The sequence below is a fragment of the Staphylococcus sp. GDB20D11A genome (genome assembly GCF_016893255.1).
In the GTDB taxonomy this organism is placed as follows: domain Bacteria; phylum Bacillota; class Bacilli; order Staphylococcales; family Staphylococcaceae; genus Staphylococcus; species Staphylococcus aureus.
The window spans coordinates 1-57,671 of the sequence record NZ_JAFEPJ010000001.1 but is presented as its reverse complement, the minus strand read 5'-3'; the positions used below and the strand labels follow the sequence as shown (position 1 = coordinate 57,671).

General features: G+C 33.4%; 52 protein-coding genes and 3 pseudogenes (1 of these 55 running past the window's edge). 16 read left to right on the top strand and 39 right to left on the bottom strand.

Annotated elements, in window-relative coordinates; translation table 11 throughout:
- The 5 genes from essB to esxA form a co-directional block, all read right to left on the bottom strand.
- Positions 1 to 921 carry the 5' portion of a type VII secretion protein EssB gene (gene essB, locus JV528_RS00270; RefSeq protein WP_000240338.1) on the bottom strand. 414 nt of this gene lie to the left of the window's left edge, so the window shows 921 of its 1,335 coding nt (coding positions 1–921); its start codon is at positions 919 to 921; the stop codon falls past the left edge of the window.
- Positions 922 to 933: 12 nt separating this feature from the next.
- The gene (gene esaB / locus JV528_RS00265) at positions 934 to 1,176 is read right to left on the bottom strand and encodes a type VII secretion protein EsaB (protein WP_001071606.1); all 243 of its coding nucleotides are present in this window, start codon (positions 1,174 to 1,176) and stop codon (positions 934 to 936) included.
- Positions 1,148 to 1,606: a type VII secretion protein EssA gene (gene essA / locus JV528_RS00260; RefSeq protein WP_000928935.1), complete on the bottom strand. Its 459-nt coding sequence runs from the start codon at positions 1,604 to 1,606 to the stop codon at positions 1,148 to 1,150. The genes esaB and essA overlap by 29 nt, the downstream gene beginning before the upstream one ends.
- Positions 1,606 to 4,635, bottom strand: a complete 3,030-nt coding sequence (gene esaA / locus JV528_RS00255) for a type VII secretion protein EsaA (protein ID WP_069993996.1) — start codon at positions 4,633 to 4,635, stop codon at positions 1,606 to 1,608. The genes essA and esaA overlap by 1 nt, the downstream gene beginning before the upstream one ends.
- An 82-nt stretch (positions 4,636 to 4,717) precedes the next feature.
- Entirely contained in the window at positions 4,718 to 5,011 is a 294-nt protein-coding gene (gene esxA / locus JV528_RS00250) for a WXG100 family type VII secretion effector EsxA (RefSeq protein WP_001240826.1), read from the bottom strand.
- A gap of 248 nt (positions 5,012 to 5,259) precedes the next feature.
- On the opposite strand from esxA, the gene JV528_RS00245 reads away from it, so the two are divergent.
- Positions 5,260 to 6,153: a CHAP domain-containing protein gene (locus JV528_RS00245; protein ID WP_000751198.1), complete on the top strand. Its 894-nt coding sequence runs from the start codon at positions 5,260 to 5,262 to the stop codon at positions 6,151 to 6,153.
- Positions 6,154 to 6,295: 142 nt separating this feature from the next.
- Here JV528_RS00245 and JV528_RS00240 read toward each other — a convergent pair whose 3' ends face one another.
- Both JV528_RS00240 and JV528_RS00235 read right to left on the bottom strand, forming a co-directional pair.
- Positions 6,296 to 6,883 (bottom strand): DUF5080 family protein, encoded by a 588-nt coding sequence (locus JV528_RS00240; RefSeq protein ID WP_000583202.1) that lies wholly within the window; start codon positions 6,881 to 6,883, stop codon positions 6,296 to 6,298.
- A 33-nt stretch (positions 6,884 to 6,916) separates the two neighbouring features.
- Entirely contained in the window at positions 6,917 to 7,570 is a 654-nt protein-coding gene (locus tag JV528_RS00235) for a DUF5079 family protein (RefSeq protein WP_000421232.1), read from the bottom strand.
- A gap of 270 nt (positions 7,571 to 7,840) precedes the next feature.
- Here JV528_RS00235 and JV528_RS00230 point away from each other — a divergent pair, with 270 nt between their 5' ends.
- The 4 genes from JV528_RS00230 to JV528_RS00215 all read left to right on the top strand — a co-directional run bounded on the left by JV528_RS00230 (position 7,841) and on the right by JV528_RS00215 (position 12,188).
- Positions 7,841 to 9,364, top strand: coding sequence for a DUF6583 family protein (locus tag JV528_RS00230; protein WP_065315782.1), 1,524 nt, complete (start codon positions 7,841 to 7,843; stop codon positions 9,362 to 9,364).
- Between the two features lie 67 nt (positions 9,365 to 9,431).
- Positions 9,432 to 10,598, top strand: coding sequence for an ABC transporter permease (locus JV528_RS00225; protein ID WP_000848786.1), 1,167 nt, complete (start codon positions 9,432 to 9,434; stop codon positions 10,596 to 10,598).
- The gene (locus JV528_RS00220) at positions 10,595 to 11,515 is read left to right on the top strand and encodes an ABC transporter permease (protein ID WP_000806124.1); all 921 of its coding nucleotides are present in this window, start codon (positions 10,595 to 10,597) and stop codon (positions 11,513 to 11,515) included. Before JV528_RS00225 ends, JV528_RS00220 begins: the two co-directional genes overlap by 4 nt.
- A 13-nt stretch (positions 11,516 to 11,528) precedes the next feature.
- Positions 11,529 to 12,188 carry an ABC transporter ATP-binding protein gene (locus tag JV528_RS00215; RefSeq protein WP_000570070.1) on the top strand — a complete coding sequence of 220 codons (660 nt, stop codon included), beginning with the start codon at positions 11,529 to 11,531 and terminating at the stop codon, positions 12,186 to 12,188.
- 52 nt (positions 12,189 to 12,240) lie between these two features.
- Here JV528_RS00215 and lytM read toward each other — a convergent pair whose 3' ends face one another.
- The gene (gene lytM, locus JV528_RS00210; protein ID WP_000736802.1) at positions 12,241 to 13,191 is read right to left on the bottom strand and encodes a glycine-glycine endopeptidase LytM; all 951 of its coding nucleotides are present in this window, start codon (positions 13,189 to 13,191) and stop codon (positions 12,241 to 12,243) included.
- A gap of 325 nt (positions 13,192 to 13,516) precedes the next feature.
- Positions 13,517 to 14,509: a choloylglycine hydrolase family protein gene (locus JV528_RS00205; protein WP_000337375.1), complete on the bottom strand. Its 993-nt coding sequence runs from the start codon at positions 14,507 to 14,509 to the stop codon at positions 13,517 to 13,519.
- 233 nt (positions 14,510 to 14,742) lie between these two features.
- Here JV528_RS00205 and JV528_RS00200 point away from each other — a divergent pair, with 233 nt between their 5' ends.
- Positions 14,743 to 16,119: an MFS transporter gene (locus JV528_RS00200; RefSeq protein ID WP_204177105.1), complete on the top strand. Its 1,377-nt coding sequence runs from the start codon at positions 14,743 to 14,745 to the stop codon at positions 16,117 to 16,119.
- 128 nt (positions 16,120 to 16,247) lie between these two features.
- Here JV528_RS00200 and JV528_RS00195 read toward each other — a convergent pair whose 3' ends face one another.
- A complete protein-coding gene (locus JV528_RS00195; RefSeq protein WP_001159764.1) occupies positions 16,248 to 16,640 on the bottom strand; it encodes a hypothetical protein in 393 nt (130 codons plus the stop codon).
- A 49-nt stretch (positions 16,641 to 16,689) separates the two neighbouring features.
- Positions 16,690 to 16,870: pseudogene (locus JV528_RS00190) on the bottom strand (NADH-quinone oxidoreductase subunit L).
- 150 nt (positions 16,871 to 17,020) lie between these two features.
- Here JV528_RS00190 and rbsR point away from each other — a divergent pair.
- The 4 genes from rbsR to rbsK all read left to right on the top strand — a co-directional run bounded on the left by rbsR (position 17,021) and on the right by rbsK (position 20,493).
- Positions 17,021 to 18,019: a ribose utilization transcriptional repressor RbsR gene (gene rbsR / locus JV528_RS00185; protein WP_000757896.1), complete on the top strand. Its 999-nt coding sequence runs from the start codon at positions 17,021 to 17,023 to the stop codon at positions 18,017 to 18,019.
- A gap of 231 nt (positions 18,020 to 18,250) precedes the next feature.
- A complete protein-coding gene (gene rbsU / locus JV528_RS00180; protein ID WP_000029192.1) occupies positions 18,251 to 19,132 on the top strand; it encodes a ribose/proton symporter RbsU in 882 nt (293 codons plus the stop codon).
- Between the two features lie 14 nt (positions 19,133 to 19,146).
- Positions 19,147 to 19,551 (top strand): D-ribose pyranase, encoded by a 405-nt coding sequence (rbsD, locus tag JV528_RS00175; protein ID WP_000747850.1) that lies wholly within the window; start codon positions 19,147 to 19,149, stop codon positions 19,549 to 19,551.
- A 27-nt stretch (positions 19,552 to 19,578) separates the two neighbouring features.
- Positions 19,579 to 20,493 carry a ribokinase gene (gene rbsK, locus JV528_RS00170; protein ID WP_000182746.1) on the top strand — a complete coding sequence of 305 codons (915 nt, stop codon included), beginning with the start codon at positions 19,579 to 19,581 and terminating at the stop codon, positions 20,491 to 20,493.
- Between the two features lie 97 nt (positions 20,494 to 20,590).
- On the opposite strand, the gene JV528_RS00165 is transcribed toward rbsK, so the two are convergent.
- Positions 20,591 to 20,725 (bottom strand): hypothetical protein, encoded by a 135-nt coding sequence (locus JV528_RS00165; protein ID WP_001789470.1) that lies wholly within the window; start codon positions 20,723 to 20,725, stop codon positions 20,591 to 20,593.
- Between the two features lie 18 nt (positions 20,726 to 20,743).
- Here JV528_RS00165 and JV528_RS00160 point away from each other — a divergent pair, with 18 nt between their 5' ends.
- Positions 20,744 to 21,505 (top strand): class I SAM-dependent methyltransferase, encoded by a 762-nt coding sequence (locus JV528_RS00160; RefSeq protein WP_204177103.1) that lies wholly within the window; start codon positions 20,744 to 20,746, stop codon positions 21,503 to 21,505.
- A 605-nt stretch (positions 21,506 to 22,110) separates the two neighbouring features.
- Here the strand turns inward: JV528_RS00160 and JV528_RS00155 are convergent.
- Together JV528_RS00155 and JV528_RS00150 are read right to left on the bottom strand one after the other, a co-directional pair.
- Positions 22,111 to 23,547 (bottom strand): 6-phospho-beta-glucosidase, encoded by a 1,437-nt coding sequence (locus tag JV528_RS00155; protein ID WP_000183388.1) that lies wholly within the window; start codon positions 23,545 to 23,547, stop codon positions 22,111 to 22,113.
- Between the two features lie 15 nt (positions 23,548 to 23,562).
- Complete coding sequence (locus tag JV528_RS00150) at positions 23,563 to 24,354, bottom strand: PTS sugar transporter subunit IIAB (RefSeq protein WP_000527265.1); 792 nt, start codon at positions 24,352 to 24,354, stop codon at positions 23,563 to 23,565.
- Positions 24,355 to 24,499: 145 nt separating this feature from the next.
- Between JV528_RS00150 and JV528_RS00145 the strand changes: the two genes are divergently transcribed.
- Positions 24,500 to 25,204: a GntR family transcriptional regulator gene (locus JV528_RS00145; protein WP_000922329.1), complete on the top strand. Its 705-nt coding sequence runs from the start codon at positions 24,500 to 24,502 to the stop codon at positions 25,202 to 25,204.
- A 225-nt stretch (positions 25,205 to 25,429) separates the two neighbouring features.
- Here the strand turns inward: JV528_RS00145 and JV528_RS00140 are convergent, their stop codons facing one another.
- The 6 genes from JV528_RS00140 to scdA form a co-directional block, all read right to left on the bottom strand.
- Positions 25,430 to 27,721: a nitric-oxide reductase large subunit gene (locus JV528_RS00140; RefSeq protein WP_065315778.1), complete on the bottom strand. Its 2,292-nt coding sequence runs from the start codon at positions 27,719 to 27,721 to the stop codon at positions 25,430 to 25,432.
- A 340-nt stretch (positions 27,722 to 28,061) separates the two neighbouring features.
- Positions 28,062 to 28,763 carry an antiholin-like protein LrgB gene (gene lrgB, locus JV528_RS00135; RefSeq protein ID WP_000607067.1) on the bottom strand — a complete coding sequence of 234 codons (702 nt, stop codon included), beginning with the start codon at positions 28,761 to 28,763 and terminating at the stop codon, positions 28,062 to 28,064.
- A complete protein-coding gene (gene lrgA, locus JV528_RS00130) occupies positions 28,756 to 29,199 on the bottom strand; it encodes an antiholin-like murein hydrolase modulator LrgA (protein WP_001792906.1) in 444 nt (147 codons plus the stop codon). The genes lrgB and lrgA overlap by 8 nt, the downstream gene beginning before the upstream one ends.
- Positions 29,200 to 29,311: 112 nt before the next feature.
- The gene (locus JV528_RS00125) at positions 29,312 to 30,052 is read right to left on the bottom strand and encodes a response regulator transcription factor LytR (protein WP_000645454.1); all 741 of its coding nucleotides are present in this window, start codon (positions 30,050 to 30,052) and stop codon (positions 29,312 to 29,314) included.
- A 2-nt stretch (positions 30,053 to 30,054) separates the two neighbouring features.
- Positions 30,055 to 31,809, bottom strand: coding sequence for a sensor histidine kinase (locus tag JV528_RS00120; protein ID WP_000950281.1), 1,755 nt, complete (start codon positions 31,807 to 31,809; stop codon positions 30,055 to 30,057).
- Positions 31,810 to 32,054: 245 nt separating this feature from the next.
- Positions 32,055 to 32,729, bottom strand: coding sequence for an iron-sulfur cluster repair di-iron protein ScdA (scdA, locus tag JV528_RS00115; protein ID WP_000608829.1), 675 nt, complete (start codon positions 32,727 to 32,729; stop codon positions 32,055 to 32,057).
- A gap of 434 nt (positions 32,730 to 33,163) precedes the next feature.
- Between scdA and JV528_RS00110 the strand changes: the two are divergent.
- Positions 33,164 to 33,592: pseudogene (locus JV528_RS00110) on the top strand (transposase); the annotation flags it as partial.
- Between the two features lie 160 nt (positions 33,593 to 33,752).
- Here JV528_RS00110 and tarS read toward each other — a convergent pair.
- The 17 genes and pseudogenes from tarS to JV528_RS00025 form a co-directional block, all read right to left on the bottom strand.
- The gene (gene tarS / locus JV528_RS00105; protein WP_065316518.1) at positions 33,753 to 35,474 is read right to left on the bottom strand and encodes a poly(ribitol-phosphate) beta-N-acetylglucosaminyltransferase; all 1,722 of its coding nucleotides are present in this window, start codon (positions 35,472 to 35,474) and stop codon (positions 33,753 to 33,755) included.
- A gap of 32 nt (positions 35,475 to 35,506) precedes the next feature.
- Positions 35,507 to 37,195: a teichoic acid ribitol-phosphate polymerase TarL gene (gene tarL, locus JV528_RS00100; RefSeq protein WP_000240920.1), complete on the bottom strand. Its 1,689-nt coding sequence runs from the start codon at positions 37,193 to 37,195 to the stop codon at positions 35,507 to 35,509.
- Positions 37,196 to 37,216: 21 nt separating this feature from the next.
- On the bottom strand, positions 37,217 to 38,242 hold the full coding sequence (locus tag JV528_RS00095) for a ribitol-5-phosphate dehydrogenase (protein WP_000610203.1): 1,026 nt from the start codon (positions 38,240 to 38,242) through the stop codon (positions 37,217 to 37,219).
- Positions 38,235 to 38,951, bottom strand: coding sequence for a D-ribitol-5-phosphate cytidylyltransferase (locus tag JV528_RS00090; RefSeq protein WP_000872486.1), 717 nt, complete (start codon positions 38,949 to 38,951; stop codon positions 38,235 to 38,237). The genes JV528_RS00095 and JV528_RS00090 overlap by 8 nt, the downstream gene beginning before the upstream one ends.
- Before the next feature lie 275 nt (positions 38,952 to 39,226).
- On the bottom strand, positions 39,227 to 40,396 hold the full coding sequence (gene tarF / locus JV528_RS00085; protein WP_000598254.1) for a teichoic acid glycerol-phosphate transferase TarF: 1,170 nt from the start codon (positions 40,394 to 40,396) through the stop codon (positions 39,227 to 39,229).
- A 427-nt stretch (positions 40,397 to 40,823) separates the two neighbouring features.
- Complete coding sequence (gene tarK, locus JV528_RS00080; RefSeq protein ID WP_000167971.1) at positions 40,824 to 42,518, bottom strand: teichoic acid ribitol-phosphate polymerase TarK; 1,695 nt, start codon at positions 42,516 to 42,518, stop codon at positions 40,824 to 40,826.
- A 21-nt stretch (positions 42,519 to 42,539) separates the two neighbouring features.
- A complete protein-coding gene (locus JV528_RS00075) occupies positions 42,540 to 43,565 on the bottom strand; it encodes an alcohol dehydrogenase catalytic domain-containing protein (protein WP_000610183.1) in 1,026 nt (341 codons plus the stop codon).
- Positions 43,558 to 44,274: a 2-C-methyl-D-erythritol 4-phosphate cytidylyltransferase gene (locus JV528_RS00070; protein WP_000638474.1), complete on the bottom strand. Its 717-nt coding sequence runs from the start codon at positions 44,272 to 44,274 to the stop codon at positions 43,558 to 43,560. The genes JV528_RS00075 and JV528_RS00070 overlap by 8 nt, the downstream gene beginning before the upstream one ends.
- A 527-nt stretch (positions 44,275 to 44,801) precedes the next feature.
- Positions 44,802 to 45,845 (bottom strand): galactitol-1-phosphate 5-dehydrogenase, encoded by a 1,044-nt coding sequence (locus tag JV528_RS00065; RefSeq protein ID WP_204177102.1) that lies wholly within the window; start codon positions 45,843 to 45,845, stop codon positions 44,802 to 44,804.
- A 23-nt stretch (positions 45,846 to 45,868) separates the two neighbouring features.
- Positions 45,869 to 46,015 (bottom strand): hypothetical protein, encoded by a 147-nt coding sequence (locus JV528_RS00060; protein WP_000230358.1) that lies wholly within the window; start codon positions 46,013 to 46,015, stop codon positions 45,869 to 45,871.
- A 1-nt stretch (position 46,016) separates the two neighbouring features.
- Positions 46,017 to 47,072: a zinc-binding dehydrogenase gene (locus tag JV528_RS00055; protein ID WP_204177101.1), complete on the bottom strand. Its 1,056-nt coding sequence runs from the start codon at positions 47,070 to 47,072 to the stop codon at positions 46,017 to 46,019.
- Between the two features lie 17 nt (positions 47,073 to 47,089).
- Positions 47,090 to 48,349 (bottom strand): PTS galactitol transporter subunit IIC, encoded by a 1,260-nt coding sequence (locus JV528_RS00050; RefSeq protein WP_000120113.1) that lies wholly within the window; start codon positions 48,347 to 48,349, stop codon positions 47,090 to 47,092.
- 226 nt (positions 48,350 to 48,575) lie between these two features.
- Positions 48,576 to 48,854, bottom strand: coding sequence for a PTS sugar transporter subunit IIB (locus JV528_RS00045; protein ID WP_000815795.1), 279 nt, complete (start codon positions 48,852 to 48,854; stop codon positions 48,576 to 48,578).
- Positions 48,855 to 48,876: 22 nt separating this feature from the next.
- Positions 48,877 to 49,344: a PTS sugar transporter subunit IIA gene (locus JV528_RS00040; RefSeq protein ID WP_000531476.1), complete on the bottom strand. Its 468-nt coding sequence runs from the start codon at positions 49,342 to 49,344 to the stop codon at positions 48,877 to 48,879.
- Positions 49,329 to 51,425 (bottom strand): BglG family transcription antiterminator, encoded by a 2,097-nt coding sequence (locus JV528_RS00035; protein ID WP_001012744.1) that lies wholly within the window; start codon positions 51,423 to 51,425, stop codon positions 49,329 to 49,331. The genes JV528_RS00040 and JV528_RS00035 overlap by 16 nt, the downstream gene beginning before the upstream one ends.
- Positions 51,426 to 51,555: 130 nt before the next feature.
- A pseudogene (locus tag JV528_RS00030) lies at positions 51,556 to 51,653 on the bottom strand (hypothetical protein).
- A gap of 109 nt (positions 51,654 to 51,762) precedes the next feature.
- On the bottom strand, positions 51,763 to 52,698 hold the full coding sequence (locus JV528_RS00025; protein WP_000823391.1) for a nucleoside hydrolase: 936 nt from the start codon (positions 52,696 to 52,698) through the stop codon (positions 51,763 to 51,765).
- 361 nt (positions 52,699 to 53,059) lie between these two features.
- Here JV528_RS00025 and JV528_RS00020 point away from each other — a divergent pair, with 361 nt between their 5' ends.
- Positions 53,060 to 54,589, top strand: coding sequence for a PTS transporter subunit EIIC (locus JV528_RS00020; RefSeq protein ID WP_000838207.1), 1,530 nt, complete (start codon positions 53,060 to 53,062; stop codon positions 54,587 to 54,589).
- Between the two features lie 26 nt (positions 54,590 to 54,615).
- Positions 54,616 to 54,741: a hypothetical protein gene (locus tag JV528_RS14790; protein WP_001789457.1), complete on the top strand. Its 126-nt coding sequence runs from the start codon at positions 54,616 to 54,618 to the stop codon at positions 54,739 to 54,741.
- A gap of 168 nt (positions 54,742 to 54,909) precedes the next feature.
- Here the strand turns inward: JV528_RS14790 and JV528_RS00015 are convergent, their stop codons facing one another.
- The gene (locus JV528_RS00015; protein ID WP_001031879.1) at positions 54,910 to 55,863 is read right to left on the bottom strand and encodes an L-lactate dehydrogenase; all 954 of its coding nucleotides are present in this window, start codon (positions 55,861 to 55,863) and stop codon (positions 54,910 to 54,912) included.
- 310 nt (positions 55,864 to 56,173) lie between these two features.
- A complete protein-coding gene (locus JV528_RS00010) occupies positions 56,174 to 56,281 on the bottom strand; it encodes a hypothetical protein (protein WP_001791329.1) in 108 nt (35 codons plus the stop codon).
- 154 nt (positions 56,282 to 56,435) lie between these two features.
- On the opposite strand from JV528_RS00010, the gene JV528_RS00005 reads away from it, so the two are divergent.
- Positions 56,436 to 57,581, top strand: a complete 1,146-nt coding sequence (locus JV528_RS00005; protein WP_000954819.1) for a globin domain-containing protein — start codon at positions 56,436 to 56,438, stop codon at positions 57,579 to 57,581.
- Positions 57,582 to 57,671: the final 90 nt, after the last annotated feature.

Below are 57,671 nucleotides of genomic sequence, written 5' to 3'. Positions count from 1 at the left end.
TTCTAAACCTTGTTTATTTGTTTGGATATAACTTTTGGCATAAATGTAAAGTGCTTCTTTATCTAATTTTTTACCATCTAAATCATCATACGTATTTAGTACTTGCGTATAATCATCCTTTACAAATGCTTGGTATCCTTTTTCAATGCGCTCATTATGCTTCATTACTGAAAAATATAAAAAGGCTAAGAATGCAATTAATAAAACACTTAACGTTGTCATACCGATAGCAACCCATTTGAAAACGGTATGTCCTACTTTGCGTACATATGCATAATTTTGACTATAATCTTGTTCTTGTTTCTGATACTGTTCATCTAAAAATGCCGTTAGTAAATCTAACGTTGCCGCTTCAATAACTTTAGTTTCAAATGGCGTTCCTTTATGTAGTTCTAAGTTTCCTTCAACTAAAGCATCAAATGATTGTTTCTCATTGAATGCACAGATAACTAGTGCTTTATATCTTGTTAAAAATTCAGCTTCTGACACAGGTAATGGATCAACAACATTTTGTAACCCTCTTGTTTTAGCAATTGGTAATCCATCTCTTGTGAAAAATAATTCATCTGGTGCCAACACAAATGTGTAGCGTGTACGATTTACTTCTTCTAAATTTTTGATATTGAGTAAGTAACGTAATTTTTCATTTTTAGTAAATGATTTAATATTATCAAAAGGTGTATGATTGTCATTAATGTCATAATGTATTTGGAAACTGTCACGTAGTTCAGTTAATTCAGCATCTATAAAATATGGAGAATGTTGTTCTAATAAGTACATTAAATGAAAATGTTCTGGTTTAATTGAAGACTTAGGAATCTCTCTCATATCTAAGCGTAATTTTGTTTTAGCTGCTTCTTCAGCATCTAAAGGCGTTAACATATCTTGCATTTCATTTTTAGGGTTATGATTTTTAACCATCTATTTTTCCTCCTATAGTAACTTCAAAATATCTCCATCAGCGATTTGATAATCAATGAGTCGATCATTTTCAACAAGTAATTGACCTTTCGTCATCACTTTAATTTGTGTATTGACATCAAATATTGAAATGTCCAAACTATCCAATACTAAAGCTATTAAGTTTTTTATCGGTAAATATGCTGGTACTGCTAAGTCATATGTGCCGTAATTATAATTAGTAAAATCAAATGTTACTTTTACGTGCTGATTCATTTTTCGTTCGTCTCCCTTTATGAATTGAAAAAATGACAAATCCTAAAGTCAAAAAAGCCCCTACAGACATCAAAATGTACGGGAATATTTTTTTCTCCTGCTTGTTTTGAATATAGGGGCTTTTATCACTCTCCGAAGTCTTTTCTAAGTTAGATTTGGAAAATAACACTTTTTTAGTTTCATTCAAGCGAGTCGAGTGACTCGCTTGATTTTGAAACATATCATTTTTTATTTGTTGTTGTCGTTCTTTTTTCTGCTTAGCAATCGCATCATTAACCGCTTTGCTGTCTTTATTAAATAGCGTTGTATCATATTGATTTAAATCATTATTGATTCGCTTTTCCTCTTCTTGTTGCACGTCAATATTAAGTCCGCCATTATTGCTAGATGCTGTTAAAAAAGTTAAAGCAATCACGCTATTCATCAACATTAGATTAATCTCTCTTTCTTAAAGTGTTTTATAAACATGTTCAGTACAAAGCCAATAATCACAAGTACTGTTAATATTACTAGCGCCAAGCCTATAGGATGCTCTGCATTTAAATAATTGAAGAACATGTTATCGATATAAGACAATGGTGAAATTTTATTAGTCACACCTTGTCCAGCCGCTTTCAAATTATTCATAGCTACAAAGTATAGACCCAATGCAGCAATCATTAAGAACATACCGATAGATTTTACCTGTCTTAGTAAATACGTATTAATAAGTACAAAGACCATCATAGTTAAAATCACCATTAAGATGAATTTCGCTCTATAGCCAGCTAATACATGGAACTTATTCATTGCAATTAAACCAACAATTAATCCTTCTACCAAACCAGTTGTACCAATAACACCTGACGTAATGACATTATTCCAAAGATGGTTTTTACTACTATAATCATCTTTAATGAAATTCATTTGACCTTTGGCACGTTCATAACTATAGAAAATATATGCTGTAATCATTGATAGTAAATACATCAATAATACGAATAATGTCGGTGAAATCACGTCTGTATTACCATTATTAGCTAAAACATTTTCTAAGTTTTTCTTTTGAACCGGATTACTCATAAATGCTTTTAATGCTTGGTTTTGTCTGTCGCCATCTTTAGAATTTTGTAATACTTTTTTAAATTCTTTAGCGAACAACTCATTATCTTTATCGTTTTTAGCCATTTGACGGTTCAAGTCATTCGCTCTTACGCCTAATGCTCGACCTGTCGCATGTAGCTTATTAACATTATTGTCGACTTGATTTAATTGGCCACTAACAGAATCTGCAATTGATTTTGATTCTTGTGTATCTGATAGCAATTGCGTACTCTTTTCAGAAATTCTACTAATTTCTTTATCTAAATTTGAAGACATCGTATTAAATTCATCATTTTTGCCTTTATCAATTTTTGGTTCTTGTGGCTCTTCAGCAAATGTCTTTTTAACGTTTTCTAACTGATCAATCAGCTTAGAAATATCTTCTTTATTTTTGGTTGTATTCTTTTTGTTATTTAAAATGTCATCAATCAGTTTGTCTGAGTTTTCTTCCATTGAATCAATTTGATGTAACACAGCTACTTTATCGTCTTTGAAACTTTCCATGTCATTGATAACTTGGTCAACCATCATATCAATTAAACGTTTGTTGTCGAATGGTTTATCTTCTCTGCCTTTTGTATCTGTGTACATTTTATAATGTGCATCAAACCTAGATAATGCACTCAATTGCTGGCTTAATGCATCTTTCGATAAGCGACCATCAAGGTTATGATTCAATGTTACGTCCACAACACTCGTTGCTTTCTTATCATTTGGTTCATCTTGACGATTTGCTTGTCCAAATAACAATTGTAAATGCATTGTTTTATCTTTTAAGAAATCTTTCTCAGCATCCTTTTTCAATTTAGCAACGCCATTGACTTCAACTTTATATTCCTTGTTAGATGTATCGAGTTGGACACTTTGATCCTTAATGTCATATTTTTTTCCATTAATTTTAATGTCACCTTCAAAATTAAAATGAGGATCTGTTGCAACAGTTAATTGATTAATATCATTACTTTTAATCGTTTCAGTACGTTGCACTTTGACACCATCATTAATCAAACTACTTGTGTCTTGCGCAACTTGGTTATCGTAATCTGTTAAATTAATGTGTTCTGCTAACGGTTTTTTCAAATTATATTCGTTTTTATAACGTTTTGCTTCTTTGACAATTGCTTCGTATTTATTAGCTTCATTCTCATTTAAGCCTGCAGCTACAAAGTCTTGTTTAGACATGTTATAGATAAATGTTGTATCTGTATCAGGTTCTTTGACAATATCATCATGAAGTTGTTTCTCTAAGTTTTCAGCGAATTGAGCATTGTTCATCTTAATGCTATTTAGCGCATCTTGTAAGTCTTTGTTATTTGCAAGCTCATCTTGTAGTGATTCTGTTAATTGCTTACGATAGTCTTCAATCATACCTTTTGAAAATGGTGACTCTTGTGATTGAATGATTTCTCTTAATTTATCTAAGTTTTCTTTAACAGTTTGTTTATATTCTTCTTTACCTGTATCTTGCATACTTGATTGTTGATCAATTTGGCTGTCCATCTGTTTTAATGCATTGATATAGTTATCAAGTTCCACGCTATCTTTTTGCGATTTATAATCTTGTAACATTTTATCCATCGCTGTATTGTGCTCGTCAAATAATGAATTTTGTTTTTCAATTAAAGTCGAAACATTATAATCTGTGTTCACTCTGAACGTATCTGAATTCGCACTCAATAATGATTTATTGTATGTTTGGAACCATTTTGTAATATCTTTGTTTGCAGAAATTGAATTTACAAGCGTATCTGTAAATAATTCCGGGAAGTCGTTAATTGGATTTAATAAGTAATTCGAGAATTTACTATTCACACCATGTTCACGCGTCATAATAGCGCCAACATTTTTTTGTGCATTATGTAAATTATCAATGATGCTTGTTAAATAAATTTCGACTAAGTTTTTGTTAAAGTCGTTAAGTACATTACTTACAACTTTTTCTGTGTTTTTAGCTACTTCTTCTTTTTGTCCTACAGCTGTTTTATACTGTAGTGATATTTTCGATGGTGTTTTAGCGTCTAATTGCATTGCCAATTTTGAAAAGTTTTCTGGGATAACAATCATGACTTGGTATCCGCCATTTTTCAAACCAGACTCAGCAACGTTTCTTGTTACTGTTTCAAATTTATAGTTTTTCTCATTTGCTAACCTTTTAATAAATGCTTGACCCAGCTCAACCTTTTTACCGTTATATGTCGTTGGTTGATCCTCGTTAACAATTGCGATATGTATTTTATTATTTTTATTACTTACACTTTGGGATCCTTTTTCTGATTGATCTCCATATTTTGTTTGAACAAAAAATATCATACTAACTATGGCAATTATAATAATTAAAGTGACAATTAATGCATAAATCCAATTTTTCTTTTTCATGCTTATTTCCTTTCAGTTGTTTTCTTAAAAAATGATAAGCAAAGCCACATTAGAAAATGTGACTTTACCAATTTCAGAATGCTTATTGCAAACCGAAATTATTAGAAAGTTGTTGGTCTTGCTCTTGAACGGCATCAGCAGTGCTATTCAATTGTTGTTTAATTTCTTCTAATAATTGTGCAAATTTTTCTACTTTAGGACTAAGTTGTTGGAATTGCTCTTCGAAACGGCTGAAAGCTTGACCTTCCCAGTTCGCTGCAATTTCACCTTGTGCACGTGTTAAATCAGATAAAATTTGACGGATTTGGTCTGAACCTTGCCCGTAAGATTGCGATTTTGCTCTGATTTCCTCTGGACTCATCTTAATCATTGCCATAACTAGAAACCTCCTGAATATTTTAAGTTTATCAAAACTTTTTAGGGACACTATTTTTTGAAAAAGTGCTCCTTACTCAAATAATATATAAATTATTAGTATATGTATATAGTTTTTTAAGTATTTTTAGCTTTTTTTTAAATAAATATATTGAATATACCCATATATTTTTAATTAACCATTCATTTTTGTAATATAAATGTGTATACTAAAATTAAATTAAATACATAAAGGATTAAATGGTTATTATGAAGAAAACAATTTTACTGACGATGACAACTCTTACTTTATTTAGTATGTCGCCTAACTCGGCTCAAGCATACACGAATGATAGCAAAACATTAGAAGAAGCAAAGAAAGCACACCCAAACGCACAGTTCAAAGTGAATAAAGACACCGGCGCGTATACTTATACTTATGACAAAAACAACGCGCCAAACAACAATCATCAAAATCAGTCACGTACAAACGACAATGATCAACACGCAAATCAACGTGATCTTAACAACAATCAGTACCATTCTTCATTAAGTGGTCAGTATACGCACATTAATGACGCAATTGATTCACACACACCGCCTCAAACGTCACCAAGCAATCCTTTGACACCAGCAATACCGAATGTCGAAGACAATGACGATGAATTAAATAACGCTTTTTCAAAAGATAACAAAGGGCTTATTACAGGCATCGATTTAGACGAATTGTATGACGAATTACAAATCGCCGAATTTAATGACAAAGCAAAGACTGCTGACGGTAAACCTTTAGCATTAGGTAACGGTAAAATCATTGATCAGCCTCTTATCACAAGTAAGAACAACTTATATACTGCTGGACAATGTACATGGTATGTCTTTGATAAACGTGCCAAAGATGGACACACGATTAGTACATTTTGGGGAGATGCTAAAAACTGGGCAGGCCAAGCTTCAAGCAATGGCTTCAAAGTAGATAGACACCCAACACGAGGATCAATTTTACAAACAGTAAACGGTCCATTTGGTCATGTAGCCTACGTTGAGAAAGTTAATATTGATGGAAGTATTCTAATTTCAGAAATGAACTGGATTGGTGAATATATCGTTTCATCAAGAACCATCTCTGCTTCAGAAGTTTCATCATATAATTACATCCATTAAATTAATCATGACATCAATAAAAAGCGACCAGTTCGCAGTTTACAATTCGTAACACTGCAAAATTGGTCGCTTTATTTTGTATGTTATTCGATTATAAAATTACAAAGAAACGTTCTCTACATTCCCCATTAATAAAAATCATTTACGAAAGTATAATTGTAGCTATAATAATCCAAATCGTAACAACTAATGGCACTATCGTCTTGAATAAGAATATGCCGTATTTTTTCTTGCGATATATATCCAGTACTAGCCAAATTAAAATGATTATAACACCAACAAAAATAAATACAGGATTCATCGATATAGCATCTGCCTGTAACTCAGGTTGCATTCTTAATTTAGTGATAATTAACATCACTACTGAAATAATGAAAAAGTAGATACCTCTTATCTTTGATGTCTGTAAATCTAATTCCTGCTCTTCAATGACCTCTTTAGATTCACCCAATTCTTTTGCAATCAAATAATTTACTACCTTTGGTTTCACCCATAAACACTTAATTGCAAAGTACATAAAAATATATGATCCAGTATCCATAAACATTAAAAAGTTGCTTAAATCATTATCAACAAAGCGAGCGCCTATAAAATAGTAAAAAATCAACGTCCCCATTATAACAACATCTAATATTAAACCTATTATTGAAAAACCTTCACTTTTAAACAAACTAGCAATCATAGCTATATAATAAATAGCAAATATTGTTATTAAAATAAAAATTATCATGGTTAGACTCCTATTATTTTTTAAGTCTTTCCTTTACATTGTCTTACCTTCATTTTCGATATCTTTCTTAATACTCTTGTATAACGCGTAATTAAAATATGACCTAACAAGTAGAGCATCAACAATTATATTGATGAATATACTTAACCCTATAAAAATCTCTTCTTGCTGTGTTACAGGAACTATTAGACTTATATAAAATATTCCTCCAAAAGCAAATAATTTTATAATAATTGCTATGGCATTAACTGCAGGATTAGGATTTTCACTATCAAATTCGTTTTTATAAAATAAAAATAAACCTAACCAAGAAATAAATAACATCAAGATAATACCTAGACAATAATTGAAAACATCAAATCCAAAACCGACTACACCAAAAACGTAAATAGATACAAAAAGCAATGGCAAAGTATATCCCACAATAACGTTAAGTGTGAGATATCTAACCACATATCTTTTTTCAACTTTGTAATTTTCATTTTTCTCTTGTATGTACATCATAATCAAAATTACAGCTGTAAAGGCCATAAACACCAGTAAATACATAGGCAATTTATCATATAGTTTAGCGTAGAAAAACATAATCGCGTCAAAAAATAATGAAACTGCAACTACAAATACTCCCAATACAGTCAAGTATGGTCTTTTTATATTCCTTACAAAATCATCGACTTTCAATTCCATAAATACATAATCCCCCCAATATAGCTTCAATATTTTCAATAAGTTAAATAAATCTTCTTCGCCAAAAAATGCTTCTTATAAAGTTAACCGACATTTTTCAAGAATCATTATGTAATCAAACTATTTTTTGTAGTTTATTAGATTTTCAATAACTTATTAAACATTATTATAACTAAAATTCTATTAATTTAAACAAAATTTAAAATAAACCATTTAATAAAATGTATTGTTCTGATATGATTAACTCATAAATAATTGGGAGGAAGCAAAATGTCTAAAAAGTTAAAAATTATAATTCCTATTATTATTGTCTTATTATTAATAGGTGGAATCGCATGGGGAGTTTATGCATTTTTTGCAAACACACCGAAAAATACATACTTAAAAAGCGAACAACATACTGCAAAAATGTATAAAGATTATTTTAATGACCGTTTTGAAAATGAAGTGAAGTTCCAAGAAAAGATGAAAGATAATTCGTTTTTATCTTCATTAGAATTAAGCGCAGATGCATCAGATGAAATTGTTAAGGGGCTTGGTATTCCTAAATCTGTTGTTAATGCTTCGAAAATTAAAATGTCATATGGACATGATCCTAAAAAAGAGAAATCAATGATTAATCTTGAACCAACAATCGCAGACTCTGCATTAGGGAAATTCCAGTTAGCTGCAGATAAAGATAAGCATTATTTCGAATCACCATTATTTAAAGGGAAATATAGTGTTAATAATTCTGATTTATTATCAACTTATTCAAAACTTACAGGTGAAGATGAAGAAACAGCAAAAGAAAATGGTATTACAAACCAACAACTAAATTTAAATACTCTTTTTAGTAATGCTCAAGCACAACAAAGTGACTACAGCAAAATTGCCGAAAAATATTCCGAACTTATTGTCGACAAATTAGATGACGATAATTTTGATAAAGGTAAAAAAGAAGAAATTAAGGTTAATGGTGAAAAGTACAAAGTTAGACCTGTCACGTTAACACTTAGCAGAGCTGACACTAAAAAAATTACATTAGCTGTATTAGAAGAAGCTAAAAAGGATAAAGACCTTAAAAAATTAATGGAAGAACAAGGTGCTACAAAAGACTTTGAAAAAGACATCAAAAAAGCAATTGACGATGTCAAAGAAACTAAAAAGGATGAATTTGCTAAAATTCAATCTAAAATTTATACCGAAAAACATACGATTGTAAAACGAGAAATTACTATTACAGACAAAGAAAATAATAAAACTAAAATCAAAGGTACTAATACTTTAGAAGACGATAAGTTAAAACTAGATTACGCACTTGATTTCGATCAAGATAAATACACGTATGCTGAAGCGAAATATACAATTAAAGGCGTATCTTCTAAGGAAAAAGACAATAAATACAGTGATAAATACGAATTTGGTAAAAAGACAGAATATGATGAATCAAAAATCAAATTAGATAACCAAGAAAAAGTAGATGGCACAAAACGTCAAGATAAAGGTAAAATCACTGTCGCATTAGATAAATATAGCGACGAAAATGAATTCACTTTTGAAAATAATATAGATTCTGACGTAAAAAATAACACTCAGAAATCTACGTTAAATATCGGCATCAAATATGCTGAAGAACCAATTAATTTCATTTTAAAATCTAGCACAAAATTGAAAGCAGATATTGATTTTGATGATAGTGGTGCGAAAGATTTCAATAGTCTATCTTCAAAAGACCGTGAAAAACTTGAAAAAGAAATCGAAAAAAATGGCGGCAAAATGTTTGAGTCAATTTTAAAAAAGGCATCTAAATAACTAAAATATAAAAATAAGATTGGAAGGTCATCTTGCCTTTCAATCTTATCATTGGAGGAGTGGTTAAATGAAAACAATACATTTGTTTCGCATCTACCACTCTTTTTTATTGAAAAAGTGGTATTTGATTATCTATTTACTATTTATATTAGTGGCACTCCTTATTACATTAACGACGATCCAACATGCAACAGAAGATGACAATCATTTTAATATAGGTGTCGTAGATAAAGATCAATCAAGTGAAACGAAATTAATCTTAAACTCTATTGGTAAAGGGAGTAACCTAGGAAAAAATGTGAGCATTAAAGCATATGATGATAAGCAAGCACATACTTTGCTAAAACAGCAGAAACTTCAAGGCTACTTTGTTTTTGATAAAGGTATGACCAAGGCATTTTATAAACAAGGCGAACTACCAATTTCAGTATATACATATGATCAACAATCCATGAAAAGTGTCGTGCTATCTCAGCTAACAGATTCTGTTTACCAACGTCTTATGCGATCAATGGGTGGCATCTTAGCTTTTCAAGACTTAGCACCGAAAGCATCACATTCTGACAGTATCAATGTTATGACTGATTTGCTGATTACAGGATTAAACCGTTCAGGTGCATTTAACTTAGAACCGATTCATTTATACGATACGGGCAGTTATTATGCAATTACAGGATTTTTAACAACGGTATTCATCTTTGCACTATCTTTATTTACAGTTTTGAAAATGAATCAAGATACTGTATTGAAAGCGCGATTGAAAATGTTTCATTTTTCTAAAGAGCGTTTGTTAATCATTCGTGCGTTGATTACATGGTTTTATACTATGTTATGGAGTATCGTTGGTGTAGTTTGGATTATGTTCAGTATTCCGAATACCTTTGAATTATATAATTGGCCAACGTTAGCCATTCATTTAAGCTATTATGTTACCTTTTTAATACTGTGGTTATTACTCATCGAACTTTTAACAACAGGCTTGTTGAATAGTATTAGTAAAGTCATATTAGCTATTGTCATCCTAGTGTTATCTGGTTTAACAATACCTACGATTTTTTTACAACATATAGCAAATGGCGTTTTCAATATTCAACCGTTCGCAGTTGTAACAAATCAATTGTTAGAAATTATTTTAAACAACTACATTTTAGAACTGCACCCTAGTTTCTATCTTAGCTTCATCGCACTTTTGATAATTAATTTAGCTGTATTGGTTTGGAGGTATCGTCAATGAAGCCTTATATACAACTTGTTGTGTTCAAGCAATGGTTACAATACATCTTGCTCGTAACAACCATTGTCATCGCACTCGTACTTATTGGTATGGGTTACCGTGTAGCACATGACAACTTCAAAATACCGATTACCATTCAAGATTTAGACCAAACCACTGCATCAAAATCATTCGTCAATAAAATTAAACAATCTGACTATGTAACTATTAAAAAAGTCGATGAAGATGAAAGCTATATTGAAGATGATGTTACTAAAAAGGAAGCTATTTTAAGTATGCAAATTCCTAAAGGTTTCTCTCAAAAATTAAAAGAGAACCGTTTAAAAGAAACGATACAGTTATATGGTAGAGATGACTTTATAGGTGGTATTGCTGTAGAAATTGTTAGTAGTTCATTATATGAACAGCAAATTCCTAACATTATTTATGAACACCTTGAGGATATGAAACAGCATCAATCCATCGATGCTATCAACAAGTCCTATCATAAACATACACCTGAATCTAAAATCAAATTTGTGTCGCTTACTAAACAAGCACAACACTCTATTTCAATTAGCTTAATCTTTGCGGTGATTTTATTTGTTAGCGCTGTTCAAGTAGTACTTCATTATCGTTTAAACCAACAAGCAGCATTGCAACGATTATCACAATATCATTTAAGCCGTTTCAAACTATATAGTACTTATGTAATGACACATACGATCTTGTTATTGTTGGTACTATTGGCAGTTAGTCTATATTTGTCTCAACCACTCAGCTTAATATTTTACTTAAAATCACTGTTACTTATATTGATTTATGAGATAGGTATCGTCTTTATCTTATTCCATATTCAAACAATAAGTCATCGATTATTCATGACATTTATATATGCACTTGCTATGGGTATCGTATACTTGACCATTTTCATGTAAAGGAGCGTAACTGATGATAGAAATTAATAACCTTTCAAAGCGTTACCGTAACAAACAGATTTTCAATCATTTAACCATGTCCTTTGATAGTAATCGTTTAACCGTATTACTTGGTGATAATGGCGCTGGAAAATCAACATTACTTCGTATGATTGCTGGTATTGAAAAAGCTAATGATGGAACTATCAACTATTTCGGCGAAAAATGGAATCAAAGACAAATACAAAATCACATCGGTTATGTGCCACAAGACATTGCGTTATTTGAACACATGACAGTGGCTGAAAACATTAAATTTTTTAAATCACTTTGTAAAAATCCAATTAACGATACAACTATCAACGAATATTTACAGCAATTAAACTTTGATGATACGTCTGCCAAAGTATCTACATTGTCTGGTGGGAATAAACGTAAAATTAATATATTAGTAGGTTTACTAGGTCAACCTCGAATTCTCATTTTAGATGAACCGACAGTTGGTATTGATTTAAAATCTAGACATGACATCCACCAACTACTTAACATTATGAAATCTAAATGTTTAATTATATTAACTACCCATCATTTAGATGAAGTTGAAGCACTTGCAGATGATATCAAGTTAATTGGCCAAGATCCTTTTTATCAACATGTTTTAGAGGACAAGCAATGGGCTTATACCTATTATTAAAACGAAAAAAATCCCAAGTTGCGTATGATATCGTAACTTGGGATTTACTGTATTATCTACTTTGTAAGTATGACGTTGGGTCTACTGCATATTGATTACCGATACCACCAGACATACGTTGGAAGTGTACGTGAGGTGCTGTTGAATTACCCGTACTACCTGAATATGCAATTTGGTCACCAGCTTTGACTTTATCACCAGCTGAAACAGTTAAACGATTATTATGCATATACCATTGGTAGTTATTACTGTTCGCTTCTTTAATCGTTACTTGATTACCACCACCATAGTTACTCCAACCTGCTTGTACTACTGTACCATCAGTTAATGAGTAAACTGGTGAATTTTCAGGCATTGCATAGTCGACACCGTAATGCGCACCACCACCGTGATATTGTCCATATGGTTGTAGTTGTTTACGACTTGTTAACCAGCTTGCGTCTTTCGCATGACCACTAGCTGTCGCTTTACTTGCTGAACCGCCATTTTGATTAGATGTGCCATTAGGGTAATTAACCTTTCCATTACCATTATGGCTGTTATACGCTTGGTTGTTGTTACTATGTGAATAATAGCTCGCGTCTGGGCCTACATTTGATTGATAACCATATTGATTAATGTGTTGTTGGCTTTGACTCGCTGTGTAGTCATTGTTATCTCCTGCTGTTGCTGGATTCACATATGTTTGACCGCTTCCATTGGCATTTGCATTTTTTGGATAACAGTTATAAAAATAATGCGTATGTCCTTGTGCATCTACGAATGTATAGCTATATTCTTTATTATCAAACATTGCTTGATTCCAGTTACCATCAGGTGTGTGATGATAATCCCCATTAGAATCAATTGTATAATAAGTACCATAAGATACGTCTTGTGATTGTGTTGACATTTGTGTATGTGCTTGTTGGGTGTTTGTCGTTTCTGCTGCATCTGCTTGATGCGCCATTGTAAATGTAGCGAAGCCCATCGTTGCAATCGCTGCTGCTGTTAATTTTTTCATGTATAAAACATCCTCCATTAAAGTTAAAGTTAGTTCTCAATTAAACTGTACTGCACATACTAAAAGAATTAGACAACTGAGTAAAGGATTTAATTCTCATTTTCCAACTATTTAATATTCCCGAAATGTTTTACTAAACTCATTACATTGTCATTACAAAATAGCCATACATTGATATTAAAATGACATCTCTCACTGCATTCGTTTAACCTTTTATAAATTTTCAAAATTAACAACTAATCATTCGTCCATGTTCGCGGTTCAACGCTAATGTATGATAGTAATCATCCATCAAATCATATCAACCAAATTCCATTATCAATCGCTATTGATTGTCATTCAACTTTCTAATAGTGATATGCTTCTCAGGCTTAAAAATCGTCATATCTTTTCTATTAATTAAATCATCTGTGAGCTTTAATGCTACTATTTCATTGCTGCCATAATACTTAATATATAACGTTCTTGTAGTTAAATTTATTACGGTCTGATACATCGTATAGTGATTGTCAGCATCATGCGGACGTACAATTCCAATCGGTATATTTACCGCATCTAATAAATAAAATGCATTCATTAAATCCATTTCTTTATCATTGTTTTGAGCAATGTTTGCTTTCATAAATGCCATTCTCACAAAGCGCTCAGTTGAAGTAAATCCACCTGGCAATCCAAATGTACCTGCTTCATTGCCTAAAGGTTCAATCGTTACACCTTCCAATAAATTTGCTGTTGTTGGATAAGGAGAAATATTGATATATTGTCTTAAATTACTATAATGCCAATTTAAGTCTGGATGATTTGTTAAGACACCAATAGGGTTATCTTTTATAACCACTTCACCCTCTTTAAATGAAACTTCGACTGAATGTCCAGTTGCATCGGAAACATGATAATGCAATGGCGGAACTTCACCGATATCATTTAAATATACAGCTACAACATGTATTTGGGATGCTTGTTGTTTCATATCTTCAATGCTTGTTGTATATCCCAAAATCCATGTCACAATTTCATTTTGCGTAATATTCATCGCGTCCGCTTTGTGTGTTGATCCATATGAACTATAACCTCGGAAATATTGTGTTGAAATGGCAACGCCATGTTCATTAACACCATCACCATAAATAAAACCTTCCATATCTGTTCCTGTACCAATAAAGCCATATTGCGTTTGGCCTGTCGTGCCAGTGCGAGATGTCCAACGATAATTTCTAGGCGTCACTGCTGGCGAACCATCTAATGGATAATCATAATCCATCGTGCGTCCAAGAAGTACTTGATTATTTAAAGTTTGTATTGTGAATCCTGTGCACATTGTTCTCACTCCTCTGTACCTTCATTTACTTTAATCACTTTCAAATAAAGCTGTTTCACTTAAACATACTATAAAAAATCAATCATACAAGCAATTAATTGATATTCATTCTCAATAACTGTGGTATGATATGTAAGGAAATCATGACTTATGTGTGAGTGAACGATCATCTATACATCCGTTCACTTCATCTCATGACTTTCTATATTTAATTTTTACAAGGAGTGACATCTGTGAATAACACACAATCTTCACCATGCAGTAATATTATTATTGCGATTATGTTGTCTGCATTAACATATTGGTTGTTTGCACAATCATTTATTAATATAGGACCTCTCGTTGGTCAAACGTATCAAACCTCTCCTGCCGTGTTAAATTTATCTATTAGTTTAACTTCCTTCGCCACAGGTATCTTCATGGTGGCTGCAGGTGATATTGCTGATAAAATAGGACAACTGAGAATGACATACATGGGTCTCATAATCAGTATGTTTGCATCTCTTCTATTAATTATATCGGACATCACTGCACTGCTCATCATCGGTAGAATTTTACAAGGTCTATCAGCAGCTATCTTGTTACCTTCAACAGTTGGCGTTTTAAATAATCAATTTAAAGGAGATCATTTAAGACGAGCGATTAGTTATCTAATGATTAGTACTGTTGGTGGCATCGGCCTAGCTGGTGTTATCGGCGGTTTAATCGCCACAAATTTTGGATGGCAAACGAATTTCATCATTAGTATAGTCATTGCTTTCATTGCCATATTGCTTCTAAAAGGCACACCTGAAAAAGTAAGTCAACATAGCCATCGTCATCCATTCGATTACAAAGGTATGTCTATTTTCGCTGTTATGATTGGTAGCTTTACATTATTGTTAACACAAGGATTCGAACAAGGTTGGTTTAGTACATTTTCATTCATTTGTCTGAGCATTTTTATCATCACTACGTTGATATTCATCATCATCGAACGTCGACATGAAGTACCTTTTATTGATTTCTCAGTATTACGCAACCGTCCGTTCATTGGTGCATTTTTAAATAACTTTGTTTTAAATAGTGGTCTGGGCGTAACAGTGGTCTTTTTCATATATGCTCAAACACACCTTGGTTTATCAGATGCGCAATCTGGACTTGTTACATTGCCATATGCCATTGTGGCAGTTGCGATGATTCGTTTAGGTGAAAAAGCAACATTACGTTTCGGTGGCAAATTGATGCTCATCATTGGTCCGTTGTTCCCTGTCATCGGCATCACTATTATTAGCATGACATCACTTCAACCATCACAATATATCATTGCTGTTGTTACTGGGTTTGTCATTTGCGCAATTGGAAATGGTTTAGTGGCAACACCCGGCCTTACAATTGCAATTTTCAGTATGCCTAATGAAAAAGTTGGTTTAGCTACAGGATTATATAAAATGAGTGGCACACTAGGTGGCGCCTTTGGTATAGCACTAAGTACTACAGTTTTCAGTATGTTACAACTAAACTATGCACCAAGTGTAGCTGCAACTGTAACATTTATCGTCAGCATTGTATTAATGATACTCGGCTCATTATCTGCATACATGATCATTCCAAAAACAGTTAAATCTTAAATATAATAGAAGAATTATGTTTCGAAATATCTGTATCACTTTAAAATGATACGCATCAATTTCTATAAAAATAAGCGAAGAACATTTTTTATTGTTCTTCGCTTACTCTAATTATTATTCACTATCAATTAGACAAAATGGCCATTTTCAAATATCACGCGTTGTTTCTGACCTTGAATATATTTATTATAATTATCCTTTTGAAAATCAGTTAACATTAATTTAGATGTACCGTATTTTAACACTTTTTGCATTGTTTCTATTCTCATTTTTCTAAATAACCATCCATCTTTTAACACAATACGATTAACAGCATCATATGATAATTCTACTGTTTCTTTAATTTCAAATGTCTTGAATGAAATAATCGTGCACATTAAAAACGTATCACCAAAGTAATAAACATCTAAATCATCTCGCTTATGTTGTCCAACTAACAAACGACCATATTCGAACTCTTTTTCTGGATATTTCAATTCTAAAAAACTAATAATCTCTTCTTCTTTTAATTTGAATTGCATTTAAAAACATCCTCTCTTAATTTTTAACAAGCCTTAATTAAAAATTTTTTCAATCACATAGTTCAATATACATCATTTCGTTATGTTTTTTAATACTTTTTTCAAAAACAAATATTTTATTCTTTAAAATAATGACTTTTGTATTTTTCATCACAATAAACATTTTAAAATTCTTGTTATCATAATCATTAAAAGTTATTTAACCTTAATAATATATTCTCTCGCCTCAACCTTAATCGCATACTATAGGCGTCTGTTTGTAGACAATAAAAGTCATGCACCTCTTCATATGTCATCAAATGCTTATCATGATATGATGAATATAATAATCGGGTATATAACTGTATGATTAATTACACAATAAAGAGAAGGAATATAATATGAAAAAAGTGTCAATTAAAGATGTTGCTAGAGAAGCTGGTGTATCAGTTACTACGGTGTCACATATTTTAAATCATAATGATAGTCGTTTTTCCTCAACAACGATAAAAAACGTACATGCTGTTTCAGAACGTTTAGGCTATGCCCCTAACAAACATGCAAAACAATTGCGCGGCAGTAAAATTCAAACTATTGGCGTCATTTTACCTAGCTTAACAAATCCGTTTTTCTCAGCACTGATGCAAAGTATTCATGATCACAAACCATCTGATGTTGATTTATGCTTTTTAACATCTACAGCAACTGATTTGTATGACAATATTAAACATTTAATTGATCGAGGTATTGACGGATTAATTATTGCACAATACATTTCATCCCCGGACGCCCTAAATAACTATCTAAAGAAGCATCATGTACCTTATGTCGTACTGGATCAAAATGACCATCAAGGCTATACGGATTTTGTTCGGACAAATGAATATCAAGGCGGACAACTTGCAGCACAACATTTAATAGAACTCGGTCACAACAATATGATGATTGTTGCACCATATGACATGATGGCGAATATGTCGACTCGTGTCGCTGGATTTGTTGATACTTTGCGCACGAATCAATTGCCCGAACCACAAATCGTCCATACTGAATTATCTAAGCGCGGTGGGCTAACCATTGTTGATGACATCATGGTTCAATCTGCCACTGCAATCTTCGCTATTAACGATGAACTCGCTATCGGTATTTTAAGAGGATTAATTGAACATGGCATCAGTATCCCGAAAGATATCTCATTAATAGGTTATGACGACATTGATTATGCCGCGTATGTCACGCCACCTTTAACTACTGTAGCACAACCTATAACTGATATTGGCAAAACATCTTTAACCTTATTACTTCAACGATTACAGCACTTAGATAAATCCATTGATATGATTGAATTACCAACGACTTTAAAAATTCGTGCAACAACTGGCTATCATCTTTCAAACTAACTACGTATCTTCCGAAATATACTCATCATTGTTATGCCCTTAGCGTTGCTTTAATGCTGAGGGTTTTTAATCATAATTATTTCACTAAGAAATTAAAATAATAATGTATGAATTTTTAAATATGATTTAAACGTTTTCAGTTTTTATGAAAACGCATGCATTTTACAAATAAAAATGGTACGATGGCACTGGTAAAACGTTTTACTAAAAACAAATCGTGAGGTGTATAACATGAGCATTGTTGCATTACTTATCGGGTTAGGCCCCTTAATTGGCTGGGGCTTCTTCCCAACAGTCGCTTCAAAGTTTGGTGGTAAACCTGTACATCAAATTATCGGTGCTACTGTAGGTACGTTAATCTTCGCTATTATTTTAGCCGTAATCACATCAAGTGGCTTACCTACTGGAACAAATTTACTATTCGCCTTATTATCAGGTGCAGGATGGGGATTCGGACAAATCATTACATTTAAAGCGTTCGAATTAGTCGGTTCATCTCGTGCAATGCCTGTCACAACAGCATTCCAATTATTAGGCGCATCTTTATGGGGTGTCTTTGCATTAGGAAATTGGCCGGGCATTGGTCATAAAATCATTGGTTTTACAGCATTAATCGTTATTTTAATTGGTGCGCGTATGACAGTTTGGAGTGAACGCAAAGAAGCAAGTAACGCCAAAAATTTACGTCGTGCAGTGATTCTTCTGTTAATTGGTGAATTTGGATACTGGTTATATTCAGCCGCACCACAAGCAACTTCTATTGATGGCCTAACTGCCTTTTTACCTCAAGCAATGGGTATGGTAATTGTTGCAGTCATTTATGGCTTTATGAATATAAAAGCAGAGAATCCATTTCGTAATAAAATTACGTGGTTACAAATTATTTCAGGTTTCTTCTTTGCATTTGGTGCCTTAACATATCTTATTTCAGCACAACCTAATATGAATGGTTTAGCAACTGGATTTATTCTTTCTCAAACATCCGTTGTGCTTGCTACATTAACTGGTATTTATTTCTTAAAACAACATAAAACATCAAAAGAAATGGTTATTACAATCATCGGCTTAGTACTCATTTTAGTAGCCGCTTCTGTTACAGTATTTATAAAATAAGGAGTGTAGATGTCATGAAAAAATCAGCTATTTTAAATGAACATATTTCAAAAGCAATCGCGACAATTGGTCATTTTGACCTATTAACAATTAATGACGCTGGCATGCCAATTCCAAATGATCATCGCCGTATCGACCTAGCTGTCACTAAAAACTTACCACGCTTTATTGATGTCTTAGCTACAGTATTAGAAGAAATGGAAATCCAAAAAATATACTTAGCAGAAGAAATAAAAGAACATAACCCTACACAATTGCAACAAATTAAACAATTGATTTCATCGGAAATCGAAATCATTTTCATTCCTCACGAAGAAATGAAAAGTAACTTAGCTCACCCATTAAATAAAGGTAATATTCGTACTGGTGAAACAACGCCCTACTCTAATATTGCATTAGAATCGAATGTTACTTTTTAAAAATTATAACTTGAAAGGAGCATACACATGACCAACAAAGTTGTTATTTTAGGTTCAACGAATGTCGATCAATTTTTAACAGTTGAAAGATATGCGCAACCAGGCGAAACATTACATGTTGAAGAAGCACAAAAAGCATTCGGCGGAGGTAAAGGTGCCAACCAGGCTATTGCCACTGCACGCATGCAAGCAGACACAACATTTATTACTAAAATTGGCACTGATGGCGTTGCTGATTTCATCTTAGAAGATTTTAAAGCGGCTCATATTGATACATCATATATTATCAAAACAACTGAAGCAAAAACGGGCCAAGCCTTTATCACTGTGAATGCAGAAGGACAAAACACCATCTATGTTTATGGTGGTGCGAATATGACGATGACACCTGAAGATGTTATTAACGCAAAAGACGCTATAATCAATGCAGACTTTGTCGTTGCACAATTAGAAGTACCCATCCCGGCTATTATATCTGCATTTGAAATTGCCAAGGCACATGGTGTGACGACTGTATTAAATCCTGCACCAGCGAAAGCATTACCTAATGAATTATTGTCACTAATCGATATTATTGTGCCAAACGAAACAGAAGCCGAATTGTTATCTGGGATTAAAGTAACTAATGAACAATCTATGAAAGACAATGCTAATTACTTTTTATCTTTAGGCATTAAGACTGTTTTGATTACGTTAGGTAAGCAAGGTACATATTTTGCTACTAAAAATCAAAGCCAACACATCGAAGCTTATAAAGTAAATGCGATTGATACAACTGCTGCAGGCGACACATTTATTGGTGCATTTGTCAGTCGCTTAAACAAGTCGCAAGATAACTTAGCAGATGCTATTGATTTTGGTAATAAAGCGAGCTCCCTCACTGTACAAAAACACGGCGCGCAAGCATCTATTCCTCTACTAGAAGAAGTAAATCAAGTTTAAATGAATCAAACACAGCTATGATATGAAGGTTTAGCATATAACATGCAACATTCGTATATCATGGCTGTGCTTTTTTATCTTTATAAAACATCATCTATTAGAAATAATTTTCCACTAAACCTATGCTTGATGACTCATGTTTAGTTATAAATGAAGTGACAATTTTTTGTAATCTTTTTAACTTCCAAATTATCGCATATAAATATGCTATATTAATGATAATAATTATCAATTAACAGGAGGTTATGCTATGTCCAAAGAAGCTGGCCATACATTTTTAGCTAAATTAGGAAAAACTCGTCTACGCCCCGGTGGTAAAGCAGCAACAGATTGGTTAATACAACAAGGGGCATTTTCACAAGATAAACAAGTGTTAGAAGTGGCATGTAATATGTGTACGACATCTATTTATCTAGCTCATACATATGGCTGTCACATTCAAGGCGTTGATATAAATAAGAAAGCATTAGAAAAAGCACAAGAAAATATCTCAGCAGCAGGTCTTGAATCATATATTCAAGTTCAACAAGCGAATGCTGTTAAATTGCCCTTTGATGACAATCAATTCGATATCGTTTTAAATGAAGCAATGTTAACAATGTTGCCCATCGCCATAAAGGAAAAAGCATTACGCGAGTACTACCGAGTCTTAAAGCCTGGGGGTATCTTGTTAACACATGATATTGTCATCGTTAATGAATCACATGCCACACATGTAGTTAAATCATTATCTGCAGCAATTAATATCAATGTCTCACCGCAGACGAAACTTGGCTGGTTAGATTTATATTATCAAGCTGGTTTTAATCATGTACATTATCATACTGGTCCAATGAGTTTAATGACACCAAAAGGTTTAATTTATGACGAAGGTATTGTTGGAACTTTAAAGATTATCAACAATGCTTTAAAAAAAGAAAATCGACCAATGTTTTGTAAAATGTTTAAAACGATGACTAGACTGCGTAAAGATATGAATTATATTACTTTTGTCGCTAAAAAAGACCACTAAATATAATGCCACTAACTGTACTTTGTATCTATGTTTGACTGCTACTTTAATTTCTTTGTGACACTAATCATCTACTTAACAATATCGTTATCGTTGATTAGTAGGTCATCAATTTTGGTTAAAGACTTTTATAAACACTCAAACATTAACACTATACATACTTAGTTAGTGGCATTATTTTTTTCTTAAAATTTTAACATCACGGGATTAGGACAAAAATGTTATTTTCGCAAAATTTATTTCTGTCCTTCCCCAACTTTCATTGCCTGTTGAAATTGGTGTTCCAATTTCTCTATGTTGGGGCCCCGCCAACTTGCATTGCCTGTAGAATTTCTTTTCGAAGTTCTCTGTGTTGGAGGCCTTCCAACTTGCACATTTTTGTAAGCTGACTTTTCGCCAGCTTCTATGTTGGGGGCCCGCCAACTTGCATTGTCTGTAGAAATTGCTGTTCCAATTTCTCTGTGTTGGGGGCCTGCCAACTCGCACATTATTGTAAGCTGTATTTTCGCCAGCTTCTGTGTTGGGGCCCGCCAATATAACACTTTAGGTCCTATTATATTAATTTATGTCTCGGGCTCTAACCCTAAAATACTTATAACGTATCTTTATAATTTATCTCCATTTGATGCTATCACTTGTTGATACCAATAGAACGAATCTTTTTTCAAGCGTTCCATCGTGCCATGACCATCATTATCTCGATCAACATATATTAAACCATAGCGTTTCTTCATTTCACCAGTTGTAAATGAAACAATATCAATGATTCCCCACGGTGTATAACCGATTAAATCTACACCATCTTGATCAACTGCTTCTATCGCTGCTGTAATATGTGCTTTTAAATATTCAATGCGATAATCATCATGAATATGTCCATCTACCACTTCATCAACTGCACCAAAACCATTTTCCACAATAAAAAGTGGCAACTGATAACGATCATATAACACATTCAATGTATATCTTAAGCCATCTGGATCAATCGCCCAACCCCAATCACTCGTTGCGATATGCGGATTCTCCACAGAATGATTCAAACCACCGTTGACGATGTTGTTTTCAACTGTAGTATCAACATCATGTTTTACAGCCGTAGACATGTAATAACTAAAGCCAATATAATCAACCGTGCCCTGCTGTAAAATACTGTCGTCCCCTTCTTGCCATCCAACATCATATCCTTTTCGTGCCAACATTTTTTTAGCATAGCTTGGATAATAACCTCTTACTTGAACATCCGGGAAAAAGAAACGTAAGCGATTCGCAATTTGTGCTTCCATCATATCTTTCGGATGACACGAATATGGATAAATGGGTACATGTGAAATCATTGTTCCAATCTTAAATTTCGGATTAATCTCTTTACCAAGACGAACCGCTAAAGCACTGGCTAAAAGTTCATGATGCGCTACTTGATACAAGACTTCTTCGGGATTATCATTTTCTGTTAATGCTACCCCAGAATTCGTCCATAAAAAGATAGGATTTGATGTGTCCATCTGATTATTAATTTCATTAAACGTCATCCAATATGTCACTTTATCTTTATATCTTTCAAATACAACACGCGCAAAATGCACAAAATAATCGACAACTTCTCTATTTCTAAATCCACCATAATGTTTTGCTAAATGAAGTGGCATCTCAAAATGTGATAACGTCACAACAGGTTCAATACCTTGTGCAATTAATTCATCAAAGATACGATCATAAAAGGCAAGTCCTTCTTCATTTGGCACATCTTCATCCCCATTCGGAAAGATACGTGTCCACGCAATCGACGTACGTAAACATTTCAATCCCATTTCTTTAAACAAGGCAATATCTTCCTTATAGCGATGATAAAAATCAATACCTTCATGATTTGGATAATAGTGATTTGGATCTATAGATTCTGTAATCTGACGTGCTTTGCCATGTGCACCACTCGTCATAACATCAATTACACTTAACCCTTTACCACCTTTATCATATCCACCTTCAAATTGATTTGCGGCAAGAGCGCCACCCCACATAAAATTTTGCGGTAAATTTGTCATTATTACAACACACTCCTAGTTTTTAAATATTTTAAAAATAACATCTTCAGTCGTAATGATTTCATTCATTGTCAGTTCTACTTTTCCTAAATCGGCAGAGTTGCTAATAACGACAATAACGTCAGCATTGTAGCCTTGTTGTTGTATATATTGCTGGTCGAATTGCAACAACGTTTGCCCAGCTTCAACACGATCATTTTGCTTTACAAAGCACTTGAATCCTTTACCTTCTAAGTCAACTGTATTCACGCCAATATGAATGACTATGTCCACACCGTCTTCTGATTGAATACCAACTGCATGCTTAGTTGGTACAATCATAGATACTAAGCCATTGAACGGTGCGGTTACTTTGGATTCTTCATGAGCTTTGATTGCCAAGCCTTCGCCTACCATTTTCTCTCTAAAAATTGAATCTCTTACTTCTTTAAGTAAAATACGACGACCAGCGATTGGTGCTTTCACTAAAATTGGTGTTGTTACTTTTACTTGCGCTTTCTGTTCTGTTTCTTGAGTATCCACAGCATCATGATTCGTATCTTCTTGATGCTTGGCGTCGTCCATTAACAATTGTAATTGTTGATATACATATTTTACTTCTTCATTAAATACGATAACTAACTGTGTTTCATTTTCATCAACTGACGCCACGCCATCTATTTGTGTTACTTCATTAGCAGTAGAAGGAATTGCATGATGCATATGAATGGTCATGCGTACCGTATCATACGAAACATTAACAATATTTTCGACACCCCCTACAGCTGTAAGGATGTCTTGAGCATAATCTTTATATTTATTGCCCATAAGTATTACCCCTCAACTTGATAATAGAATGGAAATATATGACTTATCATAATTATAATTGTACCGGTTCAATTTGTAAACGCCGATACAATTATAATATTTTGTGCTATAATAATTACAGACAAAGTGAAACGAGGACAGAATATTGTTAAAGTATGAACATATTGCTAAGCAACTTAATGCGTTTATACATCAATCTAATTTCAAACCCGGTGATAAATTGCCAAGCGTGACGCAATTAAAAGAACGTTATCAAGTAAGTAAGAGTACTATCATTAAAGCATTAGGCTTATTGGAACAAGATGGTTTGATCTATCAAGCACAAGGCAGTGGTATTTATGTGAGAAATATTGCAGATGCCAATCGTATCAATGTTTTTAAGACCAATGGTTTTTCTAAAAGTTTAGGCGAACATCGAATGACAAGTAAGGTACTTGTTTTTAAGGAGATTGCAACGCCACCTAAATCTGTACAAGATGAGCTCCAATTAAATGCAGATGATACCGTCTACTATTTAGAGCGATTAAGATTCGTGGACGATGATGTTTTATGTATCGAATATTCTTATTATCATAAAGAAATCGTGAAATATTTAAATGATGATATTGCTAAGGGCTCTATCTTCGATTATTTAGAATCAAACATGAAACTTCGTATTGGTTTTTCAGATATTTTCTTTAATGTAGATCAACTCACTTCAAGTGAAGCTTCATTACTACAATTGTCTACAGGTGAACCATGTTTACGTTACCACCAGACTTTTTATACAATGACTGGCAAACCCTTTGATTCGTCTGACATCGTATTTCATTATCGTCATGCACAGTTTTATATTCCTAGTAAAAAGTAATACATACATCAAAACGTCTATATTCCAGTTATCAACCGGAGTATAGACGTTTTATAGGACATAATTTCTTTAAAAACAGTGAGAAGTACATTTTCAATCAGAAAATTACTTTTTACTGTTCTTTATATTTACATAATCTAAGAACCTATAGTTTGAATCCTATTGTATAATATCTCTTCGTCTCAAACGTTAAAACACACTAAGATCACTCAGTAATATGATGATCTATACTCTGTATTTTGGTTTTAAGTGTCTGTATCCCCTTATAAAAATAACTACTAATATAATGACACCTACTGTGAATATAATGTCCCAAGGCATTCTACCCCACATGATTGCTTTTACAAGTGGTTGTTCATAAAATGACGTTAGTCTTGAATGCCAATAACCATGTTCTAATGCATCTTTAAGTTGGATATAACCTACTGGCATTAATGTAATGAACACCATACCTGCCAAGCCAACATTTAAAGCCCAACATGATATTTTAATCCATTTTTCAACTTTCGGTGTCCAAAATTCTTTTTTAGTAATATTTTTAAAAACATACAACGCAATTGAAATTGAGAACATACCATACACGCCAGCCATAGAACCATGGGCATGTGCTGCAGTCCATTGCGTACCATGTTCAAAGTAGTTAACTGCTGGTGTGTTAATTAAAAAGCCTAATGCTCCAGCACCAATTGCATTCCACAATCCTGTTGAAGCAAGAAAAATAAATGTACCTTTGTAAGGAAAAGCGATGTCACTTTTCTTATATAAGCGATAGTGTGTGTATGCTTCCCAAATTAATAAACAAAGTGGCACGACTTCTAATGCTGAAAAACAAGAACCCAGTGCAAGCCATATGGAATGATCACCTTGCCAATAGTAATGATGACCCATACCAACAATACCTGTACCTAGTAATAGGATTAATTGAAAATATAATGCACGAATCGTCGTTTCAATGGTAGTTAATTTCATATTAACCATTAAGAAACCAATCAACACTACGGCAAATGCTTCAAATATACCTTCAACCCATAAGTGAACAATCCACCATCGCCAGTAATCTGCAAACGTCACATGTGAATTCGGCATTATAAATAATGATGCAAGATAAAATAACGGAATTGCAATTGCTCCAACAAACAATAGCGTCAATAAGTGACGTTTATCATGATTCGCTTGTACTTTGTTGCGAATAGCTGGTAAAAACCCTCGACAAAGAATGATAACCCATAAGGCCATACCTACTATAAATAATATTTGCCAAAATTTACCTAATTCTATATATTCCCAACCAAAGTGCCCGAATAGCCACCAATGAGAATCAATCCAACCTAAAATATGACCCCATTCTCCAATCATGCTGCCCATCACAACTATGATTAAGGCCCAAAACAAGATATCTACTAATACGCCTTGTTTCTTTGGTTCTTTGCCCAATACTTTAGGTACAATGTATATTCCTGCTGCTAACCAAGTCGTAGCAACCCAGAAAATAACTAATTGCACATGCCATGTCTTCGCAATATTAAATGGAAAGAGCCTTTGTATTTCTATACCAAAAAATTTATTCTCTACATAATAATGTGCCAGTAATTCGCCTAATAATATTTGAACCAAAAATAGTAACATGACAACGACTAAATATTTCCCAACTTTTCGCTGACTATCAGTGATTTTACTATCTACTTCAATCTTTGGTAGTTCCCGTTCCGACTCATACGTCGGCTTCATGTCAAATTCATAACGCTTTTGAATATATATAATGAATGCCAAGCCTGCAATCAGTAATGTTACAGATATAGCAGTCCATAAAATTCCTGCACTAGGCAACGTATTTCCTGCATCCACATCGTATGGCCAATTATTTGTATATGAAAATGTTTTTCCAAGTCTATCTGTTGATGATAACCAAGCACCCCAGAAAAAGAATTGACTTAAATGTTCAACTTTATTTCCTGCGACCATATAATCATCATTTTGAAACTGTTTAATCATATTTTCATTTAATCCTACTTGTTTAGGGTTATTAACAAACTCTTTTTTATAATAATCTTGCAAATATTTTAGACCGTATACTTGTCCTGGCGTTAATACAAGTTGATTTTCTTTTTCAGAATAACGATTAATCCGTATTTCTTTCATCACTTTATCTTTAACTACGGCTAACTCTGCATGATTTAATTTATGAAGTTGCTTATGATAAATATCTTGTGCATAATATTTACGCATACCAATCAGGTAATGATGTAATGCCTCTGCTGTATAATCTGGGCCTAAGTAGGAACCATTGCCCAGGTAGGAGCCATAATCTGTTAACCCATATTTCTCATATATCGCTTGCCCACTGATTAGCTCGCCTTTTGTAACAAGCGTATGACCTTGTTGATCTACTATCTTTGTTGGACGAGGTGCTTCATTTTTAAAAATATACCAACCACCTACTAGTAGAATTGAAAACACAATCACTAAAATCGTTAGTAGCACTTTAACTAAACGTTTATATGAACTTTGCATACTCATTTATAAAATCTCCTCTTAATTGCATTCTTACATATAAGCATACGCCGTTTTTTTATAAAGTGTTGATGACATTAAGTAATTTCAAGAATTTGTCGAAAAATATTTAATTGAAATTTCACAAATGATATAACTTACATTTTAATTCTTAGTTAAATTAATTCATTATATCATTTTTCAAAAGCCGCAATACATAAAACGAACGCCTAAATACCATAAAACCTAGTAAAAAGTAATACATACATAAAAACGTCTATATTCCAGTTATAAACCGGAGTATAGACGTTTTTTTACGATAATAACAATGGCTCAAATTGCTATTATCTTGCTTAGGTTTTTCGTTTTAGAAGAATATTGCTACAAAGACAGGCACAACTGCTACAACAACTACACCAACTAACACTAAAGCTATACTTGCCATTGATTCTTCTACAGGTCCTAATTCTTTGGCTGGTGCTACACCTAATGTGTGACCACTTGTTCCAAGTGCTAATCCTCGGGCAATAGGGTTAGTAATTCGGAAAAGCTTCAAGAATTTATTACCTAGGGCATAAATAATGACACCATTTAAAATAACTGCTAATGATGTTAATTCTTTTATACCACCGATACCAGCTGATACTGGTAACGCAATCGCTGTAGTTGCTGCTTGAGGTAACATTGATAAAATAACATCATTGGCAAATTGTGCTAACTTCGCAAAAGTTAAAATAATTAATAACGCTACAACTGTACCGATACCAATACCTCCGATGATACGATGCCAATGTTTAACAAGCACTTCACGCTTTTTATATAACGGAATCGCAAAACAGATTGTTGCTGGTTCTAAGAAGAAGTAAATAATGTCTCCACCTATTTTGTAAGTCTTATACGGAATGCCTGTTAAATAGAGGAAGGCCACACCAAATACCATACTGACAAATAGCGGTGCGAATAAGAAGAAACGATTTGTTTTTTCAAATAATATGGTCGCTAAGAAAAATGGTATAACGGATAACAGTATTCCGAAGTATGGTGTGTTTAGTGCTAAGTGGTTAATCATGAGCTTGTGCCTCCTCTATTTTGATCTTTTTTGTGACTTTGTCACCTTTAGATCTCGAAGTAACTTTCATAATAATTTGTGTGACATAGCCAGTACAAATAAGTAATAGTATTGTTGAGACGATTATTAGTCCAATGATTAAAAATGGTGCTTGGCTAATGACACCTAAAGAGTTAACAACTGAGATACCGGCTGGTACGAAGAGTAAGCCAATGTTATTTGTTAGTGTCGTTCCTACTTTTTCGACTTCGCCTAACTTAACAGCACCAGTACATAATAATACAAATAATAATACTAAACCGATTACTGATGCAGGCATAGGAATTGGCATAAATGATTCAATTATTTTCGATACAAAGAGTACTAAAGCAATTACAATGACTTGGTGAAAAAAGTGTGCTGGTTTTGATGCGTCTTTTTGTTGTTTCACGACCATTGCCTCCTACGTTTGATTTAACTAAAGTATAGATGGCTCACTTCGATTTGCGTGAATTTTAGTCCGAAATACAAAATATCATAGGTAAAATGCATAAAAAAAAGGATTACTGTTAAAGTAATCCTATCGACGCTTTAAAATCTTTCATAAATGAACGTCCAACTTGCATCTTGACACCATTTGTCAATATTACCATATAAGTGTAGTTAAACCATTGTTGCACTTCTTTAATGTGTTTAGTGTTAATAATATATGAACGATGAATACGTATAAAATAAGTGGGATTCAATCGTTTTTCATAACGATTCAATGGCTCTGTTGTTTCGTATTTATGATTCGTTGTATGTATGGTTGTAATACCATTATGTGTGCCAATCCCAATAATATTTTGTTGCTTTAACATGTGAATTTTATCGTCAATTTCAACAGGTAAACTTTGATCAAAATTCGCCGACATATCATTCGCAATTGCATTTGCGCTATTATCATCTTTGGCTTTAGTCGCACGAACTTTATTGACTGCTTGTTCAATACGTTTTTGACCAAACGGTTTCAAAATATAGTCTGTCGCATTTAATTCAAATGCCTGTACTGCGTATTGGTCATGTGCAGTTGCAAAAATAATCGCAGGTGGCTCTTTCATCTTTTGAATTTTAGCTCCTAATTCGATCCCATTTTCATCCATTAAATTGACATCTAAAAATATAATGTCATATTGATTTATCAGTAGTGCTTCCAATGTTTCTTTTACATTTTCTGCCTCATTAATTTCTTCAAAACCACCAATTTCATTTAATAAATATGTTAATTCATTACGTGCTAATGGCTCATCATCTATGATTAATGCTTTCATATTTATTCCTCCTCTTGTCTTTCATAAGGAAGTACACACCAAAAAGTGGTACCGCTCGATGTCGATTCAAATTGTAATGCTGCGGATTTTCCAAATAATCCTTTTAGGCGTAAGTTTAAATTTTCTAAAGCACTACCAGTTCCAGATTCTGATTCTACAGATGTTTCTCCCAACAAATGCATTTTATCTTTAGAAATACCCTGACCATTATCTTGTACAATAATACGTACATGTGTTGCAGTTTCTTTAATCACTGACACGTCAATATCGTTACCTTGCTTTCGATTCGTAAACGCATGTTTGATGGCATTTTCAACTAAAATTTGAATTAAAAATGGTGGTACAAGCACATCGCGATATTTGTCTTCAACATTAATATTGATATTAAATCTTCCTGGGTAACGTGCTTGTTCGAGTGATAAGTATGCACGCACTTGACTTAACTCTTTATCTAAAGTAATCGTATGTTGCTTTGAGCCTTGTAAATTCGCTCTGAAAAAATAACTCAATTCTAATAGTAACTCTCGTGCCTTTTCGCTATTTATTCTAACTAAAGCTGAAATCGTGTTAATTGAATTGAAGAAAAAATGTGGACTCACTTGTGCCTGTAATGACTTAATCTCAGCATCTTTCAATAACTTACTTTGCGTTTCGGCTTCACCAAGTTCAATTTGGCTACTAAAAATATTTGCCAATCCTTCTGCAAGTTGACGTTCCACAAAAGTTAAATCATTAGGGTTTGTAAAATACATCTTCAATGTACCGACGATAGAACCATGCATCTCAAGTGGTATCACGATAGCTGCTCTAAGCGGGCAATTCGGATGACTACAACCAATCTCTTCTTTAGTATGAACTTCTTTCAACTTCCCTGATTTCAATACATCTTTAGACAGACTTGTTAATATTTCATTTGTTGGTATGTGATGATCACTACCTGCACCTACATGCGATAAGATTTCATTTTTGCTTGTAATTGCTACGGCAGATACTTTCATTAAATTTTTAATAATCATCGCAATTTGCTGTGCCGATTCTCTATTCAATCCTTCTTTAAAATACGGCAATGTCTGGTTCATCAATTGCAGTACATCATGTGTTTGAACAGCCTTCATTTGCTCCTCTTGCTTTAATGTTGAAATGATAATAGACATAAAAATCGCCGTACCAACGCTATTAACAATAATCATTGGTAATGCAATTAATGATATGAGGTCAACCGCATATGCTTTGTCGTGGGAAAATGTTAAAATGCTCAACATTTGAATCATTTCCATAACAATTCCAATCATGGCACTTTTCGCAATACTCGGGTAACGCTTGCGTCTTTGAGCTTGTAAGCCAAAATAACCAGCAATTATACCGATAAATATAGATGAGATAAGATAAACTTGTGCATCCGCCCCACCCATATACACTCTGAAAATACCTGAAATAACGCCAACAAATAGACCTACAAAAGGGCCACCAACTAATCCTGCGACACCTATCGTTAATACACGTGTGTTAGCTAAAGATACATCATCATCTAAACGGAAGTACACACTTCCTGACAAACTATGTTGATGATCGATGACGATACCAGTTAAATTAGACATTAAGGCAAACAAACTGAAAATAATACATAATTGCCAACGTGCTTTCCATGTACGTCGACGATTCATTAAGTTTTTAAAATATGGAATATTCATCAACACATAGGCCAAAATAATAATTAAACCTACACGCTCAAGTAATAACATTGTTAGCGATAGCACGATAGCACCTCAGTGAATTATAATTATGTTTATTTTATCATAATAGTGCATGTAAAATTCATGAATAAATTATTAAAAAAACACGATACTATTTAATTACCTATACCATTAAAATTTCATATCAATTCTTATGCTAAGTTAACAATTTTCCTTTTCAAAATAATGAATATCATGTCACTAAATTTCTGTTAAGTATAGCGAAAAACTGCTGACATTACTTTGCCAACAGTTTCTAATCGCGTTATTTATGATACTTTTTTAAATAAAACATGATTCTCTAAATGAACATGCTCATGTGTTAACACTTCAAGTGCTTTTAATCTCTGATAAACGAGTCGCCAAGTACCACATGCCTCTATCGGTGGTTCATAGCTTGATGCTAAATCGCTCATTTTCACTAACAATTGTCCCGTTGCAATGTGATCAGATACTAAATCATCAATCACTGTATTAATATCGTCTACTACTTCACCTTGTTCATATTTAATTAGTTTTGGAAAATCAACATCATCTTCTTTTTGCATATGCTCTAACATGCCATTTTTAAATGTATCATATGTTTCTTTTAACTCGACTAAATATGGATGATTAGGTCCATGTACTTTCGATAATTTCGTCACATAAGGTGTTAAATTTTTAAATTCTTCTCTAAGAGGTTCATGATATGCTGCTTGAATATATTGAATAAGTGACGAAACATTTAAAAATTTAGGGTTAAGCGAACCTGGTGTATTCGTTTGTTCAACGTCGTTGAGACGCTGTAATAATTCGTTCAAATCTACATTTTTCTTTTCTAAGGATGCTGCTTCTATACTTACTTGTCCACCACAGCAAAAGTCTATACCTACGCTTCTAAAAATATCTGCTGCTTTCGGATAATCTGTTACTACATCTGCTACTATATCATTTTTATTTATCATTATAGACGACCTCCTCATTTCCAGTGTATACAATTTAATGTATTTGAAAATGAAAATCAGGGAAATGTCATAATCATTTCATAAATAGCAAAATAAAACGAGGCTGGGATATAAATCCCTAAAAAACAGCAGTAAGATAATTTTCAATTAGAAAATATCTTACTGCTGTTCTCTATTTATACAATACTTCGTATTGAATGGCTTCGCTTTGCCCGTCTGGCACATTACTGTAAAATTCTATAAATAGAATTTTTGATGACGGGTCCCTTCCTAGGGTGCCGTCTCAGCCACCCCAACCGGCACATTGTTGTAAGCTGACTATATGTCAGCTTCTGTGTTGGGGCCCCTGTCTTCGACTGGCACTGCTCCCTCAGGAGTCTCGCCATTAATACTACGTATTAACATGTAATTTTACTTTGAAATACTAAAAAAAAATAAGACACTTTGCCCAACTTACACTACCAATAGAAACTTCTGTTAGAATTCCTCAAAATGATATTTCGCGATATGTTAATGAAATTGTTGAAACGATACCTGATAGTGAATTTGATGAATTCAGACATCATCGTGGCGCAACATCCTATCATCCAAAAATGATGTTAAAAATTATCTTATATGCATATACTCAATCTGTATTTTCTGGTCGTAGAATAGAAAAATTACTTCATGACAGTATTCGAATGATGTGGTTAGCTCAAAATCAAACACCTTCTTATAAAACTATTAATCGTTTTAGAGTGAATCCTAACACTGATGCGTTAATTGAATCTTTATTTATTCAGTTCCATAGCCAATGTTTAAAGCAAAATCTTATTGATGATAATTCAATTTTTATTGATGGTACAAAAGTAGAAGCTAGTGCCATAGGTTTTGTATTAATGGCACTTAATATAAGGAAAATAGCAGCTCAACGAGCTGTACATTATAAAATGCATATCAAAAAAGCTGATTTCTATCAAATAATTAATAGAAATCAGCTTTTTTACATTGCCTAAGAACTTAATGCCCCAGCCTCTTTATTATTTATTTTAGCGAGTAAGTCATATGTGCAGTGTTTAACTTAACAATATTTTTGAAGTCTCGCTTCTTAATATCTTTACTAAGTAAGATTTCCACTTCGTTTTCTGACGTTTGGCTTAACATTCCCATAATGATGTCGTCTTTTAGCACGACACTAGCCATACCTTCTTCAAATACATAACCACGATCCAGACCAGTTAAAATGATTTTGTTTTTACCTTTTAACTTCATTGAGATTGAATCCGTTAATGTAATAGCTGTAAAGTATAACGAAATGTTATTAAAGTCTTTTGTGAAATACGGTGTTAATCTATAAAAATCATTATTTAAATGAATTAATGCACTTGTTTCTGCAGTATAAGCATATTTATTACGTTGATTACCAACACGCACTTCAAATACTTCCGTACCTATTTGGACTTCTAAGAAAACATCCCAAATTTTTTCTTTAGGTAAATACGCTTTAATATCTTCTAACATAATGTTAAAACGATATTGTTTATTCGCATTGACACTTAAAGGTACATACATTGTATGCTTCTTGTTTCGTGAATGTAATTTAAGTCTGACATCATAATGTCCTTCACCAATCATAAATTCATTTAGCGTTAGCTCTGTAACAATTTTATGATTATCAAATTTAAATGCTGTCATTTTCACTTTTGGCTTAGCGATATCAATGCCTTCAAAGTATGGTTCGCCTTCATTGAATTGAATGTTTAATTTACCATCTACAATATCAAAACGGTAGTATTGACCTTGACGGTAACTTTCTTCTACAGTTCTATAGTTGTCTATATCTTTCGCTCTCGCGTAGTGCAACAATGGTCGTAATTTACTCATCACCAATGCATCTACACGTTCTGGAACTGCTTGTATAAAGTTTCCTAGAGCATTAATCCATTGTGGTTGCTCTTCTAGTTTAACTTTAAGTGAGAAGCCATTTGTACGAGAAAAACTAAAATGACGATTTAAAAATTCTGCTAAGATTTGATCTTTATGGGCTTCTTCTAAATCTGCATTTAATATTTCTACAGCAATCAATCTCATGACTTCGTAAAAGTCTTCAGGTGAAACATACGCACTACTCATATGTTCACCTTCACGCTTTGTAGCATAATAATACGCTTTATCACTTAACACACTGATTCGATTTGCATTCAAATATGCTTTCATTGTAAATAATTGATCTTCTGCACTCTTTAATTCTTCTGGAAAATATATGTCATTATCTTTTAGTAATGCTGTTCTATAGATTTTAGTCGGGCTTAAAGTATAGATAATTCTTGAATTTAACAAAGTAACTTCAGGTGCTGTTTCTTTAAACATAGATTGTGGTACACCACGACCATTAACACCTTTCATTTTAATCAATAAAACATCTGAGTGATGTTCATCAATAAATGCTGCTGCATCCTTTAAAGTCTCTTTGTTTATATAGTCATCGGAGTCCACAAATAATACAAATTCACCTTCTGCTTGTTTTAACGCCACATTTCTAGGTTTACCTGGACCACCAGAATTTGTTTCGAGTTGACTTACTTTCAAGTTCAATTTATTACGATACTTTTCAACTATTTGTAACGTTTGATCTGTTGAACAGTCATCAACTACAACCACTTCAAATTCAGTTTTCGGAAAATCTTGTTTCGCAAGGCTATTAAGTAATTCTGTTATATACTTTTCTGAATTGTATGTTGGAACTATTACTGAAAATTTCATCATTATACCTCTCCCACTTTGACTACTATATAAACTTAGCTACCAAATAAATTTCTGACTAAACGCTCACTTGATCGACCATCTTGATATTTAAAATGTTTATCTAAGAATGGAATGACTTTTTCTCCTTCATAATCTTCATTGTCCAAGGCGTCCATTAATGCGTCAAATGATTGCACAATTTTACCTGGAACAAATGATTCATATGGCTCATAAAAATCACGCGTCGTAATATAATCTTCTAAATCAAATGCATAGAAAATCATTGGCTTTTTAAATACTGCATATTCATATATTAAAGATGAATAGTCACTAATTAATAAATCTGTTATGAACAGTATATCATTAACTTCTCTAAAGTCAGAAACGTCAACAAAATATTGTTTATGTTTGTCTGCAATATTAAGTCTATTTTTCACAAATGGATGCATTTTAAATAATACAACCGCGTTATTTTTTTCGCAATATCTTGCTAAACGTTCGAAATCAATTTTGAAAAATGGGTAATGTGCTGTACCATGACCACTACCTCTAAATGTTGGTGCGAAAAGAATGACTTTCTTACCTTTAATAATTGGTAATTCATCTTCCATCTCTTGTTTGATCTGTGTCGCATAAGCTTCATCAAATAGTACATCAGTACGTGGAACACCTGTAGGCACTACATTTTTCTCTTTAATACCAAATGCTTCAGCGTAGAATGGAATATCGGTTTCAGATGATACATAAGCTTTTGTATAGCTACGATGATTTAATGAATCAATAAATGGTCCACCCTTTTTACCAGTACGACTAAAGCCAACTGTTTTAAAGGCACCAACGGCATGCCATACTTGAATAACTTCTTGAGAACGTCTAAAACGCACTGTATAAATCAATGGGTGAAAGTCATCAACAAAGATGTAGTCTGCCTTCCCAAGTAAATATGGCAATCTAAACTTGTCGATGATGCCACGTCTATCTGTAATATTCGCTTTAAAAACAGTGTGAATATCATACTTTTTATCTAAATTTTGACGTAACATTTCGTTATAGATGTATTCAAAGTTTCCAGACATCGTTGGTCTAGAGTCTGATGTGAACAACACCGTATTCCCTTTTTTCAAGTGGAAAAATTTCGTCGTATTAAATATCGCTTTAAAAATAAATTGTCTTGTATTAAATGATTGTTTGCGGAAATACTTACGTAATTCTTTATATTTACGAACGATATAAATACTTTTAACTTCCGGAGTCGTTACAACAACATCAAGGACAAATTCATTAACATCGCTAGAAATTTCAGGTGTAACAGTATAAACCGTTTTCTTTGAAATGCCGCCTTTTCTAAATTCTTTTAGGTAAGTCTGCAATAAGAAATTGATTTTACCATTTTGTGTTTCTAATTCGTTGTATTCTTCTTCTTGTTCTGGCTTTAGATTTTGATATGCATCATTAATCACATCTGGGTTTAACTGTGCAATATAATCAAGTTCTTGCTCATTCACTAATAAGTACTTATCTTCAGGTAAGTAATAACCATTATCTAAGATAGCTACATTGAAACGACAAACGAATTGATTCCCATCTATTTTGACATCATTCGCCTTCATTGTACGTGTCTCAGTTAAATTTCTTAATACAAAATTACTATCTTCTAAATCTAGGTTTTCACTATGTCCTTCAACGAATAACTGAACACGTTCCCAATAGATTTTATCTATATATATCTTACTTTTAACCAACGTTAATTCATCCTTTTCTATTTACATAATCCATTTTAATACTGTTTTACCCCAAGATGTAGACAGGTCTGCTTCAAAAGCTTCTGTAAGATCATTAATTGTTGCAATTTCAAATTCTTGACCTTTTAACAACGCTAATTTATCTACAATATCTGGGTATTGAATGTATAAGTCTACAACATCTTGGAAATCTTTTGAACCACTTCGACTACTACCAATCAACGTTAGTCCTTTTTCCAATACTAGACGTGTATTAACTTCTACTGGGAACTCACTTACACCTAACAGTGCAATGCTTCCTTCTGGTGAAATATAATCAATCATTTGATTTATTGCTGATTGGCTACCACGCCCACCAACGCACTCAAATGCATGATCAAATGTTAAGCCTTCAGGTATTTTATTAATAAAGAAGACATCATCAACAAATGAGAAGTGACTCAATTTATAATCTGTTTTACCAAAGACATATATTTTAGACTCTGGATATAATTTACGTAATAAAATGGCTGTAATGTAACCTAAGTTACCATCACCCCAAATACCAAATGTATTTTTATTTGAAATAGATTTCTTTTCAAAACGACGAATAGCATGCAAACTTACTGTTACAAGCTCTGTATATGAAATAATACTTAAATCAATATCATCAGGTAGTGGTACAGCTCTATCATGATTTAGCAACACAAAATCTTGCATAAACCCATCATGTCCACTTGATCTGAAGTAGCTCGATTTTAAATAGTTTTCAGCAATGACATCGTCTTTTTCTGTCGGCGTATTCGGTACCATAACTACTTTTGTACCTTTATTAAACACACCTTTACTGTCAAATACGACCTCACCAACACCTTCATGAATTAAAGACATTGGCAATTTCTGAGATAAGACATTCTCATCACGGCTACCAGTATAATATCTTTGATCGGCAGCACAAATTGACATATATAAAGGACGTACAATGACATAGTCACTGTAAATATCTACGTTGTTATACGTAACTTCAAATTGTCTAGGTGCAACTAATTGATATACTTGATTAATCATCGGCAATACCACCTCGAATAATAGCATTCGCTACTTTTAAATCGTAAGGTGTTGTTACTTTAATGTTATATAACTCACCTTTTACAAGTCGAACCGGTTTGTTTGTTTCTACAATAATCTTACAAGCATCAGATAAAATACTCTTTTGCTCATCACTCAACTGTGCATAGCTTTCTTTTAATAAATTAATATTAAACGATTGAGGTGTTTGACCTTGGTACATTTCATTACGCACTGGAATTGCATCAATCGTTTGATTATCTTTAGATGTAACAATCGTATCTATAGCATCAATCACTGTATCTACTGCACCGTACTCTAAAGCAGCTTGAATATTTTCTTTAATAATACGGTGCGTTAAAAATGGTCTAACTGCATCATGTGTCACAATGACATCGTCATCGTTAATACCATTTGTTGATTCAATATGTTTAACGATATTCATAATTGTATCGTTACGATCGCTACCACCTTGAATGACTTCAATTCTTTCATCAGAAATTTTGAATTTTCTAAGTGTATCTTTCGTATGCGTCATCCATTGTTGTGGCGTCGCGATAATAATTTTTTCAAAATCATTAATTAAAATAAATTTTTCTAATGTATGGATTAAAATCGGTTTGTTGTCTAAATCTAAAAATTGTTTAGGTAAAGGTACGTTACCCATTCTTGAGCCTATACCTCCAGCTAGAATACCAGCGTATTTCATAAAATACTTCCTCCATTCAACTATATCTATATTTAATTATTTAAATTTCGTTGCATTTTTCAATTGAAAACTCATTTTAAAATCAAAACTCTAAATGTCTGTGTATTACTTAAAATTATACATATTTTGCTTATATTTTAGCATATTTTGTTTAAACCTATATTACATTATATCAGACGTTTTCATACACAAATAATAACATACAAGCAAACATTTCGTTTATTATTTATATCACTTAACTAATTAATTTATAATTTTTTATTGTTTTTAAGTTATCACTTAAAAATCGTTTGGCAAATTCGTTGTGACGCGTGTCCATCTTCTAATGAACAGAATTTCTGATAAAATACCGTTCGTGCTTCAATATACTCATTTGCAGTCTCATCGATTTGTTTTAATGCATCAATGAGTGCTGTTTGATTTTCAACAATTGGACCTGGCAACTCTTTTTTATAATCCATGTAAAAACCTCTAAGCTCATCGCCGTATTTATCTAAGTCATACGCATAGAAAATTTGCGGACGCTTTAATACACCGAAGTCGAACATGACAGATGAGTAGTCGGTAACTAACGCATCGCTGATTAAGTATAAATCCGAAATGTCTTCATAATCTGAAACGTCTTTCACAAAATCATCATGTTCATCAATACGTGTCACAACTAAATAATGCATGCGTAATAAAATGACATAATCATCATCCAGCGCTTGACGCAAAGCTTCTATATCAAAGTTAACATTAAATTGATATGAACCTTCTCGAATCGCTTCATCGTCACGCCAAGTTGGCGCATACATAATCACTTTTTTATCTAATGGAATATTTAATCTTGTCTTAATACCGTTAATATATTCAGTATCATTGCGTTTATGTGATAATTTATCATTTCTTGGATAACCTGTTTCCAAAATCTTATCTCGACTAACATGAAATGCATGTTGAAATATCGATGTCGAATATGGATTAGGTGACACTAGATAATCCCAACGTTGGCTTTCTTTTTTAAAGCCATCTTGGTAATTTTGAGTATTTGTTCCTAGCATTTTAACGTTACTAATATCCAAACCAATCTTTTTCAATGGCGTGCCATGCCATGTTTGTATGTACGTCGTTCGCGGTGATTTATATAACCAATCTGGTGTACGTGTGTTAATCATCCACGCTTTCGCTCTTGGCATCGCTAAAAACCATTTCATTGAAAACTTTGTAACATATGGTACATTGTGCTGTTGGAATATGTGTTCATATCCTTTTTTCACACCCCATATTAATTGGGCATCGCTATGTTCAGTTAAGTATTCATATAATGCTTTGGGGTTGTCGCTGTATTGTTTACCATGAAAACTTTCAAAATAAATTAGATTCTTGTTTGGCAATTTTGATAGTAATTTAAAAGTCGTATATATACTGTGTTCTATCAATTTTTTAATTGTAGTTTTAATCATGTCGTACCTCCGACGTGTTTTTGTAATTATATTAATACGTATGAGCAAGCTCATTGTAACCATACCTATTATAGCATTTCATCATAAAATACATTTAACCATTACACTTGTCGTTAATTATCATACGAAATACATGATTAATGTACCACTTTAACATAACAAAAAATCGTTATCCATTCATAACGTATGTGTTTACACATTTATGAATTAGATAACGATTGGATTGATTATTTTATTTTACAAAATGACAATTCAATTGGAAGGTGATTGCTTTTGATTGAATCGCCTTATGCATGAAAAATTAAAAGGTTATTCTCATTGTGTAGTCCTGCTTCTCATCATGACATGTTACTCACTTCATTGTCAGAACCCTTCTTGAAAACTATGCCTTATGACTCATTTGCATGGCAAGTAATATATGCCAACATTAGCGTCTAAACAAATCTTTGACTAAACGTTCACTTGAGCGACCATCTTGATATTTAAAATGTTTATCTAAGAATGGCACAACTTTTTCAACCTCATAATCTTCATTGTCCAAAGCATCCATTAATGCATCAAAGGATTGTACAATTTTACCTGGAACAAATGATTCATATGGTTCATAGAAATCACGCGTCGTAATATAATCTTCTAAGTCAAATGCATAGAAAATCATTGGCTTTTTAAATACTGCATATTCATATATTAAAGATGAATAATCACTAATCAACAAGTCTGTAACAAAGAGAATATCATTGACTTCACGATAATCTGATACATCGATAAAGTATTGTCTATGTTCACGTGAAATATTGAGTCTATTTTTTACAAATGGATGCATTTTAAATAATACAACCGCATTATTTTTTTCACAGTATCTTGCTAAACGTTCGAAATCAATTTTAAAAAATGGATAATGTGCCGTACCGTGACCATTACCTCTAAATGTCGGTGCGAATAGAATAACTTTCTTACCTTTTATAATTGGCAATTCATCTTCCATCTCTTGTTTAATTTGTGTTGCATAAGCTTCATCAAATAGTACATCAGTACGTGGTACACCTGTTGGTACAACATTTTCTTCTCTAATTCCAAATGCTTCAGCATAAAATGGAATATCGGTTTCTGATGAAACATATGCTTTCGTGTAACTACGATGGTTTAATGAATCGATAAACGGACCACCTTTTTTACCTGTACGACTAAAGCCAACTGTTTTAAAAGCACCAACGGCATGCCACACTTGAATAATTTCTTGTGATGGTCTAAAGCGAACCGTATAAATTAATGGATGGAAATCATCGACAAAAATATAATCGGCCTTACCAAGTAAATATGGCAATCTAAACTTGTCTCTCCATTTACGTCTATCCGTAATATTCGCCTTAAATACTGTTTGAATATCGTAATCAAAATCTACTTTTTGGCGTAGCAACTCATCATATACATACTTGAAATTCCCTGATAAATTCGGACGCGAATCTGATGTGAATAATATTGTTTTGCTTCTTTTAATATGTAGTAACTTTGTAATATTAAAAATAGCTTTAAATAAGAAACTTCTACTTTCAAATGAAGCTTTATGGCCTTGTTTATGAAGCCAGTGTGCGCTTGTCGCAATGACCCCTGATTTCTCTTGAGGTAAGGTGATTTCAATATCAAATACAAATTCGTTAACGTCACTTGCTATTTCTGGAGTAATGGTATAAACCGTATGTTGTGATACGCCACCTTTGCGGAAAACTTTAGCTTCGTTGGCTAACACATAGTTTGCTTTTCCATTTTGTGTAGTCAGCTCATTGTATTCTTCAATTTGCTCTTCATTTAATGCCGCATAAGCTTGATCAATAATATTTGGATTAAGTTGTCCAATATACTCTAACTGGTCATGATAAACAAATAAATATTTATCCATTGGTAAATAATACCCATCGTCTAATATTGCGACGTTGAATCTACATATAAATGTATTACCGTCTATTTTCATTTCATTTGCTTCTAATGTTTTTGTTTCGGTTAAATTCCTCAGAACAAATTGTCCTGATGTTAAATCTACGCCTTCACTATGTCCTTCAATATATAACTGAACACGTTCCCAGTATATGTTATCAATATGTATTGCTTGTTTCGTTTTTGTCATTGTTATTCCCCCATCGGTTTATTAAATCGTCCATTTCAATACTGTTTTTCCCCAAGATGTCGATAAATCCATTTCAAACGCTTGGACGATATCTTGCATCGTACATACATTAATTTCATGTCCTTTTAATAATGCTAACTTTTCAACAATGTCTGGGTACTTACGATATAAATCAACAACTTGCTCAAAATCTTTAGAGCCGCTTCGACTACTACCAATCAATGTTAATCCTTTTTCAAGTACTAATCGTGTATTCACTTCCACGGGTAATTCACTTACGCCTAACAAAGCAATACTGCCTTCTGGTGAAATATGTTCAACTATTTGTTGAAGTGCAACTTGACTTCCTTTACCTCCAACACATTCAAATGCATGATCAATTTTAAGATCATCTGGTATTTGATTTACTGTAAAGATGTCATCTACAAATGAAAAATGACTTAATTTATAGTCTGTCTTACCAAATACATAAATTTTAGCTTCTGGGTACAACTTACGTAGCAAAATAGCAGTAATATAACCTAAGTTACCATCACCCCAAATACCAAAGCTGGTTTTCAAAGGTATAGATTTACGTTCAAATCGTTGTATAGCATGATAACTTACTGACACTAACTCTGTGTATGAAATCGTACTCAAATCAATGTCATTAGGCAGCGGAACGATACGATCATGTGCCATCACAACGTAGTCTTGCATAAAACCATCATAACCACTAGATCTAAAATAACTAGAGGCTAAGTAATTCTCCGCAATAATATGATGTTGCTCTGTAGGTGTATTCGGTACCATTACTACTTTCGTACCTTTTTCAAATACCCCTTTACTATCAAATACAACTTCACCAACAGCTTCATGAACTAATGACATTGGTAATTTTTTGCGCAGTACATTTTCATCTCTTCGACCTGTGTAATACCTTTGATCAGCTGCACAAATAGACAAGTATAAAGGTCTTACGATGACATGATTACCATAAATATCAACATTATTATATGTGACGTCGAACTGTCTCGGTGCAACGAGTTGATATACTTGATTAATCATCGGCAATATCACCTTGAATAATGGCATTTGCTACTTTTAAATCATACGGTGTTGTCACTTTAATGTTGTAGAGTTCTCCACGTACCAATTTAACTGCATGTCCAGATTCGACAATGATTTTACATGCATCTGATAAGATTTCTTTTTGTGCACTACTTAAGGCGCGATAACTATCTTGTAATAATTTAATATTAAATGATTGTGGTGTTTGGCCTTGATACATTTCATTCCTTACAGGGATACTGTGTATGTTCTGTTTATCTTTAGACATTACAATCGTATCAATTGCTTCAATGACTGTATCTACTGCACCATATTTGGCTGCTACTTCAATGTTCTCTTTAATAATACGTTGAGTTAAAAATGGTCTTACGGCATCATGAGTTACAATCACATCATCATTATTAATTCCATTTACATTGCGAATATGGTCGATAATGTTCATAATTGTTTCGTTTCGATCCGTACCACCTGCAACTACTTTGACACGTTGATCTGTAATGTTATATTTTTTTAAAATATCCTGTGTATGGGAAATCCACTGTGCTGGCGTTGCGATAATAATCTCATTAAATTCACTCACTAAAATGAACTTCTCAATTGTATGGATTAAAATCGGTTTATTATCAATATCTAAAAATTGTTTTGGTAATGGCACGTTTCCCATTCTCGAACCAATACCTCCTGCTAAAATACCTGCATAAATCATGTTGTCCTCCATTCTGTCATTACATCATTTCCATTTATACATTACTGACCTATGCCCGCACATAAGCCTAACCTATTGCTCACTTGCCTCTTTTATTAAGTCAAAGGTAGTTGTCACAATAGTGTGATAATTTTTTATAAAAATGTATTTTTGTAACTGACCATTCTAAGTTGTTTTGCCATGCAGTTAATCATTAACACTGACGATATTAAATTGTTAAAGGTATTAATGTTTACTCTTTTTCAAATTCATTATTACTGCCATCATTTTACCATATATTATAATAAATTTATCTTATTAAGTAGCTGTACTTGATTTTCACTCTAAAAATCATCAAATATTGCCATCTCATTTTAAGTATACAAAATGCAAAACAACCGATTCACAAGCATATTTCACACAAGTAAACCGGTTATTTAGCAACGTATATTCGAAGATGAATTATTTCGATAGTATCTGTAGACCAGACGGCATTCGTACTTTCATAGCTATAACTATACCAGCGTTTTCGTCCTCAAAGGTGCATACTAATAAATCGTAAACATGACTTTATCAAATCGTTCTTTCTTGTTAACTAATTTATCAAATGTCTCCGGGCCTTTTTCTAACGGTAAAAAATGAGAAATAATAGGCTTTACATTAATATCTTTCGTCTTCATATAATGTAAGGTTGCCGTCCACTCTTTCCCCGGAAAATTACTGGACAAACAGTTCCAAGAGCCACATACTGTCAACTCGTTACGCAGAATTTTTTCAAAATGAACGCGATCAATCTCAATATCATCATATGGTATTCCGAGTAATACCACCTCGCCACCTTTTTTCGGTAGCGTCAATATTTGACCAATCGTAACTTTAGCACCTGATGATTCTATAGCTAAATCGATTTGATTGGCGTAATGATTTTCGATGAATTTCTCAAGATTTTCTTCTTTTGAATTAATTGTTTGATGTGCGCCCAATGATGTTGCAATATCTAGTTTATGCGCATCTATATCTATAGCGATGATATGCGCAGCACCAAATATTCGTGCCCATTGAATAGCTAACAATCCTATACTGCCACACCCCATTACTGCAACAGTCATACCAGGTTGTATATTCGATTTATAAAACCCATGCGCAACAACGGCTGATGGCTCAAACATTGCTGCTTCAATGTAATCAACATTGTCTGGTACCTTTAAAACATTTTGCGCTGGCAATTTGACATATTCCGCGAACGATCCAGGTTCATATGAGCCAATGACGAACAACTTTTCACATCGTGCATATTCACCTTTTAAACAATACTCGCATTGATAACAAGGTATTGCTGGGCAACCTGTCACTTTGTCGCTTACATTAACATGCGTAACATCACTTCCAATGGCATCTACAACACCTGAAAATTCATGACCAAATGGCATACCTTTAATGTATGGCCCCATTTTTTTGTATCGTGACGTGTCTGAACCACATATGCCAGTCGCTCGTACTTTAACAATAACGTCATTCGCACTTTCAATGACTGGCTTTTCATTATCCTCATACCGTAAATCTTCCACGCCATATAATTTCAAAGCTTTCACTTGTAAATCACCTCAAATTTGATTTAATTCACAACTTTTTTCTTTTTAAAAATACCTGTCGCAAAATAACCTGCAATGACGATAGAATTACTTACGAGTAAATGTTCCATATAAAAATCAGTGATTTGTCTCAATGGCCCAAGCATAAAAGTTAGCATTGATTCTACCATATTAATTCTCTCCTTCATTTTCATCTAAATCGAGCGGCTTAAGTAATGCTTTAATACCTTCGCCAGATTTTAAATGTTGATACGCCTCGTCCCATTTCGAAATATCATATATTTTTGTCACCAAAGCTTCAGCATTTACTAAACCATCCGCCATAAGTTGCAATGAAGGTTCCCAATCTGCTGGCTTTTGACTTCTACTACCAACAACTGTTATTTCTTTTTGAATCACTTTTTCCATATCAAATGGAATTTCAGCATCCTTAAAAATACCTATTTGACTGTAGAAACCTTTTTTACGTAAAATATCCAAACCTTGTCGTGCTGCTGGAACTGCACCTGAACATTCAACAACAACATCTGCACCGTAACCGTCTGTAATTCCATTGATATACGTTTTTAAGTCTGTTTGTTGTAAATTGACTACATAATCCATGTGCAATGCTTCTGCTTTATCTAATCTGACTTTGTCATTGTCCAATCCAGTTACCACAACAGTTGCGCCTTTACTTTTTAACACTTGTGCTACAAGTAATCCGATTGGCCCAGGTCCCATTACAACTGCTACATCGCCAGAGTTCACTTGAATCTTAGAAACGCCATGATGTGCACATGCTAATGGTTCTGTCATAGCTGCAGACTGATACGATACTTCATCTGGAATATGATGCAAACTTTCTTCACGTGCAATGACATAATTAGTAAATGCGCCATCAACTTGTGTTCCAATACCTTTTCGATGGTTGCATAAATTATAGTCTTTTGATTCACAGTATTCACACTCATTACAAACATAGAATGTCGTTTCAGAAGTGACACGGTCACCAACTTTAAAACCTTTAACGTCTGCTCCAACTTCAACGATTTCACCAGAAAATTCATGACCTAATGTCACTGGAAAATTAACTTTATAATGACCTTCATAAGTATGAATATCTGTGCCACAAATTCCTGCATAATGTACTTTAATCTTTACTTTATCATCTAGCGGTGTTGCAACTTCTTTATCAAGAAGTTCTAAGTTGCCATGTCCTTCTCTTGTTTTTACTAAAGCTTTCACCACAAACACCTCGATTTTTAATTGAATAGACTAAATAGTTTAAAGATAAGATAGTTAACGATATTACCACCTTGATCAATACTTGAAATTTCAGATGAACCTTTTGGCATTTGTACATTCGTACCTTTCGCCATATCTGTGAAAATAGGTGCTACGTCTGTTGCAATATATAGTGAAATTGCAATCATAATCGTACCCACAATGACAGAATGAATAATGTTTCCTCTTGCTGCACCAACAATAAACGCGACAACAAATGGTATAGTTGCTAAGTCACCAAAAGGTAGTACTTGGTTTCCTGGTAAAATAACGGCTAATAAAACAGTGATAGGTACTAAAATTAATGCTGTCGAAATAACCGCTGGATGACCTAATGCTACAGCCGCATCCAATCCAATATAAATTTCATGTTCGCCAAAACGTTTATTTAGCCATGTTCTTGCAGACTCTGAAACTGGCATTAAACCTTCCATTAAGATTTTTACCATTCTAGGCATTAATACCATTACTGCAGCCATTGACATTCCTAAATTAATGATGTCTCCAGGTTTGTAACCTGCTAACACACCAATACCTAAACCTAAAATTAATCCGACAAAGATAGACTCTCCAAATGCGCCAAAACGTTTTTGAATTGTTTCAGGATCAGCATCTAACTTATTCAGACCGGGTACTCTTTGTAGCAATTTAACTAAGTAAATACCTGGTGCATAAGAAATTGTACTTCCTGTAGCAATCGATACACCTGGTAAATCAAAGAACTCACTCATCATCGGTGCTGTCCAATCTGCTACTTTCAAACAGATAACTTGGAAAATAACTGCTGCTAATAACGCTTGCCAAATACTGCCTGATACGGCATAAACCATTGCTGCTGTAAACGTATAATGCCAAAAATTCCAAATATCTACATTCATCGTCTTTGTCACTTTAGTTACTAGCAATACAACGTTAACTATGATTCCGAGTGGAATAATAAATGCTGCGACAGATGATGCCCACGCGATAGATGATGTTGCTGGCCAACCTACATCAATCACATTCAGACTGACGCCTAAATTTTTAACCATCGCTTGTGCTGCTGGCCCTAAATTTTTAACTAATAAATCGATGACTAAGAAAATCCCTACAAAAGCCACACCTATTGTTAAACCAGACCTAAATGCCGCTCCAATTTTCTGCCTAAAGAATAGGCCAAGCAAGAATATGACAACCGGTAAAATAACAGTTGCACCTAAATCTAAAAATCCCCTTACAAAATCAGTGAAGTAACTCATATTTAAACCCTCCCTGTTATATATGCATTGTCACGATACTTTCCGATTGTGATTACATTTGACGTTACAGTCATTTCAACGACAACCCTTGCTACATTCGACTGCAATCCCTTTGAATTACAGTCACTGCGTTTCTATGTCATCAACAATCATTTGTCGTGATAGTCATTTATATGCAATTTGCATATATTTATATGTTATTGACCCACATTACATATCAATTCAGTTATTTTTGTAACTCTGTTAAGATTTGTTGTTTTGTTTCTTCAATACCAATACCAGTTAAGAAATTACGTGCGTTGATAACTGGGAATTTATATTCTTTCTTTGTCATTGCAGTTGTAACTAATAAATCTGCAGTGTCTTCATAAGGTCCAACTTCTGTAATTTTGATTTGTTTAATATCTACTTTAATATTGTGTTCCTTTGCCATTTCCTCAATTGCATTATTTACTACTGTTGACGTTGCAATACCTGCACCACACGCTACTAATACTTGTTTCATTTTCAATTCCTCCAATTAATTTTTAGTTATATTCCAAATAATCATTGATTAGTGTTGCTAAAATTGTTTCATCTTTCGTTCGCAGAATCTGCTCCAATTTTTCTTCACTTTGAAAAATTTGCATCAACTGTTGTAACAGCTTAAGTTGATCATCTACTTTATCCATTGCTAACATAAAAACGATTTTCACTTCTGTCTGTTGATCAAGTGTTCCCATTTCAATAAACGGCACTTCTTTTTCTAGAACAGCCACACCTATCGTTCTATGGTTAATATGTTCGACATCTGTATGCGGTATAGCGACCGAACACAGATGCGTTGGTAAACCAGTAGCAAACTCTTTTTCTCTGTCGATGACTGCATCTTTAAACGTTGACTTCACGAACCCATTTTGAAATAACACATCTGACATTTGTGACAATACGGATTCTTTATCAGTTGCCGACAAATTGAGCATTATATTTTCTTTATGCACTAATTGCTGTCCCATCCATTTTCCCTCGCTTCTTTATTTGAATAATTTTTTAAAATCTCATTAACATCAGAATTTTTGCGACTTTGTATGATGCGCTTAATTGCGTCATTGTCTTGCGCCACATCTCTCAATTGTAGTAACGCTCTTAAGTGTGTCACTTTGTCAACAGCAGCAATAGGTACAATAATATGGATTGCTGTGCCATCTGACATGTATATTGGTTCTTGTAATATCAACATACTCATCGCTGTTTTATGTACATGCTTTTCAGAATATGCATGTGGAATAGCAATATTTTGCATGATAACCATATACGAATCATCAAATGCCTGTTGCATCTCATGAATATATTTAATATCAATAAAATGATTAGCAACTAACACATCACTTGCTTTAGCAATAGCTTCATCAATATTTTCAACATGATGTATTCTTTTCACGTGCCTTGCTGGTATCAAGTCAGCTAAATCTAATGTCTTATTTTGTGTGACAATCGATCCATTAATAGTTGAAATTGAATTATAATTCGCAATAAAATCTTCTAAACCATCACGTAGTTCTGTAATGTCATTAACTGTCGTTGTGCGTTCAATTAATGCCATTAACTTGTTTATTTCCTTATCAATGTCAGCCGATTCCTTATTAATGTACTTCATCACTTCTTTACGTAACTTTCGTTGCTCATTTTCAGATAAAGCTACTTTTGTGATAAATAATTTTTTATGTGTTAAGACAAACATTGGTGAAAAGACGATGTCATAATCTAATGTGTAGTTTTCAAATGTTCTAAGTGAAATCGCATCTAAGAAAATAATTTCTGGAAATAAGTTTCGCAACTCGTATAACATCATTTGCGATACTGACGTGCCTTGTGTACACACGATAATAGCTTTTATCTTGCCATCGAAGTTTTCATCTTGACGTCTCAAACTACCTCCGAACAACATGGTTAAATATGCTATTTCATTATCAGGCAATGATTTTCCGAAATATTCAGTTAACGATTGACATGATTGTTTCACCATATGAAATAAGGATTGATAATTTCCTTGTAAAGGATTTATTAATTCATCACGATCCGTTAAGTTATATTTAATCCTATAAAAAGCAGGCGTTAAATGTAACAAGAGTTGCTGTGATAATTTCTCCTTATCTTCAATGTTAATAAAAGTGATTTGTTCAAAATGGTGAATCATTTGAGCGATGGCCATCGTTAAATTCGATATGTTATCTGATTCCTGCAAATCAGTCCATTGCACACTTGTTGAAAGTAAGTGTAATGTCAAATATAACTTTTCCGCTTCTGGCAAATCCGGCTCATGTTGCGTCATAATCTCCGTTGCTTGATATTCTTTCGTATCCCTCAAATACTGATAATTAATATTTAATGGATTAATCACATGACCACTTTGAATTCGTCTACGAATCACACAAAGGACATAAGGCAATGAACTAAGTGATTTGTCTATAAAGCGACTCTTCAAAAATTGTTCTACCTGTTTGATCTTGTCTTTTTGATATGCGATATCTTCGAATGTTAAGTTGAGCGCCTTTAAAACTTCACTTTTAGTAATATCATGATTCAACCTTTGATCAATCAACTTAATGAAGAAACGGCGAACTTCAAATTCATCACCAACAATTTCATAACCATGTTTTCGAGAATACTTAAGTGACAAACCATGATTTTCCAATTGCTCTTTCACATGATTTATATCGTGAATGACAGTATTTTTACTGACTTGTAAATCAATTGAAAAATGGTTTAGAGACATTGCGTTTTCCTTACTAAAAAGCATGAGCATTAAATAATAACGACGTGTTTCTATGCTAAAAATGACATTGTTGCCGTTTAACATTTGCTGCTCTGATACATCTCGCTTGAATAACGTCATGATTTCAGAACTTACAATAAAATTCCCTTGGCTTGTTCTTTCAAGTTTTGGATAACCCTCTTGTTCAAGCCACAAATTGATTTTTTGAATGCGATATCCAAGTTGTCTACGAGACAAACCAAATATCGATTCAAGTTCTTTACCATGAATAGTAGGATTCAATACAATTTCTCTGAGTATTTGCTGATTATCCCCGTTCATGTTCGATCCTCCTTTGAGCATCTGAGCTCAATTTATCATCAATCGTCACACCGATGTACACACTTTGAACACATATTTTCAAAATGAGCATGTACATCATTGTGATGTTTTAACAACATTTCAATTATATCTATATTTTTTGTGATTTTAATCTTTTAAAATAAAGCAATTGAAATTTTTGCATATATTTTTGTATTTTGTGTTTTTTGAAGCATTTTTAACATACATATCTCAATCATTATCAAATTGTCATGACCATTGTAATCCAATACAAAAACCCTAAGGACGCTTAAATCAGGCACCTTAGGGCTAACTGTATCTATTTAATTAAGTATTATTATTCGTATGTACGTAACTTATGATCTATCAAGTTCCACACTTCTTCAACATCAACTGCTGTAGCAAAATAAGCATTAGCAGGCTTACCTGTAACATGATTTAAATCGACAGCCATAGTGCCATAAGTTAGTGGACTTTGATGTTCAATATCGATATTAACGGGTACCATTGTAAACAATTCTGGTTGTAACAAATACAAAATTGTACAAGCATCATGTATTGGACCACCGTCCATATTAAAGTGAGTCTTGTATGTTTTCTTAAAGAATTGCAATAATTCTACGACGAACTGTGCAACAGGATTATTGATACTTTCAAAGCGTTCAATCACGTGATCGTCGGCTAAAACTTGATGTGTTACATCTAAACCAAACACATTTATAGTAATCCCACTTTCAAAAACACGCTTCGCTGCTTCAGCATCTACCCAAATATTGAATTCTGCTGTAGGCGTCCAATTTCCAAATGTACCACCACCCATCAAAGTAATTGATTCAATATGCTCAGCGATTCTTGGTTCACGAATCAATGCCGTTGCTAAATTCGTAAGAGGACCTGTCGCTACAATTGTTACAGGTGTATCACTCGTCATCACTTTGTTAATAATCACATCTGATGCTGGCATTGCAACTGCTTGACGTGATGGTGTCGACGGTAGTTTCGGACCATCTAATCCAGATTCCCCATGTATTTCAGAAGCAAAGGCAGCTGGTTTAATTAACGGCCTATCCGCACCTTTCGCTACTGCTATATCTTGGCGTCCCATAATATCCAATACGTTCAAGGCGTTTGTCGTATTCTTGTCAACTGATTGATTACCTGCGACTGTGGTTACAGCTAATATCTCTAGTGGACTGTCAATTGCCCCCGCTAAAATTAATGCTATTGCATCATCGTGTCCTGGATCACAATCCATAACAATCTTTCTTTTCATTTATATATCCACCTTTCTTAAGTTGTTATCGATAGCTTATGTATATTTATTTATGTGGTGAATCATGTTTATTTTGAAAAATAGTTTTAACTTTCTCATAGTTTTGGATACAAACACTATTTATCTATTTTATGGTTTATAAATTTATCCGATATGCTTTGTCACCCTACCTCGCTAAAAAATAGGATGTCTACAGATCTATACGACTTTTGTCAACTCATTTTCACAACAATATAAACAACAATTTATATGATTGTTACATGATTCAAACAATTTTTATGAAAAATATTTTCATCCACAGAATATATATTGATATTAAATTTCTCAAAAGCTATATTGAGAATAATTAGGAGGGATGTTGATGAAATCTTTATTTGAAAAAGCACAGCAGTTCGGCAAGTCCTTTATGTTACCTATCGCAATCTTACCAGCTGCAGGTCTATTGTTGGGTATCGGTGGTGCATTAAGTAATCCAAACACCGTTAAAGCATACCCTATTTTAGATATTACCTTATTACAAAATATTTTTACATTAATGTCAGCTGCAGGTAGTATTGTTTTCCAAAATTTACCAGTCATCTTTGCAATTGGTGTCGCAATCGGATTATCTAGAAGCGATAAAGGTACTGCAGGTTTAGCTGCACTGCTCGGTTTCTTAATTATGAACGCAACTATGAATGGCTTATTAACTATCACGGGCACATTGGCAAAAGATCAGCTTGCACAAAATGGACAAGGCATGGTGCTCGGTATACAAACGGTTGAAACCGGTGTTTTTGGCGGGATTATCACAGGTATTATGACCGCAATACTTCACAACAAATATCACAAAGTGGTATTACCACCGTATTTAGGTTTCTTTGGTGGCTCTAGATTTGTCCCTATTGTCACAGCATTTGCCGCAATCTTTTTAGGTGTATTGATGTTTTTCATTTGGCCAAGCATACAAGCCGGCATTTATCATGTTGGTGGATTTGTAACGAAAACAGGTGCCATCGGTACTTTTGTTTATGGCTTCATCTTAAGATTGTTAGGTCCACTCGGTTTACATCATATTTTTTACTTACCGTTTTGGCAGACGGCACTTGGTGGTACTTTAGAAGTCAAAGGGCACTTAGTTCAAGGTACGCAGAACATCTTCTTTGCTCAACTTGGTGATCCAGATGTGACGAAGTATTATTCAGGTGTGTCACGCTTTATGTCAGGCCGTTTTATTACGATGATGTTCGGCTTATGTGGTGCCGCACTTGCAATTTATCACACAGCTAAACCTGAACATAAAAAAGTTGTCGGCGGTTTAATGTTATCCGCTGCACTCACTTCATTTTTAACAGGTATTACCGAACCTTTAGAGTTTAGTTTCCTGTTTGTCGCACCTATTCTTTATGTAATCCATGCCTTCTTTGATGGATTAGCATTTATGATGGCAGACATTTTCAACATTACAATTGGTCAAACCTTCAGTGGAGGCTTTATCGATTTCTTACTTTTTGGTGTGCTACAAGGTAATAGTAAAACAAACTACCTATACGTCATACCTATTGGAATTGTGTGGTTCTGTTTGTATTACATCGTTTTCAGATTCTTAATTACGAAATTTAATTTCAAAACACCTGGTCGTGAAGATAAAGTTGCAGCACAACAAGTTGAGGCTACTGAAAGAGCACAAACTATTGTTGCTGGTTTGGGAGGCGAAGATAACATTGAAATCGTTGACTGTTGTGCAACGAGACTACGCGTCACACTTCATCAAAATGACAAAGTCGATAAAGTATTACTCGAAAGTACTGGTGCCAAAGGTGTAATCCAGCAAGGCACTGGTGTGCAAGTAATTTATGGGCCTCACGTTACAGTTATCAAAAATGAAATTGAAGAATTGCTCGGGGATTAAGACTAACCGAAATATCAACAGAACTAATGGCAACGATGTACGAAGTAAGAAGTGACATCGTTGCTTTTATTTTTAATGTTACATTTGAAGCATTAAGTTCATCATGTACTGTAGTAAGCCCGCAAATCGCCTCTGCTAGACAATCATCTTAATGCTATGATTAAAGCTTAAGTGCCAGATTTGAATTTAATTTCAACAACGACTTTCACTACATTAAAAATAGGGCTACTCGACACATATAGTTGTATCAAATAGCCCTTTATACAATTTTTTGGGGTAAGGTTTTACAATTTTTGGAATGGTATAGATTTTATAAAAAGTTATTTAAGTTCTTCTGCTTCAGCCATAATATCTTTTAATGTTTTAGCTGAATGTGCGAACTTGCTTTGTTCTTCGTCGTTTAATGGGATTTCTACGACGTTGCGAATACCGTTTCTATTGATGACTGCTGGAACACCAATATAAACATCTTCTTCATCATATTCGCCTTCTAATAATGCTGATACAGTCAATACGGCATCTTCATTTCTGAAAATCGCTTCAGTAATTCTAGCTAATCCCATTGCAACACCATAATAAGTGGCACCTTTAGCTTTAATAATGTCATATGCTGCATCACGTGTTTGAACAAAAATTTGTTCAATTTGCGCTTTGCCCTCAGGACGTTGTTCAAGTAATGTCTTCAAAGGTTGACCCGCAATATTAGCGTGTGACCATACTGGTAATTCAGTGTCACCATGTTCACCAATAATTTGAGCATCGACGCTACGTGGCGCAACATCGAACGCTTCGCTTAACAATAATCTAAAGCGTGCAGAGTCTAAAATTGTACCAGAACCTATAACACGTTCTTTAGGTAAACCAGAGAATTTCCATGTTGCATACGCTAAAATATCAACAGGATTTGTAGCTACCAAGAAAATACCATCAAATTTTGATGCCATTACTTCACCAACAATTGATTTAAATATTTTCAAGTTTTTAGATACTAAATCTAAACGTGTTTCTCCAGGTTTTTGTGCAGCACCAGCACAGATGACAACTAGATCCGCATCATGACAATCACTGTATTCGCCAGCTTTCACACGAACTGTTGTTGGAGAATATGGTGTGGCATGTTTTAAATCCATAACATCTCCTCGAACTTTTTCAGTGTCTAAATCAATGATGACTAATTCATCAACAATGCTTTGGTTCACTAATGAAAATGCGTAGCTTGAACCTACTGCACCATTACCTATTAATACAACTTTGTTCCCTTTAAATTTGTTCATTACAAAAACTCCCTTATGATTAATTCACTAACATACATGTAGTTTCAAATATGTTAGTTTAATGCTGCTTATTGACGATACAAAAGCAAATAAACATCTCTTTTATTTTCAACGCATAACTTAAAAGGTCATGTGTCATCCGCTTTTAAGTTTGTGATTTATTTCACATATAAAATGTAACATGCATTAAGTACTGGGTCAATATTAAATTGTGATTTATTTCACATTTTATTTTAATTTTTACACCTTTTTAATTTGTATACGATTACATCTTAGACGTCTTTAGTCTTCGTACTTCGCCAGTGATTATTTACACTTTCACATTTTTATTATCATGTTTACTTTTTTCTAAGAAAACAACAATGTTTTTTGAATTAGTCAAATAAATGCGCGCAATCGTCGGTGTACAAACAGACAATTGTACACAATGCTTATTGATAAGTATTTAAAAAATTAAAAATGTCATACAATTATCAAATTTGCCATTTTATTTATATTTTCTCAAACCAATTAATTGAATATCGAAATTTTTAGTAGAATAATCAAAATAGACAGATTAAAGGAGGAGTATCATGCTTACAGAACAAGAGAAAGACATAATCAAACAAACGGTGCCATTGCTTAAAGAAAAAGGAACAGAAATTACGTCAACTTTTTATCCGAAAATGTTTAAGGCACATCCTGAACTTTTAAATATGTTTAATCAAACGAACCAAAAAAGAGGCATGCAATCTTCAGCATTAGCACAAGCAGTAATGGCTGCAGCTGTTAACATCGATAATTTAAGTATTATTAAACCAGTCATTATGCCAGTTGCATATAAACACTGCGCACTACAAGTTTATGCTGAACATTATCCAATTGTGGGGGAAAATTTATTAAAAGCCATTCAAGACGTGACAGGATTAGAAGAAAATGACCCTGTCATTCAAGCTTGGGCGAAAGCATATGGCGTTATTGCGGATGTGTTCATCCAAATTGAAAAAGAAATTTATGATCAAATGATGTGGATTGGTTTTAAACCATTCAAAATTACCAATATTAAACAAGAATCTGAAGACATTAAATCATTTACAGTTGAAACTGAAGAATATGACTTTAGTGAATTTACACCAGGCCAATACATCACAGTTGATGTTTCTAGTGATAAACTTCCATATAGAGCTAAACGTCACTATTCTATCGTATCAGGTGATAAAAACCATTTAACTTTTGGCGTTAAACGTGATGTCACAACAGAACATGAAGGCGAAGTTTCAACAATTTTACACGATGAGATTAAAGAAGGCGATACGATTAATCTAGCTGCGCCTGTAGGTGGATTCGTATTAGAGAATACGACTGAACCACAACTTTTCTTAGGTTCAGGTATTGGCGTCACACCTTTAGTAGCAATGTATGAAGCTGCCTCTGCCAAAGGTTTAGATACACAGATGGTTCAAGTTGCTGAAAATGAACAACATTTACCTTTCAAAGACAACTTCAACAGTATCGCAAGCCATCATGACAACGCTAAGTTATATACTCACTTAAAAGATAAACAAGGCTATATTGGCGCTGAAGAATTACAAGTATTTTTAGCAAATAAACCTGAAATTTATATCTGTGGTGGTACAAAATTCTTACAATCTATGATCGAAGCACTTAAATCTTTAAATTACGATATGGATCGCGTACACTACGAAACATTTATTCCAAGACTAAGCGTTGCAGTATAACTGAGAAAAGAGGTTTAGTGCTCATATGAAACTTAATCAACGTTACGTAAAAGTATTTGCATTATATTTAGTCAAGTCCAGACTCCTGTG

Coding starts and splice junctions, on each gene's coding strand:
- JV528_RS00150 (WP_000527265.1), bottom strand. CDS start 24,354: ATGGGCAATAAATATAAAGATTATGCTCAAGACATCCTTACAGCTGTA.
- JV528_RS00140 (WP_065315778.1), bottom strand. CDS start 27,721: ATGAGTATGCAAAGTTCATATAAACGTTTAGTTAAAGTGCTACTAACG.
- esxA (WP_001240826.1), bottom strand. CDS start 5,011: ATGGCAATGATTAAGATGAGTCCAGAGGAAATCAGAGCAAAATCGCAA.
- JV528_RS00095 (WP_000610203.1), bottom strand. CDS start 38,242: ATGATTAATCAAGTATATCAATTAGTTGCACCTAGACAATTTGAAGTT.
- JV528_RS00075 (WP_000610183.1), bottom strand. CDS start 43,565: ATGATTAATCAAGTATATCAACTCGTTGCACCGAGACAGTTCGACGTC.
- scdA (WP_000608829.1), bottom strand. CDS start 32,729: ATGATAAATAAAAATGATATAGTAGCAGATGTAGTAACAGATTATCCG.
- esaA (WP_069993996.1), bottom strand. CDS start 4,635: ATGAAAAAGAAAAATTGGATTTATGCATTAATTGTCACTTTAATTATT.
- JV528_RS00220 (WP_000806124.1), top strand. CDS start 10,595: ATGAAGCCTTATATACAACTTGTTGTGTTCAAGCAATGGTTACAATAC.
- tarK (WP_000167971.1), bottom strand. CDS start 42,518: ATGACAAAAACGAAACAAGCAATACATATTGATAACATATACTGGGAA.
- tarS (WP_065316518.1), bottom strand. CDS start 35,474: ATGATGAAATTTTCAGTAATAGTTCCAACATACAATTCAGAAAAGTAT.
- JV528_RS00015 (WP_001031879.1), bottom strand. CDS start 55,863: ATGAACAAATTTAAAGGGAACAAAGTTGTATTAATAGGTAATGGTGCA.
- JV528_RS00155 (WP_000183388.1), bottom strand. CDS start 23,547: ATGACAAATTTACCGCAAAATTTTATGTGGGGTGGCGCTCTTGCCGCA.
- rbsD (WP_000747850.1), top strand. CDS start 19,147: ATGAAAAAATCAGCTATTTTAAATGAACATATTTCAAAAGCAATCGCG.
- JV528_RS00230 (WP_065315782.1), top strand. CDS start 7,841: ATGTCTAAAAAGTTAAAAATTATAATTCCTATTATTATTGTCTTATTA.
- JV528_RS00045 (WP_000815795.1), bottom strand. CDS start 48,854: ATGAAACAAGTATTAGTAGCGTGTGGTGCAGGTATTGCAACGTCAACA.
- essA (WP_000928935.1), bottom strand. CDS start 1,606: ATGTTGATGAATAGCGTGATTGCTTTAACTTTTTTAACAGCATCTAGC.
- JV528_RS14790 (WP_001789457.1), top strand. CDS start 54,616: ATGGCAACGATGTACGAAGTAAGAAGTGACATCGTTGCTTTTATTTTT.
- JV528_RS00050 (WP_000120113.1), bottom strand. CDS start 48,349: ATGAGTTACTTCACTGATTTTGTAAGGGGATTTTTAGATTTAGGTGCA.
- JV528_RS00215 (WP_000570070.1), top strand. CDS start 11,529: ATGATAGAAATTAATAACCTTTCAAAGCGTTACCGTAACAAACAGATT.
- JV528_RS00020 (WP_000838207.1), top strand. CDS start 53,060: ATGAAATCTTTATTTGAAAAAGCACAGCAGTTCGGCAAGTCCTTTATG.
- rbsK (WP_000182746.1), top strand. CDS start 19,579: ATGACCAACAAAGTTGTTATTTTAGGTTCAACGAATGTCGATCAATTT.
- lrgB (WP_000607067.1), bottom strand. CDS start 28,763: ATGATTAACCACTTAGCACTAAACACACCATACTTCGGAATACTGTTA.
- esaB (WP_001071606.1), bottom strand. CDS start 1,176: ATGAATCAGCACGTAAAAGTAACATTTGATTTTACTAATTATAATTAC.
- JV528_RS00090 (WP_000872486.1), bottom strand. CDS start 38,951: ATGAAATACGCTGGTATTCTAGCTGGAGGTATAGGCTCAAGAATGGGT.
- JV528_RS00235 (WP_000421232.1), bottom strand. CDS start 7,570: ATGGAATTGAAAGTCGATGATTTTGTAAGGAATATAAAAAGACCATAC.
- JV528_RS00160 (WP_204177103.1), top strand. CDS start 20,744: ATGTCCAAAGAAGCTGGCCATACATTTTTAGCTAAATTAGGAAAAACT.
- JV528_RS00025 (WP_000823391.1), bottom strand. CDS start 52,698: ATGAAAAGAAAGATTGTTATGGATTGTGATCCAGGACACGATGATGCA.
- JV528_RS00245 (WP_000751198.1), top strand. CDS start 5,260: ATGAAGAAAACAATTTTACTGACGATGACAACTCTTACTTTATTTAGT.
- JV528_RS00205 (WP_000337375.1), bottom strand. CDS start 14,509: ATGTGCACAGGATTCACAATACAAACTTTAAATAATCAAGTACTTCTT.
- rbsU (WP_000029192.1), top strand. CDS start 18,251: ATGAGCATTGTTGCATTACTTATCGGGTTAGGCCCCTTAATTGGCTGG.
- JV528_RS00125 (WP_000645454.1), bottom strand. CDS start 30,052: ATGAAAGCATTAATCATAGATGATGAGCCATTAGCACGTAATGAATTA.
- rbsR (WP_000757896.1), top strand. CDS start 17,021: ATGAAAAAAGTGTCAATTAAAGATGTTGCTAGAGAAGCTGGTGTATCA.
- JV528_RS00225 (WP_000848786.1), top strand. CDS start 9,432: ATGAAAACAATACATTTGTTTCGCATCTACCACTCTTTTTTATTGAAA.
- JV528_RS00195 (WP_001159764.1), bottom strand. CDS start 16,640: ATGCAATTCAAATTAAAAGAAGAAGAGATTATTAGTTTTTTAGAATTG.
- JV528_RS00240 (WP_000583202.1), bottom strand. CDS start 6,883: ATGATAATTTTTATTTTAATAACAATATTTGCTATTTATTATATAGCT.
- JV528_RS00035 (WP_001012744.1), bottom strand. CDS start 51,425: ATGAACGGGGATAATCAGCAAATACTCAGAGAAATTGTATTGAATCCT.
- JV528_RS00060 (WP_000230358.1), bottom strand. CDS start 46,015: ATGGTAGAATCAATGCTAACTTTTATGCTTGGGCCATTGAGACAAATC.
- JV528_RS00005 (WP_000954819.1), top strand. CDS start 56,436: ATGCTTACAGAACAAGAGAAAGACATAATCAAACAAACGGTGCCATTG.
- JV528_RS00040 (WP_000531476.1), bottom strand. CDS start 49,344: ATGGGACAGCAATTAGTGCATAAAGAAAATATAATGCTCAATTTGTCG.
- tarF (WP_000598254.1), bottom strand. CDS start 40,396: ATGATTAAAACTACAATTAAAAAATTGATAGAACACAGTATATATACG.
- JV528_RS00070 (WP_000638474.1), bottom strand. CDS start 44,274: ATGATTTATGCAGGTATTTTAGCAGGAGGTATTGGTTCGAGAATGGGA.
- lrgA (WP_001792906.1), bottom strand. CDS start 29,199: ATGGTCGTGAAACAACAAAAAGACGCATCAAAACCAGCACACTTTTTT.
- lytM (WP_000736802.1), bottom strand. CDS start 13,191: ATGAAAAAATTAACAGCAGCAGCGATTGCAACGATGGGCTTCGCTACA.